This window comes from Paraburkholderia sp. J41, from assembly GCF_905220235.1.
Taxonomy (GTDB): Bacteria; Pseudomonadota; Gammaproteobacteria; order Burkholderiales; family Burkholderiaceae; genus Paraburkholderia.
The window spans coordinates 115,343-171,364 of sequence record NZ_CAJMZE010000010.1; the positions used below are offsets into that span (position 1 = coordinate 115,343).

Annotated in this window: 52 protein-coding genes and 3 pseudogenes (2 of these 55 only partly in view); 24 read left to right on the top strand and 31 right to left on the bottom strand. The window is 66.0% G+C overall.

Features of this window, described 5'->3' with window-relative positions; all coding sequences use genetic code 11:
* Positions 1-1,519 carry the 3' portion of a sensor histidine kinase gene (locus tag U5805_RS12925; protein WP_322103866.1) on the top strand. Its footprint begins 20 nt before the window's first position, so the window shows 1,519 of its 1,539 coding nt (coding positions 21-1,539); its start codon lies off the left edge, out of view; its stop codon occupies positions 1,517-1,519.
* 103 nt (positions 1,520-1,622) lie between these two features.
* On the opposite strand, the gene U5805_RS12930 is transcribed toward U5805_RS12925, so the two are convergent.
* From U5805_RS12930 to mnmC, 9 genes are all read right to left on the bottom strand, one after another.
* Positions 1,623-2,159 (bottom strand): SET domain-containing protein, encoded by a 537-nt coding sequence (locus tag U5805_RS12930; protein ID WP_322103867.1) that lies wholly within the window; start codon positions 2,157-2,159, stop codon positions 1,623-1,625.
* A 259-nt stretch (positions 2,160-2,418) separates the two neighbouring features.
* Positions 2,419-3,531, bottom strand: coding sequence for an NADH:flavin oxidoreductase/NADH oxidase (locus U5805_RS12935; RefSeq protein WP_322103868.1), 1,113 nt, complete (start codon positions 3,529-3,531; stop codon positions 2,419-2,421).
* Positions 3,528-3,758, bottom strand: a complete 231-nt coding sequence (locus U5805_RS12940) for a hypothetical protein (protein WP_322103869.1) — start codon at positions 3,756-3,758, stop codon at positions 3,528-3,530. Before U5805_RS12940 ends, U5805_RS12935 begins: the two co-directional genes overlap by 4 nt.
* 67 nt (positions 3,759-3,825) lie before the next feature.
* Positions 3,826-4,554, bottom strand: coding sequence for a glutamine amidotransferase (locus U5805_RS12945; protein WP_322103870.1), 729 nt, complete (start codon positions 4,552-4,554; stop codon positions 3,826-3,828).
* Positions 4,555-4,807: 253 nt separating this feature from the next.
* The gene (locus tag U5805_RS12950) at positions 4,808-5,446 is read right to left on the bottom strand and encodes a MarR family winged helix-turn-helix transcriptional regulator (protein ID WP_322103871.1); all 639 of its coding nucleotides are present in this window, start codon (positions 5,444-5,446) and stop codon (positions 4,808-4,810) included.
* Positions 5,447-5,695: 249 nt separating this feature from the next.
* Positions 5,696-6,073 (bottom strand): hypothetical protein, encoded by a 378-nt coding sequence (locus U5805_RS12955; protein ID WP_322103872.1) that lies wholly within the window; start codon positions 6,071-6,073, stop codon positions 5,696-5,698.
* Between the two features lie 233 nt (positions 6,074-6,306).
* A complete protein-coding gene (locus tag U5805_RS12960; protein WP_322103873.1) occupies positions 6,307-7,422 on the bottom strand; it encodes a YbdK family carboxylate-amine ligase in 1,116 nt (371 codons plus the stop codon).
* Between the two features lie 115 nt (positions 7,423-7,537).
* Positions 7,538-8,749, bottom strand: coding sequence for a cation:proton antiporter (locus U5805_RS12965; RefSeq protein ID WP_322103874.1), 1,212 nt, complete (start codon positions 8,747-8,749; stop codon positions 7,538-7,540).
* Positions 8,750-9,756: 1,007 nt separating this feature from the next.
* A complete protein-coding gene (gene mnmC, locus U5805_RS12970) occupies positions 9,757-11,751 on the bottom strand; it encodes a bifunctional tRNA (5-methylaminomethyl-2-thiouridine)(34)-methyltransferase MnmD/FAD-dependent 5-carboxymethylaminomethyl-2-thiouridine(34) oxidoreductase MnmC (RefSeq protein WP_322103875.1) in 1,995 nt (664 codons plus the stop codon).
* 26 nt (positions 11,752-11,777) lie between these two features.
* On the opposite strand from mnmC, the gene U5805_RS12975 reads away from it, so the two are divergent.
* Complete coding sequence (locus U5805_RS12975) at positions 11,778-12,218, top strand: hypothetical protein (protein WP_322103876.1); 441 nt, start codon at positions 11,778-11,780, stop codon at positions 12,216-12,218.
* A 20-nt stretch (positions 12,219-12,238) separates the two neighbouring features.
* A complete protein-coding gene (locus U5805_RS12980) occupies positions 12,239-12,517 on the top strand; it encodes an HU family DNA-binding protein (RefSeq protein ID WP_006050811.1) in 279 nt (92 codons plus the stop codon).
* On the opposite strand, the gene U5805_RS12985 is transcribed toward U5805_RS12980, so the two are convergent.
* The 3 genes from U5805_RS12985 to U5805_RS12995 form a co-directional block, all read right to left on the bottom strand.
* Positions 12,514-12,798, bottom strand: a complete 285-nt coding sequence (locus tag U5805_RS12985; RefSeq protein ID WP_322103877.1) for a hypothetical protein — start codon at positions 12,796-12,798, stop codon at positions 12,514-12,516. The two genes, U5805_RS12980 and U5805_RS12985, sit on opposite strands and share 4 nt — an antisense overlap.
* Positions 12,731-14,098, bottom strand: coding sequence for a GTP-binding protein (locus U5805_RS12990; RefSeq protein ID WP_322103878.1), 1,368 nt, complete (start codon positions 14,096-14,098; stop codon positions 12,731-12,733). Before U5805_RS12990 ends, U5805_RS12985 begins: the two co-directional genes overlap by 68 nt.
* A gap of 132 nt (positions 14,099-14,230) precedes the next feature.
* Complete coding sequence (locus U5805_RS12995) at positions 14,231-14,677, bottom strand: lytic transglycosylase domain-containing protein (protein WP_322103879.1); 447 nt, start codon at positions 14,675-14,677, stop codon at positions 14,231-14,233.
* Positions 14,678-15,304: 627 nt separating this feature from the next.
* Here U5805_RS12995 and gspD point away from each other — a divergent pair.
* Genes gspD through gspF form a run of 3 tightly spaced genes read left to right on the top strand, consistent with a single transcriptional unit; the run spans position 15,305 to position 20,450 of the window.
* Positions 15,305-17,695 carry a type II secretion system secretin GspD gene (gspD, locus tag U5805_RS13000; protein WP_322103880.1) on the top strand — a complete coding sequence of 797 codons (2,391 nt, stop codon included), beginning with the start codon at positions 15,305-15,307 and terminating at the stop codon, positions 17,693-17,695.
* Positions 17,692-19,200 carry a type II secretion system ATPase GspE gene (gene gspE / locus U5805_RS13005; RefSeq protein ID WP_322103881.1) on the top strand — a complete coding sequence of 503 codons (1,509 nt, stop codon included), beginning with the start codon at positions 17,692-17,694 and terminating at the stop codon, positions 19,198-19,200. Before gspD ends, gspE begins: the two co-directional genes overlap by 4 nt.
* Before the next feature lie 32 nt (positions 19,201-19,232).
* A complete protein-coding gene (gene gspF, locus U5805_RS13010; protein WP_322103882.1) occupies positions 19,233-20,450 on the top strand; it encodes a type II secretion system inner membrane protein GspF in 1,218 nt (405 codons plus the stop codon).
* 44 nt (positions 20,451-20,494) lie between these two features.
* Here the strand turns inward: gspF and U5805_RS13015 are convergent, their stop codons facing one another.
* Entirely contained in the window at positions 20,495-20,905 is a 411-nt protein-coding gene (locus U5805_RS13015; protein WP_322103883.1) for a hypothetical protein, read from the bottom strand.
* A 250-nt stretch (positions 20,906-21,155) separates the two neighbouring features.
* Here U5805_RS13015 and gspG point away from each other — a divergent pair, with 250 nt between their 5' ends.
* The 8 genes from gspG (at position 21,156) to gspN (ending at position 27,214) form a co-directional block, all read left to right on the top strand.
* Positions 21,156-21,641, top strand: coding sequence for a type II secretion system major pseudopilin GspG (gspG, locus tag U5805_RS13020; RefSeq protein ID WP_415914591.1), 486 nt, complete (start codon positions 21,156-21,158; stop codon positions 21,639-21,641).
* 65 nt (positions 21,642-21,706) lie between these two features.
* The gene (locus tag U5805_RS13025; RefSeq protein ID WP_322103885.1) at positions 21,707-22,213 is read left to right on the top strand and encodes a GspH/FimT family pseudopilin; all 507 of its coding nucleotides are present in this window, start codon (positions 21,707-21,709) and stop codon (positions 22,211-22,213) included.
* Positions 22,214-22,215: 2 nt separating this feature from the next.
* Positions 22,216-22,638 carry a type II secretion system minor pseudopilin GspI gene (gene gspI, locus U5805_RS13030; protein WP_322103886.1) on the top strand — a complete coding sequence of 141 codons (423 nt, stop codon included), beginning with the start codon at positions 22,216-22,218 and terminating at the stop codon, positions 22,636-22,638.
* Positions 22,616-23,323 (top strand): type II secretion system protein J, encoded by a 708-nt coding sequence (locus tag U5805_RS13035; RefSeq protein ID WP_322103887.1) that lies wholly within the window; start codon positions 22,616-22,618, stop codon positions 23,321-23,323. Before gspI ends, U5805_RS13035 begins: the two co-directional genes overlap by 23 nt.
* 2 nt (positions 23,324-23,325) lie before the next feature.
* Positions 23,326-24,468: a type II secretion system minor pseudopilin GspK gene (gene gspK / locus U5805_RS13040; protein ID WP_322103888.1), complete on the top strand. Its 1,143-nt coding sequence runs from the start codon at positions 23,326-23,328 to the stop codon at positions 24,466-24,468.
* Positions 24,469-24,508: 40 nt separating this feature from the next.
* On the top strand, positions 24,509-25,909 hold the full coding sequence (gene gspL, locus U5805_RS13045; RefSeq protein WP_322103889.1) for a type II secretion system protein GspL: 1,401 nt from the start codon (positions 24,509-24,511) through the stop codon (positions 25,907-25,909).
* Positions 25,885-26,424, top strand: coding sequence for a type II secretion system protein M (locus tag U5805_RS13050; protein ID WP_322103890.1), 540 nt, complete (start codon positions 25,885-25,887; stop codon positions 26,422-26,424). Before gspL ends, U5805_RS13050 begins: the two co-directional genes overlap by 25 nt.
* A gap of 10 nt (positions 26,425-26,434) precedes the next feature.
* Positions 26,435-27,214: a type II secretion system protein N gene (gene gspN / locus U5805_RS13055; RefSeq protein ID WP_322103891.1), complete on the top strand. Its 780-nt coding sequence runs from the start codon at positions 26,435-26,437 to the stop codon at positions 27,212-27,214.
* 239 nt (positions 27,215-27,453) lie between these two features.
* Here gspN and U5805_RS13060 read toward each other — a convergent pair whose 3' ends face one another.
* Together U5805_RS13060 and U5805_RS13065 are read right to left on the bottom strand one after the other, a co-directional pair.
* Positions 27,454-29,049: an efflux transporter outer membrane subunit gene (locus U5805_RS13060; RefSeq protein WP_322103892.1), complete on the bottom strand. Its 1,596-nt coding sequence runs from the start codon at positions 29,047-29,049 to the stop codon at positions 27,454-27,456.
* A gap of 196 nt (positions 29,050-29,245) precedes the next feature.
* On the bottom strand, positions 29,246-29,767 hold the full coding sequence (locus tag U5805_RS13065) for a hypothetical protein (protein WP_322103893.1): 522 nt from the start codon (positions 29,765-29,767) through the stop codon (positions 29,246-29,248).
* 263 nt (positions 29,768-30,030) lie between these two features.
* Here U5805_RS13065 and U5805_RS13070 point away from each other — a divergent pair, with 263 nt between their 5' ends.
* A complete protein-coding gene (locus tag U5805_RS13070; RefSeq protein WP_322103894.1) occupies positions 30,031-30,585 on the top strand; it encodes a MarR family transcriptional regulator in 555 nt (184 codons plus the stop codon).
* Positions 30,586-30,778: 193 nt separating this feature from the next.
* Positions 30,779-32,398 (top strand): DHA2 family efflux MFS transporter permease subunit, encoded by a 1,620-nt coding sequence (locus U5805_RS13075; protein ID WP_322103895.1) that lies wholly within the window; start codon positions 30,779-30,781, stop codon positions 32,396-32,398.
* 112 nt (positions 32,399-32,510) lie between these two features.
* Here U5805_RS13075 and U5805_RS13080 read toward each other — a convergent pair whose 3' ends face one another.
* The 6 genes and pseudogenes from U5805_RS13080 to ada form a co-directional block, all read right to left on the bottom strand.
* On the bottom strand, positions 32,511-33,224 hold the full coding sequence (locus tag U5805_RS13080) for an OmpA family protein (protein ID WP_322103896.1): 714 nt from the start codon (positions 33,222-33,224) through the stop codon (positions 32,511-32,513).
* Between the two features lie 187 nt (positions 33,225-33,411).
* Positions 33,412-33,891 (bottom strand): hypothetical protein, encoded by a 480-nt coding sequence (locus U5805_RS13085; RefSeq protein WP_322103897.1) that lies wholly within the window; start codon positions 33,889-33,891, stop codon positions 33,412-33,414.
* A gap of 290 nt (positions 33,892-34,181) precedes the next feature.
* Positions 34,182-35,804: a glutamate--cysteine ligase gene (gene gshA / locus U5805_RS13090; RefSeq protein WP_322103898.1), complete on the bottom strand. Its 1,623-nt coding sequence runs from the start codon at positions 35,802-35,804 to the stop codon at positions 34,182-34,184.
* Between the two features lie 427 nt (positions 35,805-36,231).
* Positions 36,232-36,492 (bottom strand): annotated as a pseudogene (locus tag U5805_RS31785) (DNA-3-methyladenine glycosylase 2 family protein); the annotation flags it as partial.
* A gap of 129 nt (positions 36,493-36,621) precedes the next feature.
* Positions 36,622-37,293: pseudogene (locus U5805_RS31790) on the bottom strand (DNA-3-methyladenine glycosylase 2); the annotation flags it as partial.
* 104 nt (positions 37,294-37,397) lie between these two features.
* Positions 37,398-38,795 carry a bifunctional DNA-binding transcriptional regulator/O6-methylguanine-DNA methyltransferase Ada gene (gene ada / locus U5805_RS13100; RefSeq protein ID WP_322103899.1) on the bottom strand — a complete coding sequence of 466 codons (1,398 nt, stop codon included), beginning with the start codon at positions 38,793-38,795 and terminating at the stop codon, positions 37,398-37,400.
* A gap of 533 nt (positions 38,796-39,328) precedes the next feature.
* On the opposite strand from ada, the gene U5805_RS13105 reads away from it, so the two are divergent.
* Positions 39,329-39,739, top strand: a complete 411-nt coding sequence (locus U5805_RS13105; RefSeq protein ID WP_322103900.1) for a VOC family protein — start codon at positions 39,329-39,331, stop codon at positions 39,737-39,739.
* A 17-nt stretch (positions 39,740-39,756) separates the two neighbouring features.
* On the opposite strand, the gene U5805_RS13110 is transcribed toward U5805_RS13105, so the two are convergent.
* On the bottom strand, positions 39,757-40,311 hold the full coding sequence (locus U5805_RS13110; RefSeq protein ID WP_322103901.1) for a YaeQ family protein: 555 nt from the start codon (positions 40,309-40,311) through the stop codon (positions 39,757-39,759).
* 267 nt (positions 40,312-40,578) lie between these two features.
* Positions 40,579-40,926: a surface attachment protein Sap1 gene (sap1, locus tag U5805_RS13115; protein ID WP_415914592.1), complete on the bottom strand. Its 348-nt coding sequence runs from the start codon at positions 40,924-40,926 to the stop codon at positions 40,579-40,581.
* Between the two features lie 482 nt (positions 40,927-41,408).
* Here sap1 and U5805_RS13120 point away from each other — a divergent pair, with 482 nt between their 5' ends.
* The 3 genes from U5805_RS13120 (at position 41,409) to U5805_RS13130 (ending at position 43,223) form a co-directional block, all read left to right on the top strand.
* On the top strand, positions 41,409-42,035 hold the full coding sequence (locus tag U5805_RS13120; RefSeq protein WP_322103902.1) for a LysE family translocator: 627 nt from the start codon (positions 41,409-41,411) through the stop codon (positions 42,033-42,035).
* On the top strand, positions 42,032-42,562 hold the full coding sequence (locus U5805_RS13125) for a hypothetical protein (RefSeq protein WP_322103975.1): 531 nt from the start codon (positions 42,032-42,034) through the stop codon (positions 42,560-42,562). The genes U5805_RS13120 and U5805_RS13125 overlap by 4 nt, the downstream gene beginning before the upstream one ends.
* A gap of 271 nt (positions 42,563-42,833) precedes the next feature.
* Complete coding sequence (locus U5805_RS13130) at positions 42,834-43,223, top strand: ecotin precursor (protein WP_322103903.1); 390 nt, start codon at positions 42,834-42,836, stop codon at positions 43,221-43,223.
* 60 nt (positions 43,224-43,283) lie between these two features.
* Here the strand turns inward: U5805_RS13130 and U5805_RS13135 are convergent, their stop codons facing one another.
* The 4 genes from U5805_RS13135 to mnmE form a co-directional block, all read right to left on the bottom strand.
* Positions 43,284-44,318 (bottom strand): S1C family serine protease, encoded by a 1,035-nt coding sequence (locus U5805_RS13135; protein WP_322103904.1) that lies wholly within the window; start codon positions 44,316-44,318, stop codon positions 43,284-43,286.
* 308 nt (positions 44,319-44,626) lie between these two features.
* Positions 44,627-44,863, bottom strand: coding sequence for a hypothetical protein (locus tag U5805_RS13140; protein WP_322103905.1), 237 nt, complete (start codon positions 44,861-44,863; stop codon positions 44,627-44,629).
* Positions 44,864-45,023: 160 nt separating this feature from the next.
* Positions 45,024-45,224, bottom strand: coding sequence for a hypothetical protein (locus tag U5805_RS13145; RefSeq protein ID WP_322103906.1), 201 nt, complete (start codon positions 45,222-45,224; stop codon positions 45,024-45,026).
* A 198-nt stretch (positions 45,225-45,422) separates the two neighbouring features.
* On the bottom strand, positions 45,423-46,823 hold the full coding sequence (gene mnmE / locus U5805_RS13150; RefSeq protein WP_322103907.1) for a tRNA uridine-5-carboxymethylaminomethyl(34) synthesis GTPase MnmE: 1,401 nt from the start codon (positions 46,821-46,823) through the stop codon (positions 45,423-45,425).
* A 367-nt stretch (positions 46,824-47,190) separates the two neighbouring features.
* Here mnmE and U5805_RS13155 point away from each other — a divergent pair, with 367 nt between their 5' ends.
* Positions 47,191-47,610 (top strand): transcriptional regulator, encoded by a 420-nt coding sequence (locus U5805_RS13155; protein WP_322103908.1) that lies wholly within the window; start codon positions 47,191-47,193, stop codon positions 47,608-47,610.
* Positions 47,611-47,706: 96 nt separating this feature from the next.
* Here the strand turns inward: U5805_RS13155 and yidC are convergent, their stop codons facing one another.
* From yidC to rpmH, 4 genes and pseudogenes are all read right to left on the bottom strand, one after another.
* A complete protein-coding gene (yidC, locus tag U5805_RS13160) occupies positions 47,707-49,380 on the bottom strand; it encodes a membrane protein insertase YidC (protein ID WP_322103909.1) in 1,674 nt (557 codons plus the stop codon).
* An 8-nt stretch (positions 49,381-49,388) separates the two neighbouring features.
* Positions 49,389-49,640, bottom strand: a complete 252-nt coding sequence (yidD, locus tag U5805_RS13165) for a membrane protein insertion efficiency factor YidD (RefSeq protein ID WP_322103910.1) — start codon at positions 49,638-49,640, stop codon at positions 49,389-49,391.
* 257 nt (positions 49,641-49,897) lie between these two features.
* Positions 49,898-50,308 (bottom strand): annotated as a pseudogene (gene rnpA, locus U5805_RS13170) (ribonuclease P protein component); the annotation flags it as partial.
* Between the two features lie 85 nt (positions 50,309-50,393).
* Positions 50,394-50,528 (bottom strand): 50S ribosomal protein L34, encoded by a 135-nt coding sequence (rpmH, locus tag U5805_RS13175; protein ID WP_026120950.1) that lies wholly within the window; start codon positions 50,526-50,528, stop codon positions 50,394-50,396.
* A 466-nt stretch (positions 50,529-50,994) separates the two neighbouring features.
* Here rpmH and dnaA point away from each other — a divergent pair, with 466 nt between their 5' ends.
* The 3 genes from dnaA to gyrB form a co-directional block, all read left to right on the top strand.
* Positions 50,995-52,560: a chromosomal replication initiator protein DnaA gene (dnaA, locus tag U5805_RS13180; RefSeq protein WP_322103911.1), complete on the top strand. Its 1,566-nt coding sequence runs from the start codon at positions 50,995-50,997 to the stop codon at positions 52,558-52,560.
* A gap of 328 nt (positions 52,561-52,888) precedes the next feature.
* Positions 52,889-53,992 carry a DNA polymerase III subunit beta gene (gene dnaN, locus U5805_RS13185; RefSeq protein ID WP_322103912.1) on the top strand — a complete coding sequence of 368 codons (1,104 nt, stop codon included), beginning with the start codon at positions 52,889-52,891 and terminating at the stop codon, positions 53,990-53,992.
* Positions 53,993-54,107: 115 nt separating this feature from the next.
* Positions 54,108-56,022, top strand: partial view of a DNA topoisomerase (ATP-hydrolyzing) subunit B gene (gyrB, locus tag U5805_RS13190; RefSeq protein ID WP_322103913.1) — the 5' portion only. 557 nt of this gene lie beyond the right edge of the window; the window shows 1,915 of its 2,472 coding nt (coding positions 1-1,915); the start codon lies at positions 54,108-54,110; the stop codon falls past the right edge of the window.

Genomic DNA, 56,022 nt, shown 5'->3' on the forward strand with positions numbered 1-56,022 from the left:
GAGTCTGCGGCGCACGCTGCTGCGGCGCCTTGCCGCCCCTTTGTCGCTGCTCGCGCTCATGAGCGGCCTGATCGCCTACTGGCTCGCGTGGCAATACACGCAGCACGTGGTCGACCGCTCGCTTGCGGACCTCGCCACCGCCATTTCGCGGCAAATCCAGATCTCCGGGGCCGACGCGCCCGAAAGCGTGCCGCCGCTCGCGCAGGCCATGTTCTCCGATCCGGTGGAGCATCTCATCTACCGCATCAGCAACGGCGACACCGAAATCGCCGGCGACCACGACCTGCCGCTGCAAGGCAGCAACGTGCGCCGCATGCACTATGCGTACGTGTTCGAGACCGTCTACAAGGGCGTGAGCGTGCGCGTCGCGCAGGTGCGCGTGCCGCAGCCCACGGGCAACCCCATCGTCGTGGAAGTGGGCCAGCCCGTGCATCACCGCTTTCGCATCGCGGCCGAATTTCTCGTCGCGATCATGATGCCGCTCCTGCTGCTGCTGCTCGCGGGCTGGGTGATCGTGTGGCGCGTGGTCAACCAGCAGCTCAACCCGCTCACGGCGCTCGCCGATTCGCTCAACCGGCAGACGCACACCTCGCTCGAACCCGTCGACGAAACCTACGTGCCGGTCGAAATCCGGCCGCTCACGGGCGCGCTCAACGCGCTGCTGGGGCGCCTGAAGACCGCGCTCGAAGGCCAGCGCAAGTTCATCGCCGACGCCGCCCATCAGTTGCGCACGCCGCTCACGGCCGTGAAACTGCACGCCGAACAGGCGGTGAACGCGCGCGAGCCGCAAAAGGTCAACGACGCCGTGCGCGAATTGCGCGCCGCCGCCGACCGCGCGGTGCGGCTTTCCAATCAACTGCTTTCGCTCGCGCGCGCGGAACCGGGCGAGCAGGCGGCGCGTTTCGTCGATATCGACATGGCCGCGCTCGCGTTCGAAACGGGCGCCGAGTGGGTGCCGCGCGCGCTCGCGAGTCACGTCGACCTGGGTTTCCAGCGGCTCGACGACCCCGAGAACGACACGCCGCTCATGGCGCGCGGCAATCCCGTGCTGCTGCACGAGGTGATCGCCAATCTGCTCGACAACGCGCTCAAGTATTTGCCGCCCGTGCGCGAGAACGGCGGGCGCATCACGCTCACGGTTTCGCAAACGTTCGTGGATGGCGTGCCGATGGCCGAGATCGTCGTGGAGGACAACGGGCGCGGCGTGCCGCACGGTCAGCAAGCCGATCTCTTCAAGCGCTTCTTCCGCGGCGACGGCCAGAGCGAAAGCGGCGTGGACAGCGGCGCGGGTCTCGGCCTCGCGATCGTTCACGACATCATGGCGCTGCATCGCGGCAGCGTGCATTACGAGGACGCGGCCGAAGGCGGCGCGCGCTTCATCGCGCGCGTGCCGCTCGAGAACCGGGTGCCGCCCGCGCGCAAGGACGCTTACGCGAAAGGCGCGGAAACGGCGCGCGCGCAACCGGTGCAAGCCGCGCACGACGCGACCGACCCGGCACACCAGGCAAGCGTGGATTGACGCACGAATCGCAAGACGCGCAAAGCACGCCGCAATGAAAAAGGGCCGCCGCGGCCCTTTCCGTTTGTGCTGTCGTTACGCTATCGCGCGGCAAACCCCGCGCTCACTTCTTCTTTTTACTCTTTGCGCTCTTTGCGCCTTTCGCGCTCTTTGCGCTCTTTGTACTTTTGGCGGCTTTCTCGCTTTTCTCTTTTTCGGGCGGCGCGAGCATCGTGCCGCGGCACTTGCGCGCGCCGCAGCGGCATTCGTATTCGCGCTTGAGCTTCCTGGTCTGCTTCGCGTCGATCACGAGGCCGTAGTCGTAGAACAACTCCTCGCCTTGCGCGATGTCGTGCAGCGCGTGAATGTAGACGTGGCCGTCGATTTCTTCCGCTTCGCAGTTCGGCGCGCACGAATGGTTGATCCAGCGCGCGCTGTTGCCGTTCACCTTGCCGTCGATCACGTCGCCTTCTTCGAGCGCGAAGTAGAACGTGTGATTCGGTTCGTCGGGGTTATGCGGATGACGGCGCAGCGCTTCCTTCCACGAGATGCGCTCGCCCTTGTATTCGATCAACCGCTCGCCCGCGCCGATGGGCGCCGCCGCAAACACGCCCTTGCCGTGCACGCCCGACTGGCGCACGACGATCCTGCGTCCGCTCATTGAGAATCCTTGTGAAGTCCTGCGGGGAAAGTGCCCCGGCAACGCTTTCGCGCCCCGGTCATTCTCAGCCGTCTTGTGCCGCTCGATGTCGATTCGCGTGACGGTCTAATGGCGTTGCCGCGAAGGCGCGCCGCATTCGCCGCGCCGCAAAGTTCGTTGCGAATGCCGCGCCCCGCGCGCCACATGGCATCGTACACGCTCGCGCGGGCTTCGTTCAACCCGTGCGCCGCGCCAGCCTTCCGGGCGCGCGGCGCGGGTCTCAGCGTTGCCCGAGCGTCGTTTCGCCGAACAGGTTCTTCTGGTCGCGCGGCTGCGAGCGCCAATACTGCGGCGGCGCCTTCACGGTCGCGCCCAGTTGCGCCGCCGCGTGCCACGGCCAGCGCGGATCGTAGAGCATCGCGCGCGCCATCGCGATCATGTCGGCGTCGCCGTCTTCGAGAATCTGCTCGGCCTGCAACGCTTCGGTGATGAGGCCCACGGCCATCGTCGGCAAACCGGTTTCGGCCTTCACCTTGCGCGCGAACTGCACTTGATAGCCGGGCCCGAGCGCGATCTTCTGCAACGGCGAAACGCCGCCCGACGAGATGTCGATCCAGTCCGCGCCGCGACGCTCGAGTTCCTGCGCGAAGGCCACCGTGTCGTCCGGCGTCCAGCCGCCTTCCACCCAGTCCGTGGCCGACACGCGCACGCCCACGGGACGGTCGGCCGGGAATTCGGCGCGCACGGCGTCGAACACTTCGAGCGGGAAACGCATGCGATTTTCGCGCGAGCCGCCGTATTCGTCGGTGCGCTGGTTCGCGATCGGCGAGAGGAATTGATGCAGCAGATAGCCGTGCGCCGCATGCAGTTCGATGGCGTCGATACCGAGACGCGCGGCGCGCCGCGCCGTGGCCACGAACGCGTCGCGCACGCGATTCAGGCCCGCCGTGTCGAGCGCGAGCGGCGGCGTTTCGTCGTCCTTGTGCGGCAGTGCCGAAGGCGCGTGCGGCAGCCAGCCGCCTTCGGCAACGGGAATCAGTTGACCGCCTTCCCAAGGCACGTGGCTCGATGCCTTGCGGCCCGCGTGCGAGATTTGCATGGCGACGCGAATGGGCGAATGACGGCGGATCGCTTCGATCACGGGCTTGAGCGCGGCTTCGGTCGCGTCGTCCCACAGGCCCAGATCGCCGGGCGTGATGCGGCCGTCGGGCTCCACGGCGGTCGCCTCGATGCACAGCATGGCCGCGCCCGAGAGCGCGAGGTGGCCGAGATGGATCATGTGCCAGTCGGTGGCTTCGCCGCGCTCGGCGGAGTATTGGCACATCGGCGAAACGACGATGCGATTGGCGAGCGTCATGCCACGGAGTTCGAGCGGAGTGAAAAGCTTGCTCATGAAAGGTCCACGCGCGGTGAATTAAAGCGTCCGAGAATAGCACGCGTGTTTTTCGCGCGCTTGAAGGCGCTTCGCGCGCTCGCGGCGATTCCGTTCGGTCCGGCGTGGGTTTTTGCCGCGCGGCGCGGGCGCTCGCGTTCAAGCGCCAGGCGGGATCGAGCCGGCATCAATGCGGCATCAATTCCGTATCGAGCCGACTTGGACGCGAAGTTCGAGGCCGACTTCAAGGCCGACTTCGAGGCGCACTCAGAGGCCGACTTCGACGCCAACGCCGAGGCTTGCGTCAAGCCGTGGTCAAGGCTGGCGCGCGGCCATCCGTGCATCGACGGTATCGAGCCATTCGCCGAACATGCGGCTCGCCTGCGCTTCGAGTTGCGGACCGTGGCGCGCGGTGTCGGCGCGCAACGCATTCACGTCCACGCCCGCCGAAACGATCTCGCTCGCATGGCCGATGAGCCAGGGCTCGAAGCGGTCGGCGCGCACTTCGGGATGACATTGCAGACCGAGTACGTTCTCGCCCCACGCGAACGCCTGGTTCTCGCACAGCGCGGTGGACGCGAGCCGCGTGGCGCCGTCGGGCAGATCGAAGGTGTCGCCGTGCCAATGCAGCATCGAGGTCGACGCCGCGTCGAGATGCGCGAGCGGCGAGGCGCGGCCGGCCGGCGTGAGCGTGAGCGGCGTCCAGCCGATTTCGGGCCGCGGCCCCGCATACACGCGCGCGCCCAGCACGCGCGCGATGAGTTGCGCGCCGAGACAGATGCCGAGCGTGGGCAAACCGGCCGCGATGCGCTTTTCGATCATGCCGGCGAGCGGCGCGAGCGTGGGATAGCGCGCGTCGTCCACGGCGTTGATCGGCCCGCCGAGAATCACCATCAGCGAGGCCGACAACGGATTGAGCGCACCGATGCGCGCAAAGCCGACATCCACGTAACGCACGGGGCGCCCGCGGTCGCCGAGCACGCGCTCGAAGCTGCCGAGGTCCTCGAAATAGACATGGCGAACGGCCAATACTTCGCGATTCATCGGCAATTTCCTGGATCGGCGGAAGATGCCACGCGCGCGGGCGGCGCGTGCAGAAAACGGGAGTTGCCGCGCGCGGCGCACGGCACGGGCGATGGACGACAAAGACGAACCGGCGCTTCCTGTGCCCGCGCGGCCGCAATACGGCAAGGGCGGCGCGTTCCCCGCACGAAGCGCCCGGCGCGGGCCCGCTCGGGCGTTGCGGCGCGCGCCGGGCGCTTGAGAAAGCGCGGCGCGCGATCGTCCTGCAAAACGCTTACTGCGCGAAGATCTTCCAGTTCTTTTTCTGGGTCGTCGCGTCGGCTTGTTGGTACACCGAACAATCCAGACGCAGGTCGGTATCGGCCATGTCGATCTTGAGCAGATTGCAGTGGCTCGGCGCCTTCTTCGCGTTCTTGCTCGGCTCGAAGTGCGCGCACGTGAGGCACATGCGGTGCTGCGGGCTGGTTTCCTGCGCTTCGAGCAGATAGACGGTCTTGAGCAGCGTGCGATAAAGCACCGACTGCTCGTCGGCCTTCAAACCGCCCACGGCCTTCGAGAGAAACTCCGGCCATTGCGAAGCCTTCTTCGCAGCCGTGCGGCCACGCGTGGTCAGGCGCACGGCGAGCGCGCGGCCGTCGTCGAGCGCGCGACGCTTTTCGACGAGACCCTTGGTTTCGAGCGTGCTCACCGCGTCGCTCGTGGTCGCCGCCGTCAGGGCGGTTTCGCGCGCGATCTCGCCAAGGCGCATCGGCCCCTTGCGCTGCATCAGCAGCACGAGAATCTCGCCCTGGGTCGGCGTGAGCCCCGCCCCTTCGGCCCAGTCCCACGCCTGGCTCCGCATTGCCGTGCTAAGTCGCAGCAGGCTATGGGTCACCCGCCCGGCTGCCTGCTCTCCGTATACGCCTTCGCTCATAGTCTTTCGCTGGTTTATTGGCAGCTCGCGCTGCATCGTCAGCCACCGCATTCGCAGGCGGCCTGTGGGGACGCTTGCGCCCGGTATGACCGAACGCCGCACCATCTCAAATTTACTGCAACGTGCCGCGCAAACCTACGCTTTGCACAGTTGGATTGCGTTGCCGCTCGCGCCCAAAACGTCGTTCGCGCTCCACGCCCAGGCAGCAAACCGCCATTCTATGCGAGAGTGAGAAATCGCACAGCTAACTTATTCAGGCTCAATTGTGGATAACCCGTTGATAAGCTGTCGATTTGCGATCGGGCCGACGTAAGGGCCGACTTTTTCCGCGCCCAAAACCCTCGCCGTTTCACGCTCGACCCTCGCGCCGAAGCCCCAAAAAATAGCCGAAAGCGCGCCGCAACGCGCGCATTGTCGCCCGCCTCGCGACACGCAGTCCATTGAGTTTGCAGGGAAATCGAAGGTTACCCACAGGGCTGTACGGATTTTTTCGCCCGCTCGGCGGCAAACACTGGCGTGGATCAAAAAACTAAGAACAACCAGGTAGTTGGGCAGGCCGAAAATTTTTTCTGCGCGGCGAAAAAAATGTGACTTCGCGCGCACCCTATGGCGCGCCGCACGGCGCATTTCGCCGCATCGTTCGCTTTCATTCGCCTGAAAGCGTGAAGGGCAGCATCAAGGTTGCCCTCGTGCTGCCCTTCTGTGTTGCCTTCCATGCCGCCCTTCCGGTTCGACCGTCCGGGCGAATCGCACTTCAAGCGGGTTTCACTTCCGCCGCCCGCCGCCGCGCGCCACGATCGGCGCACGACGCATTGCCAGGAAATCGTAAGGCATCCTTGACGTTGTGCCGGCCGCGAGTTTCAGGCGCGCCAGCGCAGGCACTGCTGGCGCACGGCTTCGTGCAGCGACTTCTCCTCGGCCACCACGTTGCGCAGCCAGCTCGCGTCGTTGTTCTGCGCGCGGGCGATGGTCGCGATTTCGGCGAGCGCCTGCTTCGAACCCAGCGCGTCGGCGTGCGGCGCGAGAATGTCGAGCGTTTCGAGAATGTCTTCGGAGATGGTGCGGCGCTCGCCGCTTTGCGGATTCACGCAAGTGCCGGCGAGGCCGAAACGGCACGCCTGGAAACGGTTGAACGTGTAGACGAGGTAATCGTCCTCGCGCGGCGTGATCGGCCGGTCGATGAGCAGATGGCGCGCGAGCGTCTGGATGTAGCAGGCAATGGCCGCCGCGCGCTCGACCGACAGCGGCGTGTCCATCACGCGCACTTCGATCGTGCCGAAACCGGGCTTCGGGCGAATGTCCCAGTAGAAGTCTTTCATGCTGTTGACGACGCCCGTGTGGACCATCTTCGAGAAGTAGTCCTTGAACTCTTCCCAGCTCAGCACGAACGGCGCGCGGCCCGAAAGCGGGAACGCGAACACGGAGTTCAGGCGCGCCGAATGAAAGCCCGTATCCACGCCCTGCACATACGGCGACGAAGCCGAAAGCGCGATGAAGTGCGGAATGAAACGCGACAGCGAGTGCAGCAGGAACAGCGCGCTGTCGGCGTCGGGGCAGCCGATGTGAACGTGCTGGCCGAACACCGTGAACTGCTTCGCGAGATAGCCGTACAGCTCGGAAAGATACTGAAAGCGCGGGGTATCGACGATACGGCGGTCGCTCCATTGCTGGAACGCGTGCGTCCCGCCGCCGCACAGCCCGACGTTGAGCCGGTCGGCCGCGGCGACGAGCGTGTCGCGAATCTTGCGCAAATCGGTCACGGCCTGCTCGTGATGCGTGCAGATGCCGGTGGAAAGCTCGATCATGCTTTCGGTGATCTCGGGCGTGATGTTGCCCGGAATCTCCTGATCCTTCACGAGGCGCATGATGTCGCTCCCCGCCTTGGTCAGATCGTAGTCATGCGTGTTGACGATCTGCATTTCGAGTTCGACACCGAACGTGAACGGTTTCGAATCGACGAATGTTTCAAGTGACATGGCGTCCCCTGTTGGACGGCGCGAAACCCGGCGGCGCAAAAGCGCTCGGGCGCGCAAGTGTTGCAAGGCGGCACGAGCGGCGGCGTTGTCGCAACCGCCGCGCGCACCGCGCCTTTCATGGTTCGTCGCGTTCGCCGACGAGCGCCAGCACGCGATAGACGACCCACGGCGCGAACAGTTGAAGCACAACGATCGCGCAAAGAATGATGGCGCGCAGGCTCGGGTCGAAGTTCGGATAGAGATCGTAAGTATCTTCGACCAGCAGGAAGGCGAGCGCCGACATCGGCGTAAGCCCGAGGCCGAGCGCCACGCCCTGCTTCCATTCGAGCCCGCTCGGCTTGGCGAACATCAGCACGCCGAGCAGCTTGCCCACCAGCCGCGCGACGATCAGACCCGCCGCGGCGAGACCGCCCACGGCAATGTCGTGCCACCGGAACGTGGTGAGCGTGAGCACGAACAGAATCACGGTGAGAAGCCAGCCGGCCGTCCCGAAATGCTGCGGCCACAACTGCGGGCGCGCCTCGCGATTTTTCACGTAGATGCCGGCCGCGAGCAGGCTCAGGATCGTCGAAAGCTTGAGCAGATGCGCCACGGCGATGGCGAGCAGCACGAGGCCGAACAGCGCGACGAACGAATGCTCGTCCTGCGGGCTGAGGCTGAAGCGCCGGTAGAACAGCGTGCAGGCGCGCGCGAGCAGATACGCGAGCACCAGCGAACCGACCAGCAGATACAGCGGCTGGAGGATGGTCGCGAACACGTTGCCGTAGATTTCCTGATGCAGCCAGCTCGACGCGAGTTTCTCGATCACCACGGCGTAGATGCTGTTGAGCGCCGTGAGCGTAATGAGGCGCTGCGTGACCTGGCCTTCGGCACGCAGTTCGACCTTGAGCTGGATCACCATCGCGGGCGAGGTGGCCATGGCGATTGAAGCTACGACGATCGAGATCATCGCCGGCACCGAAAGGAACAGCAGCACGACGAGCACGAATACGAACGTGAGCGTCGACTCGGCCACGCTGGAGAGGATCAGCCACGGATTGCGGCGAATCCAGCGCAAGTCGAGGCGGCTGCCCAGTTCGAACAGCAGCAGCCCGAGCGCGACGTCCAGCAGCGGGCGCGCGGCCGTGGCCACGTCGGCGTCGATCACGCCGAAGCCGGCCGAACCGGCGATCAGGCCGATCACGCCATAACCCGAAATGCGCGGCAAACGCCACGCGCGATAGCAAAGCTCGCCGAAGAGACCGGCGGCGAGCAACGCGAGCCCTGCCCAGAAAATGCCGTCTAGCTGCAACGGCCAGGCAGGAAAGAACGAAAACGCCGACTTCATCGTGGAGGCTTCTCCTTGGCAAGAAGACAGTCCGGCTGTCCGACGTCAGATCGACAACGATTCACACTCAAGGCAAGCCGCGTGCCGCGGCTTCTGAGCGGCGCTTCTAAGGCCGCCTTAAGGGCCGCCGCAAGAGCCGCCCGGAAGCCGCGCTCGATGCCGGCCTGCCCGCTTCGGCGGCGCGCGCTTGGCCGGCATACGCATGGGCTCACGCGCAAGCGAGTTCGGTCCGGCAGATCGAACCGCGCGCAGGGCTGCTGCGAGTGCGGGAAACCATTGCGCCGCACGGATAGTGCGGCGAACAGCCGGTACGGGCGCGTCCTGTGCGCGTTTTCGCGAAAGCGGCGCCCGCGGTGGAGAAACGAACGCCGCCGGCTTCCTGAGCACTCTGATTCAGGGCACGCGGCATCCGTTCCTTGGATGCGTCAGCCGTTCTGGTGCGGCATCCGACGCGGAAAGAACGGCGATTGTGCCATAGCTTTTTTGCAATTGTCCCGGCGAAACCGAAAGCCTGAACGAAGGCGGTAATAACGCCCAGTTTGCCCGAACGCCGTGACAGGAAAGGCAAAAATGACCGGCGGTTTTCCACAGATTGAGCAGACGGATTCCGGCGCCTGTTTCAAGCCCGGTTTTCGGGACGTTCCGGCAGCGATGGCGTTAGCTTCGGGTTTACGGTTTACCGTATGTATACGTAGTAGAAGTTAACAAAGCCCTGGATTTTCTGTGGATAACCGGTGTTTACTTCGGGATATCAACAAGTTGGCGTTCGCACAACCGGATGCTTTGCATGTGCGATGCCGCACGGCTTCATTGAATAACTTTTTGGGGGCGCGAAACGCCGCGCGACTTACCCCGTTTACGTCCACATCCATTCCACACTTCGTTCGCCTTCAATTCGCGCGGTTATCCACAGTTCGAGGTGGATAACCTGGTCCCTCGTTTTGTGCTCGATCAGCGTTTGCTTTGCGCCGAGGTTGAGGCCGGTCAACGGACGTTGAATAGACGGCTTAAGTCTCGAGCGCGCGCTGGCGCAGCGCCCGCTGAAGAAATCGCGCGGGGTCGAGGGTGTCGGCGAGTTCGCGTTCGAGCGGCCACGGCTCGCCTTCGATCTGCGAGGCGATCAGTTCGGCGCCCAGCGCCGCCCACACGAGTCCGCGCGAGCCGAACGCGTAGGCGCCGTACAAGCCGCGCGCACGCGGCAGATCCAGCGGCCAGGCGCCTGCGAGCCGTTGAGCGTCGCGGCGCGCGGCGGCTTCGTCGCCGAGTTGGCCCAGCATCGGCATGCGGTCGCTCGTGACGCAGCGAAACGCCACGCGCCCCGCGCCGTGGTCGATGTTCGCGCTAACGTTCGCCGATGCGAGGTCCGGCAGCATCTGCGCCACGCGTTCGATGTTTTCGGCGTGGCCGGCGGCGCGCAATGCGGTATCGGCATCGTCGACTTCGTAGGTCGCGCCCGCGAGCGTCGTGCCGCCCGCGAGCGGCACCGCGTAGCCCGCGCCGATCACGGGCACGCGCAACGCGGCAAGCGGGCTCGCGTCCACGAGCGTGAGCTGGCCGCGCACGATGCGCGTGGGCGCATGTTCGAGCGCGGCGAGGCGCGAAGCGTCCTGCGCGTTCGCGAAGATCACGACGCCCGCCTGCGCAATGAGCCGGCCGGCATCGTCGAACAGTTGCCATTCGCTCGTTGCGTCGCTTTCATTGGCGCGCGCGATGCGATTGATTCGGATGCCGAAATGCGTGCGGACTTGCGCGCCGGGCAGCGTTGCCGCATGGGCGAGCTGCGCGCGGCATAGCGAGGCGGGATCGATGGCGCCGCCGAGCGGATAGAACCAGCCGCCCTGCGCGATGTCGACGCCCGCGATGGACCGCGCCTGCTCGCGCGAAACCCCCGTGACGAATTCGTTCGGATAACCAAACGATGCGAGCGCGGCGGCCACGGCGCGCGATTCGTCGTCGGTGGCGAGATGCAGGAGACCGGCGTGCGAGCGCGCGGGCGCGTGACCCGCGGCGTCGAGCGCCGCCCAGCGTTGCCGCGCGTAGAGAAAGCCCGCGCGCGTGATGCGCGAGGCGCTGCTGTCGTCGCGCGAAATCAGCGGATGAAACACGCCGGCGGGATTGCCCGACGCCTCGCGCGCGGGCGCGTCGTTGCGCTCGATCAACGTGACTTTCCAGCCGCGCGCCGCGAGCCGTTCGACGAGCGCGCAGCCCGCGAGCCCCGCGCCCACGATCGCGGCGTGGCGTTCGCCGAGCGCGAGCGGCAACGGCGGCTCGTGACGGCGCATGCGCCAGCGCGGCGCGAAGCGGCCCGCGAGCGTCGCCCACTTGCCGCCCTCGCCCGGCACCTTGCGGAATTCGAAGCCGTTTTGCTCGAGCGCGCGCTTCACGTCGCCGGCGCTGCTCCATGTCGCGAAGGTGGCGCCTTCTGCCGCAAAGCGCGTGAGCGACTTGAAGATGGGCGGCGACCACAGTTCGGGATTTTTCGCGGGCGCGAAACCGTCGAGATAGAACGCGTCCGCGCGCATCCACATTTTGGGAAACACGTCGATGGCGTCGCCGAACGCGAGCGTGAGCGTGACGCGTCCGCCTTCGAATTCGAGCCGGTGCGTGCCGGGAACGAGCATCGGCCACGCTTCGCCGAGTTCGCGCGCGAGCGGCGCGACCCGCGTGCCGCCGAGACTTGCCTCGAGCGCCGTGCGCAGATCGTTGCGCGCGAAAGGATGTTTTTCCACCGAAACGAAATGCAGCCGCTCGCAGCGCGTCGGATCGTCGCGCCACGCCGCCCATGTCGCGAGAAAATTCACGCCCATGCCGAAGCCGGTTTCTACCACGGTGAACACGCGCTGGCCTTGCCAGCGCTGCGGCAGGCCGTTGCCGCGCAGGAACACGCTTTCGGTCTGCATCAAGGCGCCCGCCACGCCGTGATAAACGTCGTCGTAGCGCGGCGAGAAGGGCGTGCCGTCATCGCGAAATGCGAGCGTGGCGGGAATCAGGGTGGCGGTCATGGAAAACGCTAAGGCGGAAAGGAGCGATGGAGCGTCGTGGAAAACGCGTGGCGGAAAACGTCGGCGAGCGGCGTGCGTGCGGCAAAACGGGCGACGTGTCGCGGCCGCAAAAGCTTGCTGGGCCGGGGTTTGCGGCCATGCTGCGTTGGCACGGCGCAACGCGCAACACGGCTTTGGCGCGGCCCACGAGGCAAAGAAGGACAAAGATTGGGCAAAAATACCCACTTGCGCCTAAAAACCCGTCGAAACCGCGCGAATTCTTCGAAACCCTTGTCGTTATTGGGTTTGCGCTGCGCTATCATAGCAAGCGCCGCCCAGGGAAGCGGCAGCACGGACGTTGCGGCGAAAGCGCTCATGCGCATCCTCGCAATGCGAAAAAACGCCGGGGAGCTCCGGGTCCGTCGCTGCTCGACGGCGCGGCACGCGTCCGTATAATCGGCGCGTTCGCGCTGTTCGTGTCAACCTAAACACAGAAAGGAACTTCTCAATGAATAAACAGGAACTGATCGACGCCGTCGCGGGACAGACGGGCGCAAGCAAGGCACAAACCGGCGAAACGCTGGACACGCTCCTCGAAGTGATCAAGAAGTCGGTGTCCAAGGGCGACGCGGTGCAGTTGATCGGCTTCGGCAGCTTCGGTTCGGGCAAGCGCGCAGCCCGCACGGGCCGCAACCCGAAGACCGGCGAAACCATCAAGATTCCGGCAGCCAAGACCGTCAAGTTCACGGCTGGCAAGGCGTTCAAGGACGCCGTCAACAAGCGCTAAAAGATTGCCGCTTTAAGTTGACACCCGCCCCTGGCGGGTTTTTTTTCGCCTGCGCGTTTTTGCGGCGCAGTGCATGCGGCGCGGAAAAACGGCGCTTGAAAAAGCGCCGTTTTTCCATTCGTCGTTTTCCATTCGTCGTTTGTCGCGCCGGTTGCCATTTCGGCGGCGCTGGATCGAACCGAGCGCTTCGAGCGATGGAAACCGGGGCGCGACTCAATGCGGGCGATGCACGATCTGCCCGTCATCGCGATGACCGTGGTCGTGATCGTGATCGTCGTCATCGTCGAGTTCCCAGGACGGGAACGGGTCGGCGTAGTGCTGCCACGCTGGCGGCCCGGCGTCGTATTCGGCTTGCGTGAGCAGACAGGCGTCGAGCTTCGCCTGCCATGCCGCGCGATCGAGATCCACGCCGATCATCACGAGTTCCTGGCGACGGTCGCCGATGCGCGCGTCGTCCAGATCGGGGCCGTACCAGTCGGCGGCAATTTCCTGTTCCAGTTCGGCGTCCTGCGGCCATTCCTCGCGCGGCAGCGCCGCCCACCATGTGCCCGCCGGGCCGTGGCGGCACACGCCGCCCGCCTGCGAAAGCGTGCCTGTCACGTCGTTGCGCGTGGCGAGCCAGAAAAAGCCCTTCGAGCGCAGCACGCCTTTCCACTCTTCGGCGAGCAACGCCCACAGCCGCTCGGGATGGAACGGGCGGCGCGCGCGATAGACGAAGTTGCCGATGCCGTATTCGTCGGCGTCCCGGCCATGACGGTGCGCGTGGCCATGGTCATGATCGTGAGCAGGGTCGTGGCAGTGCGCGGGATCGTCGCAATGCGCGTGGTCCTGATCGCGCAGCGAGGCGAGCCAGCCCGGCGCGCTGGCCGCCGCGTCGAAGTCGAATCGGCCCGTGTCGATCACCTCCGCGAGCGGCACCGCGCCGAAGCGGCTTACCACCTGCACGGCGCGCGGATTGATGCGCGCGAGAACGTGTTGCAGGCGCGCGAGTTCGTCCTCGCTCACGAGATCGGCCTTGTTGACGACGAGCACGTCGCAGAATTCGACCTGTTCGACCAGCAGTTCGACGATGGTGCGATCGTCCTCGTCGTCCTGCGCCACGCCGCGTTCCGCGAGCTGTTCGGCGCTCGCGTAGTCGCGCAGGAAGTTGAACGCGTCCACCACGGTCACCATGGTGTCGAGGCGCGCGAAGTCGTTCGGCGCGCGGCCGTTCTCGTCGGCGAACGTGAAGCTTTCGGCGATGGGCATCGGCTCCGCCACGCCCGTCGACTCGATCACGATGGCGTCGAAGCGCTGGCCCGCGCGCGCGGGATCGGCAAGCCGCCGGACTTCGCCGAGCAGATCGTCGCGCAGCGTGCAGCAGATGCAGCCGTTCGACAGTTCGACGAGCCGCTCCTCCACGCGCGAGAGCGCCGAGGCGTCGCGCACGAGCGCGGCGTCGATGTTGACGGCCGCGAGATCGTTGACGATCACGGCCACGCGCAGGCCCGCGCGATTCGAGAGGATATGGTTGAGCAGCGTGGTTTTGCCCGCGCCCAGAAAACCGGAGAGCACGGTGACGGGCAGTGGCGGCTGAGTCATCGCAATGGCATGCAGAAAAGAAAGACGGGAAGCGCGCTGCGCCAAACGGCATGCGCGGCGCGGCGCAAGGCTGCATTTTGCACCATGCGCGGCGGCGGCGTGCCGCCGTGATTTTCCCGCGTTACGGCCGGCTCAGGGCATCAGGCGCCATTTGCGCAGGATGTCGGCGATCTGTTGGGCATATTGGTCGCGCAGCGCGGGCGTTTCCGAGTGATAAGCGCCCACGGCCGCCCACGTATTGCCGTATTTGTTCATTTTCTGGCGCAGATGCCAGGCGGCGATGTAGACGTTCTTGCACGGCTCCATCAGCGTGGACGACGAGATGCCGTACTGCGAAAGCACGGGCAGATGGATCGAGTTGATCTGCATTACGCCGTAGTCGATCGACCCGTTGGCGTTCTTGTGTACGGCGTCGCCGCGATTGTGCGATTCCTGCCAGGCGATGGCGCGCAGGATCAGCGGATTGACCTTCTGGTAGCGCGCGGCTTCGTCGAAGCAGTCGGCGCGCGCGAGCGCGCTGGCGCTCCCGAGCACGAGCGTCACGACAGCGGCAAGCGAGGCGAACCGGAAGTTTTTCATTGCATCTTCTGTACGTCGGCGATTGAGCGGCAGGACCGGCGCCGCGGCGGGAAACCGCTGCGGGTAAACCACTGCGCGGACAACGAAAGGCGGCCCGCGCCCGGCGGCGCGAGGCCGGTTGCGAGGCCGGTTGTCGCGGCGTTGCGGTTTCCGGGCCGCTCGTATGATACCGGCGGACGATGACGCGTCAAGCTGGCCGATCGGTCAAGACATGTGAAAAACGAAGCGGCGAAGCGGGCAAGCGGGAAAACCGCGATGCGGGGAAACGGCGAAGGGGGCCGCCATCGACGGAATCAGGGGCGGTGGCTCGCGGCGCACGCGCTTTGTGACAATTTGGAGACGGGCCCTGCGCAACGCTTCGGCAAAAACTTACAGACAGCTTGGAAGCGTTGCGGGGCGCGGGACCGGCGCGATTAGAAGGCTTTCCCGGACTTTCCTTTTTTGTGACAATTTCGACACGAAAAGCTGCTACTGTTGCACCTTTTGCGGATGCGCGAACGTCGGGATGGAGGAGATCCGGGCGGGTCCGCAAGGCACATGCGACGCGGCCCGGAGGCCGTTCGTCGAGGACGAATGCCGTGCGCTCTTGCCGCCGGCACCGATATGACACCCATGAGAAGACATCGTATGGCTTTGCGTCGCCTCGCCACGGCACTGCTCGTGAGCGGACTCGTTACGGCGCAGCTCGCGCATGCCCAGGTCACGCTGAATTTCGTCAACGCCGACATCGACCAGGTCGCCAAGGCAATCGGCGCGGCCACGGGCAAGACGATCATCGTCGACCCGCGCGTGAAGGGGCAGCTCAATCTCGTTTCCGAAAACCCGGTGCCCGAGGAACAGGCGGTCAAGACGCTGCAATCGGCGCTGCGCATGCAGGGCTTCGCGCTCGTGCAGGATCATGGCGTACTGAAAGTCGTGCCCGAAGCCGACGCCAAGCTCCAGGGCGTGCCGACCTACGTGGGCAACGCGCCTCCCGCGCGCGGCGACCAGGTGGTCACGCAGGTGTTCACGCTGCGCAACGAGTCGGCCAACAACCTGCTGCCGGTGCTGCGCCCGCTCATCTCGCCGAACAACACCATCGCCGCCTACCCCGGCAACAACACGCTCGTCGTGACCGATTACGCCGACAACGTGCGCCGTATCGCGTCGATCATCGCGGGCGTGGACACGGCCGCGGGCCAGCAGGTGCTGGTCGTGCCGCTCAAGAACGCGAACGCGCTCGACATTGCGCCCACGCTGCAAAAGATGCTCGATCCGGGCGCGATCGGCGGCTCCGACGCGACGCTCAAGGTTTCGGTGATCGCGGACCCGCGCACGAATTCGGTGATGCTGCGCGCCTCGAACGCGCAGCGTCTCGCGGCCGCGAGGCAACTCGCGCAGCAGCTCGACGCGCCCACCAGCATGCCGGGCAACATGCACGTCGTCGCGCTGCGCAACGCCGACGCGGTGCAACTGGCCAAGACGCTGCGCGGCATGATGGGCAAGGGCGGCAGCGATTCTTCGTCGGGCGGCGGCGCGAATTCGTTCAACCAGAACGGCAACGGCGGCGGCTACGGCAACAACAACAACAGCAGCAATTCCACCGGCATTTCGGGCTCGCCGCCGCTGCCCAGCTCGCTCGGCGGCAGCGGCTCGGGCGGCAGCAACCCGATGTCGGGCGGCGCGTCCGGCGGCAACAACAGCGACTTCCTCGGCGACGACAAGGACAAGGGCGGCGACAATTCGTCGGGCGGCGGCATGATCCAGGCGGACGCCGCCACCAATTCGCTCATCATCACCGCGCCGGACCCGGTCTATCGCAATCTGCGCAGCGTGATCGACCAGCTCGACGCGCGGCGCGCGCAGGTCTACATCGAAGCGCTCATCGTCGAACTGAATTCGAACACGAACGCGAATCTCGGCATTCAATGGCAGATCGGCAGCGGCAACGTGCTGGCCGGCACCAATCTCACGAGCGGCAACAGCAACAGCATCATCAATCTGACGGCGGGCGCCGTGACCGGCGGCGGCCTCGTGAATTCGCTCGGCGCCCTTCAGCAAGGCCTGAACGTGGGCTGGGTACACAATCTGTTCGGCGTGCAGGGTCTGGGCGCGCTGCTCCAGGCGCTCTCGCAGACAAGCGACGCCAACGTGCTTTCCACGCCTAACCTGATCACGCTCGACAATCAGGAAGCCAAGATCGTGGTGGGCACCAACGTGCCGATCCAGACCGGTTCGTATTCGAACCTCACGAGCGGCACCACCAGCGCGGCGTTCAACACCTACGACCGCGTGGACGTCGGTCTGACGCTGCACATCAAGCCGCAAATCACCGAAGGCGGCATTCTCAAGCTCCAGCTCTACACGGAAGATTCGGCCATCGTGAACGGTACGACCAACGTGTCGACCAACCCCGCCGGCCCCGAATTCACCAAGCGCTCGATCCAGTCCACCGTGCTGGCCGACAACGGCGAGATCATCGTGCTCGGCGGCTTGATGCAGGATAACTACCAGGTCAGCAACAGCAAGGTGCCGCTGCTGGGCGACATTCCGTGGATCGGCCAGTTGTTCCGTTCGGAAAACAAGACGCGTCAGAAAACCAACCTGATGGTGTTCCTGCGCCCCGTCATCATCAACGATCACGACACGGCGCAGGCCGTCACGTCGAACCGCTACGACTACATCCAGGGCGTGACGGGCGCGTACAAGAGCGATAACAACCTGATGCGCGACAAGGACGATCCGGTCGTGCCGCCCATGCCGCAAGGTCCGGCCGAAGGCGGATCGACGATGAATCTGTTCGATCTCGACAAGATGCGCCGCGAGCAGGTGGTGCGCTCGCTGCCCGCGCAGATGCAGCCCGCCTATCCCGCGCAGGCGCCGGTGCAAACGATGCCGGTGCAGACGGCTCCGGTCCAGACGGCGCCGGTGCCGGTCCAGACCTTGCCGATGCAAAGCGCTCCCCCGACCATCGGCAATTCGCCCTTGCAACCTTCGTCCGATCAGCCGATCACGACGGCGCCGAGGGTGCAGCCTTGAGCACGCCGTCTTCCGCGCCGGCAGGAGCGGCGCATCCGGCTTCCGGCGAACGTGCCGCGCCCTCGCCGCTCGCCGCGCGCCTCGTGCCCTACGCGTTCGCGCGCGGCGGGCAGATCCTGGTCGCGCAGCAGCACGCCGACGGCCTCGAAGTCTGGATCAGCGAACGCACGACGCAGGCGGCCATCGCGGAAATCGCGCGCAACTTCGGCGCGTTTTCGCTCGTGCGCGTGCCCGCCGACGAACTCGCCCTCGCGATCAACCAGGCCTATGCGCGCCAGGACGGCAGCGCGGCGCAAGTCGTGGGCGAAGTGGAAGGCGAAGTCGATCTTTCGCGGCTCATGCAGGACATTCCCGAAGTGGAAGACCTGCTGGAATCCGAAGACGACGCGCCCATCATCCGCATGATCAACGCGCTGCTCACGCAGGCCGCGCGCGAACAGGCGTCGGACATTCACATCGAGCCGTTCGAGAACGCCTCGGTGGTGCGCTTTCGCGTGGACGGCACGCTGCGCGACGTCGTGCGCCCGAAGAAGGCGCTGCATGGCGCGCTGATCTCGCGCATCAAGATCATGGCGCAGCTCGACATCGCCGAAAAGCGCTTGCCGCAGGACGGCCGCATCACGCTGCGCGTGGGCGGGCGGCCGGTGGACGTGCGCGTTTCCACGCTGCCCACGGGCCACGGCGAGCGCGCGGTGCTGCGTCTGCTCGAAAAAGACGCGCAGCGCCTGAATCTCGAAGCGCTCGGCATGGCCGCCGACACGCTGCGGCATTTCGATCAGCTCATCGGCAAGCCGCACGGCATCGTGCTCGTGACCGGGCCGACGGGTTCGGGCAAGACCACCACGCTCTACGCGTCGATGTCGCGGCTCGAAACCGCCACGACCAACATCATGACGGTGGAAGACCCGATCGAGTACGACCTCTCGGGCATCGGCCAGACGCAGGTGAACGAGCGCATCGGCATGACGTTCGCGCGCGCGCTGCGCTCGATTCTGCGCCAGGACCCGGACATCATCATGATCGGTGAAATCCGCGACCTCGAAACCGCGCAGATCGCCGTGCAGGCCTCGCTCACGGGCCACCTCGTGCTGGCCACGCTGCACACCAACGACGCGGCTTCCGCCGTCACGCGTCTCACCGACATGGGCGTGGAGCCGTATCTGCTCGCGTCCTCGCTGCTGGGCGTGCTCGCGCAGCGGCTCGTGCGCCAGCTCTGCCCCGTGTGCAAGGAAGCGCGCGTGGAGCAGGACGGCCGCACGCGCTATCACCCGGTCGGCTGCGAGCGCTGCGGGCAGTCGGGTTACGTGGGGCGGCGCGGCGTGTACGAACTGCTCACCGTCGACGAACCGATCCGCGCGCTCATTCACCGCAATGCCGCCGACGCCGAAATTCTCGCGGCGGGCCGGGCGCAAGGCATGCGCACGCTGCGCGAGGACGGCGAGCGCTGGCTCGACGCGGGCACGACCTCGCTTGAAGAAGTGCTGCGCGTGACGGGCGGCGTTTGATGACGTACCGCAATTAAACGAGGGCGACGGGCATGCCGGCATTTCGCTACGAAGCCATCGACGCCACGGGCAAGGCGCAAAAAGGCGTACTCGACGCGGACAGCGCCCGCGGCGCACGCGCGCAACTGCGCGGCCAGGGACTCACGCCGCTCGTGGTCGAACCGGCCGCGAGCCGCACGCGCGGCGCGCGTCAGCAGCGGCTCGCGCTCGGGCGCAAGCTCTCGCAGCGCGAGCAGGCCATTCTCACGCGTCAGCTCGCGAGCCTGCTGGTGGCGGGCCTGCCGCTCGGCGAAGCGCTGGCCGTGCTCACCGAGCAGGCCGAGCGCGACTACATTCGCGAACTGATGGCCGCCATTCGCGCCGAAGTGCTCGGCGGCCATTCGCTCGCCAACGCGCTCGCGCAGCATCCGCGCGATTTCCCCGACATTTACCGCGCGCTGGTCGCGGCGGGCGAACACACCGGCAAGCTCGGGCTCGTGCTGTCGCGTCTGGCCGACTACATCGAGCAGCGCAACGCGCTCAAGCAGAAGATCGTGCTCGCGTTCACGTATCCGGCCATCGTCACGCTCATCGCGTTCGGCATCGTCACGTTCCTGCTGAGCTATGTGGTGCCGCAGGTGGTGAACGTGTTCGCGAGCACGAAACAGCAACTGCCGTTTCTGACCATCATGATGATGGCGCTTTCGGGCTTCGTGCGGAACTGGTGGTGGGCGGTGCTGATCGGCGTGGCCGTTTTCGCGTGGATCGTGCGCGGCATTTTGCGCCGGCCCGGCCCGCGTCTCGCGTTCGATCGCTGGATGCTCACGGCGCCGCTCGCGGGCAAGCTCGTGCGCGGCTACAACACGGTGCGCTTCGCGAGCACGCTCGGCATTCTGAGCGCGGCGGGCGTGCCCATTCTGCGCGCGTTGCAGGCGGCCGGCGAAACGCTCTCGAACAACGCGATGCGCGCGAATATCGACGAAGCCATCGTGCGCGTGCGCGAAGGCACCTCGCTCTCGCGCGCGCTCAACAACACCAAAACGTTTCCGCCCGTGCTCGTGCATCTGATCCGCTCGGGCGAGGCCACCGGCGACGTCACCACCATGCTCGACCGCGCCGCCGACGGCGAGGCGCGCGAGCTGGAGCGCCGCACGATGTTTCTCACGAGTCTGCTGGAGCCGCTGCTGATCCTGGCGATGGGCGGCGTGGTGCTCGTGATCGTGCTCGCGGTGATGCTGCCGATCATCGAGCTGAACAACCTGGTGCAATGAGCCGGGCAGGCGCGCGGCGCGTGCGGCGCGCCTTGCAAGCGGCGTTAGCGGACGTAGATGGTGGGACCGGCGGCGTTGGCCGGCAGGAAGATTTCGGAATGCACGCCCTTGCGGTCGATGACGATCGAGCGCGGGCGCACTTCGTAGAGCTTCGAGTTGGCGTCGAGCGGGCCGCCGAGCGAGATGGCTTTCGCCGGTTCGCCGCCCACGCTCACGATGGCCGCCGCGCCGTGCCGCAGCGCGAGGATGCCGAACAGGCGAACGTCCTGCGCCGCGCTGCGCTCGAGCTTGCCGCCGAACAGCGTGCCGGCCTGATCGAGCGAAACCGGCGCCTGCGCGGCGGCGGCCTGCACGGGCGCCTGATGCGCGCTGAGCGTGATCGCCCACCAGGTGGCCGTGGCGCAGAACACCGCGAACGCGGCGAGGGACAGGAGGCGGATTTGCAGTGGGTTCATTCGTCCATTGTACGAAGGTTTATGAAAATTTTGATGTGCGCGGCGGCGCTTCGTAATGTGCGGTGACGTGAGCGCCGGTATGGCCCGAACCGGCGTCCGAAAGCCGTCATCGTGTGACATTACAATGACCCGTCCTGCACGCGCGGGCCAGCGCGGCACGAGCCGAACGAAGACCGACGAAATCAAGCCGGCGCCGCCCGAAGGGCGTGCGCCGCGGCCTTATCCAGAGAAGGAGGAAGTACTCATGTCCATGTGGACCCAGATCGCCGCCCGAAGCGGCCGCGCGCAACCCGCTCTCACGCGCGAAGGCCAGCGCGCGCGCCGTCAACGCGGCTTCACGCTCATCGAAATCATGGTGGTGATCGCGATCCTCGGCATTCTGGCCGCGCTGATCGTGCCGAAAATCATGAGCCGTCCTGACGAAGCGCGCCGCGTTGCCGCGAAGCAGGACATCGGCACGATCATGCAGGCGATGAAGCTTTACCGGCTCGACAACGGCCGTTATCCGACGCAGGACCAGGGCCTGCAAGCGCTCGTGCAGAAGCCGACCACCGACCCGGTGCCGAACAACTGGAAGGACGGCGGCTATCTCGAGCGCCTGCCCAACGATCCGTGGGGCAACCCGTATCAGTATCTGAATCCGGGCGTGCATGGCGAAATCGACGTGTTCAGCTATGGCGCCGACGGCAAGGCGGGCGGCGAAGGCAACGACGCCGACGTCGGGTCCTGGCAGTAGCGCGCGGCCCGTCGTCCCGCTTCCTTCGCCTTGATCTTTTCGCCTTGATCTCTTCGGCCAGCCTCATGCGCGCGCATCGTCGTTCGACCAGCGGCATCGCCCGAAGCCGCCGCCCGCGCGCGGCGGGCTTCACGCTGCTCGAAATGCTCGTGGTGCTGCTGATCGCGGGCCTGCTCGTCTCGCTCGCCTCGCTCTCGCTCACGCGCAATCCGCGCACCGATCTCAACGAAGAGGCGCAGCGGCTCGCGCTGCTGTTCGAGTCGGCGGGCGACGAGGCGCAGGTGCGCGCGCAGCCCATCGCGTGGCAGCCGCTCGCGGGCGGCTTTCGCTTCGACGTGCGCACGGAAGACGGCTGGCGCCCGCTGCGCGACGATCTGCTCGGCCCGCGCCGCTGGGACGGCGGCGTGACGGGCGTGGCCATCAGCTATCCCGGCGGCGGCGACGACACGCGCGCCAACCGGCTCGTGTTCGGCACCGAGGCCGTGGACGTGCCCGTGCAGGTCACGCTCTTTTCGGCGGCCGGCCGCGCGACGATCGTCGGCACCGGCACCGGCCGTTACGAGGTGCGCTGACGATGCGCCGCTTCATCGGCAGGACCGGACACGGCGCGCGGCGCGGGAACCGGCGCGCGCGCGGCTTCACCATGATCGAGGTGCTGGTCGCGCTCGCGATCGTCGCCATTGCGCTCGCGGCTTCGCTGCGCGCCGTGGGCAGTCTCGCCGCAAGCGAGGCCGACCTGCACGACCGCCTGCTCGCGGGCTGGAGCGCCGACAATACGCTCGCGCAACTGAGCCTCGCGCATAGCTGGCCCGACATCGGCGAGCGCCGCTTCGACTGCTCGCAGGGCAATTTGCGCCTTACCTGCACGCAGCGCGTGAGCGCCACGCCCAACCCGGTTTTTCGCCGCGTGGAAGTGTCGGTCACGACGCCCGGCCGCTCCGGCAATCTCGCGCAACTCGTCACGGTGCTTGGCAATGAGACCAACCGTTCGCTGTGACCGCCCTCGCCGCCCGGCACCGGCGCGCCGCGCGCGCGCGGGCGGCGCACGCGGCTTCACGCTGATCGAGCTGCTCGTCGCCATCGCCATCCTTGCCGTGGTGGCGATACTCGCGTGGCGCGGCCTCGACCAGATCGTGCGCGGGCGCGACGTGCTCACGCGTTCGATGGCCGAGGAGCGCGTGTTCGCGCAGATGTTCGACCAGATGCGCATCGACGCGCGCGAGGCCGCTTCCGACGACGAAGCCGCCGGACTCGCCATTTCGCTCGACGGCGGCGCGCTGCAAATCGTGCGCGCGTTCGCCGTGCCGCCGGGTTCGGCGCCGCGCCTGCAAGTCGTGCGTTATCGCGTGGCGGACGGTCAGGTCGTGCGTTACGCGTCGCCGCCGCTCGCGAATCTCGGGCAGTTGCGCAGCGCCTTGCGCGGCGGCGAGAGCGGCGACTGGAGCGCGCTGCCCATGATGCGCGGCGTGGATTCGATCAGCGCGCGCCTGTACGTGCCCAAAACGGGCTGGACCTCGAACATGCAGGACGTGCGCGCGCAGCTCAACGGCAACAACAACGGCGCGCGCGTTCCGCAGCTCGGCAACGCGCCGATCCCGCGCTCGGTCACGGGCGTGCAGGTGAGCGTGGCGTCGCATTCGCTCGCGCGCGCCATCACGCGCATCTTCCTCGTGGGCGAATGACGATGCGCGCGCCATCCACCTTCATTCGCCCCCGCACGCGGGTTCGCGCGCAAAGGCGCAAAGGCGCAACGCGCGGCGCGGCCATCATCACGGCGCTGCTCGTGGTCGCGCTCGCGGCCATTCTGGTGTCGGGCATGCTCTGGCGCCAGCAGGTGCAATTGCGCCGCATCGAGAACCAGCGGCTGCTCGCGCAGGCGCAATGGATCGCGCGCGGCGCGCTCGACTGGACGCGCCTCGTGCTGCGCTCCGAAGCCGATACCTCGGCGGGCATCACGTATCTGGGCGGCGCGTGGGGCGTTCCGGTCGCCAAAACGCGGCTCTCCGATTTCCTCGGCCAGATCGGCGAAGTGCGCGCCGACCAGGGCGCGGACACGTATCTCTCGGGCTCCATCGAAGACGCGCAGGCGCGCTTCAATCTGCGCGATCTCGTGGCTGTTTCGTCACCGGGCAACTTGCAGATCAACGTCACCGAAATCCAGTCGTTCGCGCGGCTGCTCGCGATTCTCGGCATCGACGGCCAGCTCGCGAAGAACACCGCCACCTACCTGCGCTCGAGCCTCGCGTATTCGGCCACGCGCTATCAGGCGCAAAGCACGAGCGCGCAGAATACGGCCACGGGCGCGACGCAAACGCAGCAGCTCGCGGCCGGCGGCTCGCAAGGGGGCGCCAATTTCACCGACAACCCCGGTCTTTCCGACGCCGATTCGGGCAGCGCCGTAGCGCCGCTGCAAATGACGAGCGTGGATGCGCTGCTCGACGTGCCCGGCTTCACCGCCGACGCCGTGGCGCGCCTGCGCCCGTTCGTGACGATCTTGCCCACCGCCACGCCCGTGAACATGAACACCGCGAGCGCCGAAGTGGTCGCGGCCGTCGTGCCCGGCATGAATCTCTCGAACGCGCAGGCCTTCGTCGCGCGCCGCCAAACCGTGTTCTTCCACAACGTCGGCGACGTGCAGCTCGCGCTGCAAGGCGCGGGCGTGCAGCAAACCGCGATCGACACCACGCAGATCGACGTCAACACGAGTTATTTTCTGGTGCATGGGCGCGTGCAGCACGAACGCGCCGTGGTGGACCGGACCACGCTCGTGTGGCGCGACCCGCTCACTCATACGACGCGCATCGTGCGCGTTCGCGACGAACCATGAAGCCGTCTTTGTCCATCATCGTCATCGAAAAGAGGTGCGTTTGAGCACGCTGATCGTTCTCATGCCGCCCCGCGACCCGGCGGTCCATTCGCAGGAATGGCAGCTTCCCGAGCTGCCGTTCGCGCTGCTCGACAAGGCGGGCAATACGCAGCGCGCGGGCCGCGCGGCGCTGAGCTTGCTGCCGAAGGCGTCGGCCACGGTCATGCTGATCGCCGCGCGCGACCTGCTCACGCTCGCCGCCGCCGTGCCGCCGCTCAAGGGGCCGCGCCTGCGCCAGGCGCTGCCGAACGTGGTCGAGGATCATCTGATCCAGGACCCGCAAACCTGCCATCTCGCGCTCGACCCGCAACGTCTCGCGGACGGACGCCAGATCGTCGCGGCCATCGACCGCGGCTGGTTCCGCTTTCTCGTCGAGGCGTTCACGGCGGCCGGGCATCGCAATCTGCGCGCGGTGCCGGTTTCGCGCTGCCTGCCGGCGCCGGAGATCGCGCCCGCGTTGATCGCCGATGCCGAGCCGGCCGAAGCCGTCGCGCGGGCCGCGCCGCACGCGGCATCGCCGGCGGCGTCGAAAACCGTGGTCGCCGACGTGCCTGTGCTCGAACCCGTGACGGCTTGCGTGTTCGGACCCGTGATTTCGACCGCGCCCGCGCTGCTCGCGGGCGTCGCGCCCGAGCCGTCGGCGGCCAGCCCGCAAACGGCGCTCGAACTCGCGATCGTGCGCGGCATGCTCGCCGAGGGCTTCGCGGTGCCCGCCGCCAGCGTCGCCGCCACCGTGACGGCCCTTGCGGGCGCCGCGCCGCTCACGTCCTACGTGCTCGCGAGCCTGCCGGGCGAACCGGCCAGCGCCGCCGCCAGGGCGGCGCTCATGGCCTCGCTGCCCGGCGCGCAGACGCTCGCGTTCGAGACGCTCGCGCGCCGCGCGCTCGCTTGCCGCTTCGACCTTTGCCAGTTCGAATTCGCCGCGCAGCCGTGGCGGCTGGACCGCGCCACCTTGCGCCGGTTGCGCGTGCCGATCGCGCTCGTGGCGGCGTCGCTCGTGATCGCCGTCGTCGGAGCGAACGTGCAGTGGCTCATGATGGCGCGCCAGCGCGACGCCATCGGCACGCAAATGACGGAACTGCTGCTCAACGCATTCCCGAAAACGACCGTCGTGCTCGATCCGCCGGGACAGATGGCGCGCCAGCTTCAGCAGTTGCGGCTCGCGGCCGGCGAGCCTTCGCCCGACGACTTTCTCGCGCTCGCCGACGGCTTCGCCCGCTCGCTCGGCCCGGTGCCCGTGAACGGCATCGCGGCGCTCGACTATCACGACCGGCGGCTCGACGTGACCTTCAAGCCGGGCGTCAATCTCGACCCCGACCTCGCCAAACGCCTCGCGCGCAACGGCCTCGTGGGCACGCAGGATTCGAGCACCGGCAAATGGACCATCAGGAGCGCATCGTGAAGACACCGGCTTTGAGCGGCGCCTGGGCCGAAATCTGGACCGAATTCTGGGAGGCGCGTTCGGCGCGCGAAAAAACGCTGCTTACGTGGGGCGGCGCTTTGCTCGCGGTGGCGATCGGCTATTCGGTACTGTGGCAGCCGGCGGCGGACGGCCGCGCGCGCCTGAGCGAAAGCCTGCCCGCGATGCAGCGCCAGCTCGCGCAGATGACGGCACAGGCCGACGAGGCGCGCGCGCTCACGGGCGCCGCGGCCAGCGTCGCGCCGAGCGGCCAGGCGTTGCGCGACGCGCTCACGGCGTCGCTCGCCGACCACGGCCTGGGCGGCGCGCAGGTGCAACTGATCGGCACGACGGTGCAGGTGCAAATGAAAAACGCCTCGTTTCCGGCGTTCGCCGCGTGGCTCGACGACATGCGCAAGCAATACAAGGTGCAGGCGGTCGAGGCGCACATCACCGCGCTCAAGACCGACGGTCAAGTCGACCTGACGGCCTCGATGCAGCCGGCGAACACGCGCTGAGGACTTCCGCATGAGCTACTGGATGCGGCGCCTGCGCGCCGTGGTGCCCTGGCTGATGGTGGGCGCGATATCGTGCGGCGCCGTGCTGCTCGCGCGCCTGCCCGCCGCGTGGATCGCGCCGCAGTTCGCGCGCGCGACGCAAGGGCACGTCAATCTGATCGACGCCGAAGGCTCGCTCTGGCACGGCTCCGCGACGCTGATGCTCGCAGCCGGCCGCGACGCGAGCGGCGCGACGCTGCTGCCGGGCCGCATTGTCTGGCGCACGGCGTTCTGGCCGCTCTTTGCCGCGCGCGTGCGCATGACCATGCTGCAAACCGAGGCGATGCCCGACGCCGTCACGCTTGAAGCCACGCCGCGCGGCGCGAACGTGAGCGCGGGCGCGATTGCCGTGCCGGCCTCGCTGCTCGCGGGGCTGGGCGCGCCGTTCAACACGCTCGACATGGACGGCAACGTGCGGCTCGCGTGGAGCGACTGGCGCGTGTTCGGCAACGACGCGTTCGGCCGTTTGACCGTGTCGCTCGCCGACATGAGTTCGCGCATCTCGCTCGTGAAGCCGCTAGGCACGTATCAGGTGGTGGTGCAGGCGCAGGGCGCGGCGTCGACGCTCGATCTCTCGACGCAAAAAGGCCCGCTCATGCTCGACGGCCACGGCGCGTTCTCGCGCGCGTCGTCGTCGTTTTCGGGCACCGCGAGCGCGGCGCCCGATCAGCGCGACAATCTCGCGGGCCTGCTCAATCTGCTGGGCCGGCCGATCGCGCCGGGCACCGTCGCGCTGACGTTCGTGCATTGAGGTTTCGCGCGGCGCAAAAAGCCGTGGCGAAACGACGAAGGGCGGCATGCCGTCGCGCATGCCGCCCTTCGTGTCGTATCCGCGCGGGATTTCGCGGCCCGAGGATCGCCGCTCGGGAATGCTGATCGGGGATTGCCGCCGGGGGTTGCCGGGCGGAAATGCTGATCGCGATTGTTGAGCGTAATTGTTGAACGTAATTGCCGAGTGGGATTGCTGCGCGTGATGGCGGGAGTGATTGCTCAGGAACCCGGCGCGTTCGCCGCGCCCGTTGACCGGTTCGCCGCCGCCGTCGCTGCGCTCGCGGAAGCCGCGCCGGATGCCGCCACCGGCGCGGTTACGCTGCCCGTCTCGCGATCCATTTGCGACGCGTCCCAGCCGCCGCCGAGCGCCTTCACGAGCCCCACCGACGACACCATGCGCTGCCCGCCCAGGCTCGCGAGCCTTTGCTGCGCGGTGAACGCCGTCGTTTGCGCGGTCAGCACGTTCTGGAAATCGATCGTCCCCGCCTTGTACTCGTTCGTGACGATGGCGAGCGCGTGCTGCGCCGACTCCACGGCCTGCTGCTGGACCACGATTTCCTGCGCGAGAATGCGCTGCGACGCGAGGTTGTCCTCGACGTCCTGGAACGCGGCCAGCACCGTTTGCCGATACGTCGCGACCTGCTGATCGTAAGCGGCGCGCGCGGCTTCGGTTTGCGCGTGGCGCAGCCCCGCGTCGAAGATCGTCGAAGCCAGCGACGGCCCGAGCGTCCAGAAACGCGACGGCAGTTGCAACAACTGCGAAAACACCGAGCTTTCGAAGCCGCCGCTCGCGGAGAGGTCGAGCGTGGGGAAATATGCGGCGATCGCCACGCCGATCTGCTCGTTGGCGGCTGCGGCCTTGCGCTCCGCCGAGGCGATGTCGGGCCGCCGTTCGAGCAGCGCCGAAGGCATGGCGAGCGGCACCGTGGGCGGCGTGGCCGTGAGCGGCATGGCCGGAATCGTGAAAGTGGAGGCGGGCTGGCCGACCAGCACCGCAATGGCGTGCTCGTCCTGCGCGCGCGCCACGCCGTTGTCGATCGCGGCCGCCTGCGCCGATTGCAGTTGCGTTTGCGCCTGGATCACGTCGGCGCGCCCCGCCACGCCCTGCGCGTACTGGTTCTGCGTGAGTTGCAGCGACTTCTGGTATGCCGCCACGGTGTCGTCGAGCAGCTTCTGCTGGGCGTCGAGCGAGCGCAGCGTGAAGTACGTCTGCGCGAGCATGGCCTGCGCCGAAAGACGCGCGTTCGCGAGATCGGCGGCGGCGCCCTGCTGGCTGGCTTCCTGCGAGCTGACGGTGCGACTCACCTTGCCCCAGAGGTCGGGTTCCCAGGTGGCGTCGAGGCCAAGATTGACGTTGTTCGAGATCGAGCCGCTCGGGAACGCGCCGCTCGCGTTCGACACGCGCGTGGGCGTGCGCGAGCGCGAGCCCGAGAACGAGGCGCTCACGACCGGAAAATACGCGGCGCGCGCCTCGCCGACGAGCGCGCGCGCCTGACGGTACGCGGCCGCGTATTGCGCGACAGTCTGGTTGCTCGTGTTGAGCTGATCCATCAGCGCGTCGAGCTGCGGGTCTTCGTAGATGAGCCACCACGCGCCGCGGTCGGCGGTATCGGCGGGCTGGGCGACCTTCCAGCCCTCGGGCGCTTCCTTGTACGAAGCCGGCACGGCGGCGGCGGGCCGATGATAGTCGGGACCGACGGCGCAGCCCGTCAACTGGAACGTGAGCGCGGCGGCCGCGCACAGCAGGGCAAGTGAGGGCGCGCGGCGCGCCACGGCCCCGGCTTGAGCGCCGGGGCGGACGAAACGGCAAGGCATGCAAAAATTCCTGTCGATGCGACCGGCGCCCGAACGGGGCGCCCGGACCGTGCGGCTTTCCGGGCGAACCAGGCGAACCGGACGCACGGGGGTTGTCGCGTTGCGGCAATGGTAGCGCACGCGCCGCGCGCTGCGCGGAATCCGCAAGCTTACGCGCTGGAAGGCAAAGCGGGTGTGACGGCGAGCGCCGTGCAGTTTACGCGTCGTTACGGCGTTGACGTCGATTCGGCAGCGCGCGGCCAAGCGTATGCACGGCCGCCGTTTTGCCGATGGCCGGAAGCGCGCCAAGCGCGCGCCATGCGCCCGAGGCGCTGCTCTTGCCGCCCGAGGCGGGGCGGCCCGGCGTAGCCGGATGAGTGATGAGCGCAGCCGAATGCGCGGCGGATTGGGCGGCCGACTGGGTTGCCGTCTTGCCGGCGCACGCGGCGCGGCAAGCGGGCTGATGCGCGCCGCCGCAAGCTTGCTGCACGGGAGCGGCCGGCGCTGGCAACTGCGCCGCGACCACGGGCGCGACCGCGTCCGCTGCTTTCTTCGCGCGGCGGCGTTGCGCCCACACCATTGCGATGACCGCGAGCGAGCCGCCGGGCAGCGCGAACATCGCCGCATACAACGCGAACTTGCGCCAACGCGACGCCGCGCTGCCTTGCGTGAGCGCAAGACGGGCAGTTTCGGTGACGGAGCGGCCGAAGCCGCCGAGCGCGTTGATCAGGTAAAGCATGGTGCGAGGAACGAAGGCGAAGAAGTAAACGGATCAGTGTAGAAGTGATTGCCTGTCATAATATTGACTATGCAAGCAAACCTCAACATACTTTGCGGTCCGCGGGCGAAGTGTTGTTTTTTGGTTCGTTTGCCATAGCCTGACGGTCGCACCCTCGTTTCCATCGTCGGATATCGCTGCCTGAGCAGAGATCGGCGGCTTATCATCCGATTTTTTGAGATGTACGTTTTGAGACGCATCGAGATGTCATTGAGCAAGCTTTCATGAGCGACGGTCTTTTCGCCTCGGCGAAGGTTGGCGTCGAGCCGAGTCTTGGCTATTACCTTTCGACCGCGCGCAACGTGCTGGCCACGCGCATCGACCGCGCGGTCGCGCCGCTCGGGCTGACTTCGTCGCAAATCGGCGTGATCCTGCTGCTGTGGTACGAGCGCGCCCGTACGCCCAACGAGATGTCGCGCGTGCTTTCCTACGACACCGGCTCGATGACGCGCATGCTCGACCGGCTGGAGCGCAAAGGCTTTCTCGTCCGGCAGCGCAGCCAGTCCGACCGCCGCGTGGTCGAACTCGCGCTGACCGAGCAAGGACGCGATGCGGCGCAGCAACTGCCGGCGCTCGTGGCGGCGGAAATGACGGACCAGCTTCGCGGTTTCGCAGCCGAGGAAATCGCGATGCTCGTGAGCCTGCTGCAACGATTCATTGCCAACGACGCTTCAACGGAGCCGATCTGCCGCGGCGGCACGGCCAAGGCCGAAGTGCCGACGGAAAACGAAAACGGCGAAAGCAGCGCAAGCAACGACAGCAACGACAGCAACGAATAAACGCGCTGCGGCAAACCGCGACGCACCCGGAACGCCCCGCGATCGAGGCGCCGCAGGCGTCGAGTACCTGGGGCCGCAGTACAGGTAATTAACTGTCTGGGCAGAGAATGCACAGACATGAAACCTCGAAGCCGTTTCACGCACGTTATTGGTGCAACGGCAATGGATCGAATGCAATCAGGACGCCAAAAATATGGACGCCTCTACTGCCACGCCTGCGCAACCGGACCCGAGCGAACCCAGCGAGCCGGGCGGACAAGCCGCACCGCCCGCCCCGCCTGCCCCGTCCGGACCCGCGCCGTTCTCGGGCGCCACGCTCGCGCTGCTCACGGTCGGGCTGGCGCTCGGCACGTTCATGGAAGTGCTCGACACGTCCATCGCGAACGTGGCCGTGCCGACCATTTCCGGCAATCTCGGCGTCGCCAACAGCGAAGGCACGTGGGTGATCTCGTCGTATTCGGTGGCTTCGGCCATCGCGGTGCCGCTCACCGGTTGGCTCGCGCGCCGTGTGGGCGAAGTGCGCCTGTTTACGCTCTCGGTGCTGCTGTTTACGCTCGCCTCGGCCGCCTGCGGGTTCGCGAGCAACTTCGAAACGCTGATCGCATTCCGGCTCGTGCAAGGACTCGTTTCCGGGCCGATGGTGCCGCTTTCGCAAACCATTCTCATGCGCTCGTATCCGCCGGCCAAACGCGGGCTCGCACTCGGCCTTTGGGCGATGACGGTGATCGTCGCGCCGATTTTCGGCCCGGTCATGGGCGGCTGGATCACGGACAACTACACCTGGCCGTGGATCTTCTACATCAACGTGCCGATCGGGCTTTTTTCGGGGGCGTGCGCGTTCCTGCTGCTGCGCGGCCGCGAAACGAAGATCACGAAGCAGCGCATCGACGCCGTGGGCCTCGCGCTGCTCGTGACCGGCGTGTCGTGCCTGCAAATGATGCTCGACCTCGGCAAGGACCGCGACTGGTTCAACTCCACCTTCATCGTCACGCTGGCAATCATCGCGGTCGTGTCGCTGGCGTTCATGCTCGTCTGGGAGGCCACCGAAAAGGAGCCCGTGGTCGATCTCTCGCTGTTTCGCGACCGCAATTTCGCGTTCGGCTCGCTGATCATCTCGTTCGGCTTCATGGCCTTTTTCGGCTCGGTCGTGATCTTCCCGCTCTGGCTGCAAACGGTGATGGGCTACACGGCCGGCATTGCCGGCCTCGCGACGGCGCCGGTCGGGCTGCTCGCGCTCGTGCTCTCGCCGCTCATCGGCCGCAACATGCATCGGCTCGACCTGCGCATGGTCGCGAGCTTTGCGTTCATCGTGTTCGCGTTCGTGTCGATCTGGAATTCGACCTTCACGCTCGACGTGCCCTTCCATCACGTGATCCTGCCGCGCCTCGTGCAAGGCATCGGCGTAGCGTGTTTTTTCGTGCCGATGACGACGATCACGCTTTCCAGCGTTTCCGACGACCGGCTCGCGAGCGCTTCGGGTTTGTCGAATTTCTTGCGCACGCTCTCGGGCGCAATCGGCACGGCGGTGAGTACGACGTTCTGGGAGGACGACGCTATCTATCACCACGCGGTGCTATCGGAATCGGTAAGCCAGTATGCGCAGGCGACGGTGGATTACCGCGATGCGCTCACGAATCTCGGCTACTCGGGCGCGAGCCTGACGGCCAGGCTCAACGACGTGGTGACGACACAGGGCTACATGATGGCGACGAACGACTTCTTTCGCCTCTCGTGCGTGGTGTTCTGCGCGCTGGCCGTGCTGGTGTGGATGACGAAGCCAAGAAAAGGCGCGGGACCGGCAATGGGCCACTGACGGCCATTGAATGCCACTGACGGCCATGGACGGTCCCGCGAGGCGCCGCTTCGCGCGCTAACACGAAGCGACGGGTTCAGCGTGCGCGGTTTCGCGCCGCTGGAACGCGCGTTTAGCGCATGGTGATACCGCTCGTCTTGATCTCGACGCGGCGGTTCTTCGCGCGGCCTTCAGCCGTGGCGTTGGTGTCGACGGGCTTCGAGAAGCCGTAGCCGTGTACTTCGTACTGGCCGGCGTGCAGGCCGTGCGACTGGAGGTAGCTGCGCACGGTTTGCGCGCGGCGCAGCGAGAGGCGGTCGTTATACGCCTTCGAGCCCTTCGAGTCGGTATGACCGTCGATGACGACCGTGCCGATGTTCACGCCGTCGCTGTCCGCGATGAAGCGGTCGAGTTCCGCCTTGCCGGCCGGCAGGAGGTCGGCCTTGTCGAACGCGAAGTTGGCGTCGGCGCCGAGCGTGATGGTGCGCGGCTGCGTGGCGGGCATCGGTTGCGGAACCGGTTGCGGCGGGGGCGGCGGCGGTGCGACCTGCGGCGTCTGGCAGATGAAGACGATTTCGCGCGGATCGTTTTGCGGCTTGAAGCCCGAAGCGGCGAGGTCGGTGGACGAGACGCGCAGCGGCGTCTTGTTGCCGCAAACCTCGTTGACCTTCTTCATGCAGGCGCTCGAGCTTTCGAGCAAGCCGAGACACTGCACGCGATAGGCTTGCGCGCCGTTGGCGAGCGTGACGACGTCGAGATTATGGAGGGGCCCCGAAGCGGTGGTACAGCCGGCGGCGCCGACGATGAGCGCAGCCAGCGCGCTGACGGACAGAAGTCGCAGTTTCATTGTCGATTCGATTTTAAGAGAGGGTGAGCCGTTCGGCGCGGGCCGAGAGCAGGCTCACAATACGTGGCCCTCAATTACCCTCTCAATCAGACAATGCTTAAATGGGCAATCGAATTGATTCGAAAGCCCGGCGATCTCGCGGCGCGATCCGGGCGTGATTGCGACGATCCGCGCCGCGACTCGCGCCTCAATGCGCGCTCGACGCCGGCGCGGCCACGGTGGCGCCGCTCATGCCGGTTTCGTCGCTGGCGCTCGGCGCGCCTTCGCCCTGAACGGGCGCGTCCACGCCCGTGCGCACGTACTGCTTGAACGCGGCGCCCGCCGTCCACGGATTCGGTTTGCAGCCGAGCGAACTGTCGCAGTGCGCGGCAAAACCGATCGTCGCGGTGCCGTCGTTGTTGGCCGTTTTCGTGATCTCGTAAGCGAGCAGGCGCTTGCCGCCGCCCGGGCCCGAGGTCTGGATCAGCGTGTCGTTCACGGTCTGCACTTCGTACTTCGAATGATTGCGCACCCAGGCTTCGGCGCGTTGCCACCATAGGCCGCATTCGGTCTGATTGGCGCACGTGAGCGGGGCCGTCGCGATCTGCATGACGTCGGGGTTGACCTGGCCGCGCGGCGCGCAGGCGGCGGCTGTCGTACACAACAGGATCGCCAGGATTCGTTTCATAGCGTGGGTCCTCCAGAAAGCGCCGCGTGGCGCGGCGCATGCGTTCTTCGTGTTCTCAGTTTCTGTGCCCGGCGCGGCGCCCGAGCGCGCGCCACGGGGACGCCCATGTCGTGTCCATGCCGCGTCCATGCCGCGTCCATGCCGCGTCCATGCCGCGCCGATGTCGTTTTGACCGCATTCGCCCGCATGGGTTGCGTATAAATGCAGGTGCCCGACTCGAGCGATTTCACGCCGCGCCTGGACCGGTATTCGACCGATACCCGCGCGCCGCCAAATCGCAAGCGGCGTGTTCAAACGCTGAAGCGATTGAGCGTGTACGCGCGATAGGCGGCGACGAACGCATCGAACGCGCCCACTTCCTCGCGTTCGAGTTTGGCCTGCTCGTCGAGCGATTCGCGCGCCAGCGTTTCGAACCGCGCCGTGGCGGCGGCGTCGAGCGGCCGCGCGAGAAATTGCGCCGCGTGACGTTCGCTTTGCGCGAGCGCGAATTGCAGGAAAGACTGCTTCTCCTCGCGCATGGTTTGCAGCACGCGCGCGGAAGGCGTGAGCGACGCATCGGCCAGTTTCAGGCGCTGCTTCACGAGCGAGCGCATGTGCTCGTCGCTGCCGCGCGCCGCGTCGAGCGCCGCCGCGGCGCGGCCGATTTTCTCGAAGAGTTCCTCGGCCCAGTCGAGCATCGGCACGTCCTGGCCGTCGCGCTTGAGCGCGAGGCCCGGGCGGCGTCCTTCCTTCGTCACGAGGCCGAAGTTCTCGTTCGATTCGTTGTATGCGTCGGCGGGCAGCAGCGGGCTTTCATCGAGCGCGCAGGCGAGCAGATAGGCATCGAGAAAACGCGCCGTTTCGAGCGAAATGCCGGTGGGCTCGAACGGGTCGATGTCCATGCAGCGCACTTCGACGTATTGCACGCCGCGCGCGGCGAGCGCATGCAGCGGCCGCTCGCCCGGATGCGTGATGCGCTTCGGGCGAATCGTCGAATAGAACTCGTTTTCGATTTGCAGCACGTTGGTGTTGATCTGCACCCACTCGCCGTCGCGATGCGTGCCGATTGCCTCGTAGGGCGGATACGGCTGGCTCACGGCCTGCGCGAGCGCTTCGAGATAACCGGGCAGCGTGTCGTAGTCGGCGCGCAACGCGGACTGGCCCGTGGTGTTCGAATAGCCGAGATCGCTCATGCGCAGGCTCGTGGCGTACGGCAGATAGAGCGTGTTCGCGTCGAACGCCTCGAGCTTGTGCTCGCGGTTGCGCAGGAAGCGCGCGTCGAGCGCCGGCGACGCGCCGAACAGGTACATCAGCAGCCAGTTGGTGCGGCGGAAATTGCGGATCAGCGCGAGGTAGCGTTCCGACTGATAGTCGGTGAGCGTGGCCGTGGACTGATGATGCGCGTGCAGCGCGCGCCACACTTCCTCGTCGAGCGAATAGTTGTAGTGAATGCCGGCGATGCACTGCATGGTGCGCCCGTAACGCAGCGCGAGGCCCATGCGATAGACGTACTTGAGGCGGCCGATGTTCGAGTTGCCGTAACGCGCGATGGGAATGCCGTCGTCGGTGTCGGGCAGAAGGCCGGGCATCGACTCGTTCCAGAGCATTTCACCGTCGCGCGCGAGCACCGCATAGACGTAGCGATGCAGTTCGTCGAGCTTGTCGAGCGTGATGGATGCGTCGCTTTCGGCGGGCGTGATGATCTCGATCAGCGCTTCGGAATAATCGGTCGTGAGCGACGGATGCGTGAGCGCCGAACCGAGCGCCGTTGCATGCGGCGACATCGCGAGCGAGCCGTCGCGTGTCACGCGCAGGCTCTCTTTTTCGATGCCGCGCAGACCGCGCGCGAGCGCGCCGCGAGACGGCCCGTCGCCCAGCACGGAAAGGCGCTGTGCGAGAACGTCGTTCGTGCGTGTAGAAGTCGTGTCTGACATTGAGGCTGGTCGGGCTCGGGCCGGCGGCGCGATGCTGCGCGTGGCCGCCGGCGGGGATTTTTTTCGGTAGCGGGCACTTTAACATCTCGCCGTAAGACATGCTTGAGGCAGGATCGGCGCGGTTTCGGGCGCCCTTGCGGCTGTTTGGCGGCGCTTTCCCGCGGAATATTCCGCCGAGGTTTTGCCGGGCGCTTGCCCGCCGCTTGCCGACTGCTTGCCGGCCTTTTGCCGCCCTTTTGCCCCTCTGCTATCGCGCATCTATCGAGCCTTTGCCGCGCCCGCGCGGCGTTTTTGCGGGCACGCGAGGCGCGCTGTTTCGCCTCGGCTTGCCATCGCAATGTCGCTGCGATTTCGCTGCAATGCCGCCGCCATTTCGCCACCATTTCGCCGCGCATATCGCTTCGATTGCCGCTTGCAACGGAGGCGTTCAACCGCCGCGTGCCGCGCCCGCGCGGTCGGCGATTTCGTTCCATAGATGCATGGCCGCGTAGGCGCGAAACGGGCGCCAGGCATCGGTGCGCGCGCGCTGCTGCGTCGCGCGCGCGAGCGCGGGGTCGCGCGCGGCGATCGCCTGCATGAGCACGAGATCCGTCGCGGGCCAGGCGTTGGCGTCGCGCCATGCGCGCATCGCCACGTATTCCACCGTCCACGGCCCGATGCCCGGCAACGCGAGCAGCGCGGCGCGCATGGCGTCGAGATCGTCGGGCGCGGCCGTGCCTGGGTTATCCGCGTTATCTGCGTTGTTATCCGCGTTATCCGCATGCGGCGCATCGGTGGCGTTCATGGCGTCGATTCGTCTGCCGCGGCGTTTGGCGCGGCCGCCTGGCTTGCCCGCGCCGGCGGCGGCGTCACTGCGCTCGATCGCCACGGCGCCGCTCGCCACCGCGTGCGCGAAGCCCTGCAATGCGGCGACGCGCTTGCCCGGCATGCCGATGCCGGCGAGATCGGCGGCGGCGAGCGCGGCGGGCGTGGGAAAGCGCCAGGCGGTGAGCGCATGCGGGTGCGCTTCGATGCGCTCGCCCACGCGCGCGACGAGCCGCCCGACGATGGTCGTGGCCGCCTTCACGCTCACCTGCTGGCCGACGATCGCGCGCACCACAAGTTCGAAACCCGACCACGCGCCCGGCACGCGCAAGCCCGGCGCGGCCGCGACGAGCGGCGCGAGCCAGGGATCGGTTGCGAGATGCGCGGCGATCGCGGCGGGATCGGTTTGCAGATCGAACATGCGCGAGAGCGGCGCGGCGAGCGCGGCCGCATGGGCGCTCACCGGTCCGTCGATATCGACGACAAGACAGCGCTTGCGCGCGTGGCGGCGCACGGCGAGCGTGCCGCTCGCGCCCGCGAAGTCGATGGCGCGCAGCCACGCGCCGTTCTCGACGGCTTCCACGCCGGGCGTGGCGCGGCCGCTGAAAAAACGCAGCACGCGCGGCCAGTCGTAGGGCGCGCGAAACGGCAGTTCGAGCGTGGCGTGCTGGCGGTCGAAGGACAGCGCGGTTTTGTCCGAGCCCGGATCGGCGCCCGGATCGGCGCTCGGATGCGTATTGGAATGCGCGGCGGAAGTCGCGCGGGACGAAGGCGGCGGGGCGTGAGCGCTCAAGCGGCGGTCTCCGGCGTGTCCGTGCGGCGGGAGCCAGCGCGATGGGTGCGATCGGCGTGATCGGCGCTCTCCGAACGATCCACGCGATCCGAATGATTCATGGGACTCGGGCGACTGGGGTGACTCGGGCGATCCTGGCGTTCGTCGCGATCGCCGGCACCGGACGGCGATGCGGCTGGCGCCGGGCAGGACTCGGCATGCCCGATCTCGCCCGCGCGCGCTTCGGCGTCGATCAGCGCGGCCTTGCGCGTGAGTCCCCAGCGATAGCCCGCGAGCGAGCCGCCCTTCTGCACGACGCGGTGGCAAGGAATCGCGAGCGCCACCGGATTCGACGCGCACGCGCTCGCCACGGCGCGCACCGCCTGCGGCGTGCCGAGCGTTTGCGCGATCTGCGTGTAGCTGCGCGTTTCGCCGTAAGGAATGCGCTGGAGCGCGTCCCAGACGCGCTGCTGAAATGCGGTGGGCGCGATGTCGAGCGGCAGGTCGAAGCGGTCGCGGCGGCCGTGCAGATAAGCGTCGATCTGGGCGACGAAGGGCGCGACGGCCGCGTTGTCCTCGACGCATTGCGCGTTCGCGAAATCGGACTGGAGCGCGCCGACGAGCGCCTTGTCGTCGTCGTCGAAAGCGATGCGGCAGATGCCCTTTTCCGTCGCCGCGACCAGCACGCGGCCAAGCGGCGTGGGCGCGCAGCCGTAGCGGATGGTGCGGCCCGCGCCCTTGCGCCGGTACGCGGACGGCGCCATGCCCAGTTCGCCCGGCACGCTGTGATAGAGCCGCGACGACGAGCCGAAGCCCGCGTCGGCGCTTGCGCGCGTGACGTCGGCGCCTTCGCCCAGCGCATCGCGCAGCACCGCGCCGCGGCGCGCGGCCTGATACTGGCGCGGCGACACGCCGAGCACGCGCTTGAAAAGCCGCTGGAGATGGAACGGGCTCAAATGCACGGCGTCGCTCAGTTGCGCGAGCGTCAGGCGCTGCTGCGGGTCGGCGTCGAGCGCGGCGCAGGCGCGCCGCACCACTTCCAGCTCGCGCGGCAAGCCGCCCGGACGGCAGCGCTTGCATTCGCGATAACCGGCGGCGCGCGCGGCGTCGGCGGCGGCGAAGAACTCGATGTTCTCGCGCAGCGGCAGCCGCGACGCGCAGGACGGGCGGCAGAACACGCCGGTCGTGCGCACGGCGTAGAAGAACGCGCCGTCGGCGCCTGTGTCGCGCGCGGCGACGGCTTGCCAGCGCTCGGCGTCGGTCGACCAGGCGGCTTCGGCCGGTGCGTGCGGCTCGGCCCGCTGTTCGGGCTGCCGTGCCGACTGCGGCTTTGGCCGCTGATCCGCCTGCGATTGCGTCTGTGTTTGCGGTTTCGTTAGCGGTGTCGTCTGCTTCGTGGACTGGGCGGCGCTCATCTCGTAACTCCTCGAAAAGCCGGATGGGATGGCTTTACTGTATCCATGCACGTTGCGCGCGGCGTGCCGGATCTTGCGCTGTCATTGTGTCAACGGCGAACGCCGCATTCGAGGCGCTCAACCAGGGGTTTTCGAGCCCTCGGTGAATCCCGAATGGCAAATGGATGCCGCTTGTGCGACAAAATGCCCAACTATCGGGTTTTCCCTTAAAAAGTTGTTGCATCGCGCCAGGCCGCTGTGTATAGTGGTTCCTGTCTCCTCCATGTCTCCTCCTGATATGGATTAAGCCCGCTCACAGCAGCGGGCTTTTTTTCGTCCAGCGTTTGTGGTTGGCGTAACAACTTCCAACTTCCGCGCGTGCCTGCGCGTTCCCATTTTCCCTCGCTTCCTGGTTTCGCGCCCACGATTCACGCACACTGCTCGTCGCTGCGGATAGCCGCGCGCGCCGCGCGGGTTCACCATGCGTGGAGTGCGTAGACCGCGTAGCGGCCGGTGGCGCCGCGGCGCGTGCGTGAAACCGTTGGAGGCGTGTCATGCGAATTCCGGTCCGCGAGATCGACCATGTCGTCATTCGCGCGGCCGATCCCGCCGCGCTCGTGCGTTTTTATTGCGACGTGATCGGCTGCACGTTCGAGCGCGAGCAGCGCGACATCGGCCTCGTGCAGTTGCGCGAGGGACGCTCGCTCATCGACGTGATACCGGCCGGCGGAAAACTCGACCGCGACGCGGGTGCGCCGCCCGCCGGCGCGGGACGCAACATGGACCACCTGTGCCTGCGTGTGGAACCGTTCGACGCAGCGGCGCTCGAGGCTCATCTTGCCGCGAACGGCGCGCATCCCGGCGAAGTGGCCGAGCGATATGGCGCGGAGGGATTGGGGCCGTCGCTGTACTGCTTCGACCCCGAAGGCAACATGGTGGAGCTGAAAGGACCGCCGCGTGCGTGAGGCGCGAAAGAAAACGCTCAGACGTTTTCGGGCGCCTTGAGCACGTTCCATTCGACGGCGACGGGCTCGGCGTTCGACGAGCCGATCCAGGCCGCGCCGTCCTGCACCGTGCATTGCAGGCGCATGGTGCGTTCGGCGATGGCGCCCAGCGCGGCCGCGACGTCTTCGCCCAGCGACCACACGGTCACATTGCGCAACCGCTCGACCTTGCCGCGCACGCCTTGCCACCAGATGTCGGAGGTGCGGCCGCCGTAGGCGATCACGATGACTTCACCCGCGCGCCCGCTTGCCTTGGCGATGCGGCGCTCGTCGGGCTGGCCGACTTCGATCCACGTTTCGATGGCGCCCGTGTAGTCCTTGCGCCAGAGATCGGGTTCGTCGGTATCGGAAAGGCCCTTGCAGAATTCCAGCCGATCGCTCGCGAACAGCGCGAATGCGGCGATGCGGACCATCATGCGGTCGTCGGTTTCGGACGGATGGCGCGCGATCGTGAGCGCATGGTCGGCGTAGTAGTGCCGGTCCATGTCCGCAATCTGCAATTCCGCCTTGTAGATGGTCGATTTGAGTGCCATGCCGGTTCCGGGCGCGCAAAAGCCGCACATGATAGCGAAGATTCGCGCAAGCGACGTGCCCCTGCTGGTGCATCAGGCGCTTACGCGGGACGAAACGGGAAGGGTCGGCGGGGAAGATGACGGCGTGCGTCGGCACGGACAACACGTCCAACGCGTGCAACTAGCGCAACAAGCGCAACAAGCGCAACGCGTCCAACACGGGCAACAAGCGCATCGGGCGCGCGGCAAAGCCGCCGCGCCGCGCCGGATATCGCCGCGAAAGCGGTGTTATTGCTTGATGAAGCGGTCGTTGGTCCAGAGGCCTTGTTCGTCGGCGTTGGCCGCGTTCACGAATTCGACGTCATGCCCCACGACCTGGACCACGCGAAACGTCTGACCTTCGGGCGTGGAAAGGCACTGGAAGCCCGAGAAATATTCCTGCATCTGCTGATGCTCGCCGGACTGTTCGTGCGCGGCCACGGCATCGAGCTTGTCTTTCGAAAGGCAGCCGTACGAACCGGGCTTGAACTGCACCGTTTGCTGTGGCTTCACGAGCCCAGTCTGCGCTTGCGCGGGGAATGCGCAAACCGCGCCGGCCGCGAGAACCCACATCGCGGCTCGCATTTTCGCGTGCATTTTCATGATCTGCCTCCTGCGGATTTTTATTCCGGTTAGCTATGTATTTAACTTTCACGCCAAACCCGCATTTTTAAACATAGAGGAGCGCGAAAGGACTGCAAGAAGTTCTTGTGTGCAGCCGCAACAGCCGACGCTTGGCGGACCGGGCGGCACGGCCCGCGTAGCGGGATTCGGCGCGCAAGCCTACACCGAATGCCAGCCATTGCGAACGGTTTGACCGGCGTGAATCGCTTATCGACAAAGGCTTTGAATTTTAATCGGCTCGGACTTCGCGTTGATTTAAACCGCTTAATACAAACCATGACGCGGCGCATATAAAGTCGCGCGCGCGAACGCGTCGCCAGGCTCGCACTATGCGCGGGCCGCAGAAGAAAAACGATGCCAGCGTTGCCCGCGAAATTCTCGCGCGCCGCCCTTGCGCACCCAAAAACTTCGTGGATAAATCGGGCTTCGCGAAAAGAGACTTCTGGAGACTGCTCATGACCCTCGCTCACTGGCTGCCGTTCGCCATTGCTTCGGCGATACTCGTCGCCATTCCCGGCCCCACGGTGCTGCTCGTGGTTTCGTATGCGCTCGGCCACGGCCGCCGCTATGCGCTCGCCACCACGGCGGGCGTCGCGCTCGGCGACTTCACGGCGATGACGGCTTCGATGCTCGGCCTCGGCGTGATTCTCGCGGCTTCGGCCACGTTGTTTTCGATGCTCAAATGGGTCGGCGCCGCCTATCTGATCTATTTGGGCGTGAAGCTGTGGCGCGCGCCCGTGGGTGTAGCCGAAGCCGCCGACACCTCGGAAACGCGCACCGGCCGCATTTTCGCGCATGCCTACATGGTCACGGCGCTCAACCCCAAGAGCATTATTTTCTTCGTGGCGTTCGTGCCGCAGTTCATCGACCCGCATCTGGCGGCGGCTCCGCAGATCGTGGTGTTCGAAGCGACCTTCCTCGTGCTCGCCACGCTCAATGCGTTCGGCTACGCGCTGCTCGCGGCGGCGGCGCGCAAGGCGGTGCGAAGCGTGCGCGTGCAGCGCGCCGTCAATCGCACGGGCGGCTCGCTTCTGATCGGCGCGGGACTGTTTGCCGCCGTCTGGAAGAAGTCGGCGGCTTGACGGCTGGCGGCGAGGCGCCCGGTACGCCGGTCGTGGCGCTGGCGCCGCTTCGCCATGGCGCGTTCATGGAGCGGGCCGCAATAGGCGATTCGGCGGTTTTCTGGGAGTTATCCGGGCGTTTTCCGAGGCATATCCGCCGCAATATCCACGCGATAGCCAGGTGTTCGGTCGGGCTATCCACGGTCTATCTCCAATGCCCGGTTTGCGAGTTCGGCAACGCGCGCCAGGCACGCGCCCTGCTCGGCGTCGCTGTGACGATCGGCGAACATTGTTTTTGCGGTTCGGTGTGCGCCCATGGTGAAACTGTCGCGCCGCGACTACAATGCAATTGCAAACCGCTTGACATCCAGGAGGTTATCGTGACCGAACACGTAATACTGGGCGCATTTCTGGTGATTCCGCTTGTCCTTGTCGTGTTTCTGTTTTCCGACGAGATCATCGAGGAACACAAGCAGCGAGTGCGGCAAGCGGGCAGCGAACATCACATCGACTGGCGTCATCCGCTTCGCAGCATCCTGCATCACTGAAGCCCGCATGACTCGTCAGGGTACGATTGGTCGCGGCATCCTTCGTTTTTGCTCTGTTCGCCTTTGCTTCATTCTTCGCTAACGGGCGGCCTCATCGCGCCGCCCGCTTCCTCCCAGCCGCTCGCCTTCGTTTTTGCTCGTCGCTCATCCTGGTCGCCCGCAAGCGCCCCGCACGTTAGCGGCGTAATTCGTCGTTACCACTTGCAGCACCTGTATCCGCGAATCGGATCGACAATTCTTCCATGTGATCAAAGTTCTCAAGGAGAACGACATGAGAAAGATAGCGGCCGTATTGGTGCTTGCAGGTTGCGCGGTGGCGGCCGGTCCCGCAAGCGCGCACGATCGGGGCGGCGACGTGGTGGGCGCGCTCGTGGGCGGCGCGTTGATCGGCGCCGCAGTGGGCGCGCTGGTCAACAGCGGCCCGGCCGTGGCCGTGCCGGCCCAGCCGGTTTATGCGCAGCCCGCGCCGGTGTATGCGCAGCCCGCCTACGCACCCGCTTATCAGCCCGCTTATGCCGCCGCGCCCGCCGGTGCATGCTACGACCGTTACTCGGGCCGCTACGTCGCTTGCGGTGCGCCGCCGCCGCAGTACGACGACGGCTACGTGCAGCAGTCGGGCTACGCGCAACCCGTCTATGCCCAGCCGGGCGGCGGCTGGTAATTTCGGGGCGACGGATTCGCTTGGGCGCGCCGGTTTTCACGAACCGGCGCGCCTCGCCTTTCAGCCGGTCTGTTCGACGGGCTTCACGCGCAGATTGAGCCGCTGCGTCAGGCGAATCACGCCGATCTCCACCTCGCGGTCGATGCGCGAGGCGTCGAGCAGGCGCTGCAACGCGTCGATGCCGTCCACGGCCACGCCGTCGATCGTCACGACCGTATCGTCCACGCGCACCCCGCCCAGCGCGGCCGGGCTGCCCTTGACGACCTCCATCACGCGCACGCCGCTCGTCGACGGCAAGTCGAAATAGCGTTGCACCTTGCGCGCGACGGGCACCGTCGTGCCTGCGATGCCGATATACGCGCGCCGCACGCGGCCATGCGCGAACAATTGCGTGATGACCCATTTGGCGCTGTCGATCGCCGTGGCGAAGCAGATGGCCTGCGCGCCCGGAATGATGGCCGTGTTCACGCCAATCACCTGTCCGGCCGAATTGACGAGCGGGCCGCCCGAGTTGCCGGGATTGAGCGCGGCGTCGGTCTGGATCACGTCGTAGATCATGCGGCCCGAATTCGAACGCAATGAGCGGCCGAGTGCGGAAACCACGCCGGTCGTCACGGTTTGCGCGAGCCCGAGCGGGCTGCCCACGGCGATGGCGATCTGCCCGACGCGCAAGCCCGCCGACTCGCCGAGCTGCGCATGCGGCAGCGTTTCGTTCGCGCCGATGCGCAGCACGGCGAGATCGGTGCTGGGATCGTCGCCGACGAGATCGGCCGTGTGCGTCGAGCCGTCGGCCAGCGTCACGCGCAACTGCGTGGCGCCATGCACGACGTGGCTGTTGGTCAGCAAGTAGCCGTCCGGCGTGAACAGAAAGCCCGAGCCGCTGCCGCCGCTCGCGCCGTGCGAGGCCGGGCTTGCGGCGCGGCGCTCGACGGCGATGTGCGCAACCGACTGCTGGACGCGCTCGAGCGCGCCAATCACGGTGCGCGAATAGGCATCGAGGAGCGCGTCGTCGTCAATGCCTGTGTGCTGGCTTGCGCCGGCGCCGCTTGCGGAGGCGCGAGCCAGGTCGTCGATAAAGGAGGGACGTTTGCCCACGATCCGATCTCCAGGGAAAAGTGGGCAGTACATGCGGGCGCGGCGCGCGCTTTTTCAAGAGCGTGCGCGAAGGGGCGAAAAACGTGTCGGACCACTAAGCGCTGTGTCTAAATCTTGGCGCGGAATCGGCAGAACCGGCAGAACCGGCAGAACCGGCGGATTCGTCAGTACAAAGAAAGAAGCCCGCTTGCGCGGGCGAATCCATGCTCGGGTGACATGGCGAGGTAAACGTTTGCACGCCCAACTGCGTCAAGGAAATCCCGGCCATCCTGGCCAATGCGCGAGCCTGAACACGCAGGCCCGAACGTTCAGGCGGCGATGGCTTCGACCGCGTCGGCGGCAATGGTGGCTTGAATGGCTTCGAGTTCCAGCATGAGCGTGTCGATGGTGCGGAACTGGACGGGCGTGACCTGCGGGGCGTCCATCAGCGCGCAAAGGCGCCGGTACCAGTAGTCGTATGGCAGGACCGTCGGCGCGATGCCATTGGACAAAGCCGGTGCCACGGCGCGCGTGATGTGCGCGATTTCGTCGTCGATCAAATGCATGGTCGCCCCCGAAAGCGATGAATGATATGTCGTTGTACGAACCTATAGCGACACTTTAGTGCGGTGTCGCACCGTGCAATAGCTATCACATCGGATAGGGCGGAAGCGCAAAAACTTTCATTTTGCCTTCTGCGGTGCGCATATCCGGCATTGGCACACGTTAATGGCGCCAACCGCCATGTCCGCCGTAATAGCCGCCGACTCCCACGCCGATATCGACAGAAGGCGCCGCGTAATAGCCCGGCGCGTAGCCATAGCCATAAGCCGGCGCGGGCGCATAGGCATAAGGCGGCGCGACCACGCAGCCGGAAAGCCCGGCGCTGAGCGCGACGAGAGCGAGTGCGGTTGTGAGTGCTTTCATTGTCGATCTCCTGTGCTTTTATTATTGACTCGCCGCGCGCGATTAAGCGTTTGCAATAGAAACGATGTGTGTCGATTGATTACAGGGGAAGCCCGCACGACGCAGGGGTGACGATGACTGACGAGGAAAGCGAAATGAAATTAATTGGGAATGCGAAGCAGGGATGACGAAACATGGCGCATCGCGCCGTGCCTGGCCTTATTTTCCAATGCAAAAACGGCTGAAAATCACGCCGAGCAAATCGTCGGAGGTGAACTCGCCGGTAATGGAATTGAGCGCGTCCTGCGCCAGCCGCAACTCTTCGGCGAAAAGGTCGAGCACCTGCGCTTGCTGGTCCGCGTGCGCCGCAGCAAGCGCAAGGTGCTCGCGCGCCGCGCGTAGCGCAATCAAATGCCGTTCGCGCGCGAGATAAACGCTCTGCGCGTCGGCCTGCCAGCCCGCGATGTTCAGCAACTCCGCACGCAACAAGTCCACGCCGTCGCGTTGCTTCGCGGAAAGGCGCAACTCGCGGATCTCGGCGCCGTCGGTGGCCGTGCGCTTCGTTGCCTCGGGCGCGACGCCGGTGAGATCGGTTTTGTTCAGCACGCGCACGACCGGCACGCCGACGGGAAAACGCGCGGCGATCGTGTGGTCGCCGGCCGTCATGCCTTCGCGCGCGTCGAGCAGATGAAGCACGACGTCGGCGCGGCCGATCTCGCTCCAGGTGCGCTCGATGCCGATCTTTTCCACTTCGTCCTCGGTCTCGCGCAGGCCCGCCGTATCGACGATATGCAGCGGAATGCCTTCGATCTGGATCGTTTGGGAAATCTTGTCGCGCGTGGTGCCGGCCACGGGCGTGACGATCGCGAGTTCCGCGCCCGCGAGCGCGTTGAGCAGCGACGACTTGCCCACGTTCGGCTGCCCCGCGAGCACCACGGCCAGGCCTTCGCGCAGCAACGCGCCCTGACGCGCTTCGGCGAGCACGTGGTCGAGTTGCGCGCGGATATGCGCGAGCTTGCCGCGCGCGTCCGCGGCTTCGAGAAAGTCGATCTCTTCTTCGGGGAAATCGAGCGTCGCTTCCACGAGCATGCGCAGCGTCACGACGTCGTCGACGAGCGCGTGGATGTCGCGCGAAAACGCGCCGTCGAGCGAACGGCCCGCCGAACGCGCCGCCGCTTCCGTGCTCGCCTCGATCAAGTCGGCCACGGCTTCGGCTTGCGCCAGGTCGAGCTTGTCGTTGAGAAACGCGCGACGCGTGAATTCGCCCGGCTCGGCGAGCCGCAAGCCGAACGCGCGGCCCGCCTCGATACAGCGTTGCAGCACGAGTTGCAGCACGATCGGGCCGCCGTGGCCTTGCAGTTCCAGCACGTGCTCGCCTGTATAGGAATGCGGCGCCGGAAACGACAGCGCGATGCCGCGATCGAGCACGGCGCCGCCCGCGTCCAGAAACGGCACGTAGCTCGCATGGCGCGCGGCGAGCGGCTGGCCCGCGAGCGCCGCCATGAGCGCTTCGGTGAGCGCCGCGCCCGCGCGCCCGGCCGATACGCGCACCACGCCGATGCCGCCGCGTCCGGGCGCTGTGGCGATGGCGGCGATGGGATCGGAATCGGTGGCGAGCATGGCGGACTGATAGGGAAAAGGGCAGGGAGCGCGCCCGCACTGGCCGCCGGGACGGCGCAAAACGACGGCAACACGGCGCGCGAAAGCGAGGCATTGTAACGCGCGGCTCGCGCAACGCTCCACGCAACGATCGCGCAGAATCTTCTTGTTTTATCCCACGTTGGATAAGACTAATCTCGAAGAATTCTGACGGAATATGCTATTCATGAAATCTGTGCGGGCCGACAGCCAACCGATCCAGCGCATTTGCCTGAAGCCCGATAGAAATCATAAGACGATTAGTTTCGGGCAATTTCTCTCTTTTATAGGCTAAATGTAGCTTATCTGGTTGTCTTCTTCGCCGATCCTGGGTTGCACAATCTCGCCCATGCCGACATCCGAAGAAAAAGCTGCTTTCGCCGAACGACTCAAGTTCGCAATGAAGCGCGCGCCAGAAAGACTGCGTGGCAGCACCGACCTGTCCAATCAGTTCAATTTACGCCATCACGGCGAGCATCCGGTTTCGCCGCAAACCGCTCATAAATGGCTGAGCGGCCGCACCATTCCCACTCACGACAAGCTCGAAACGCTGGCGAAATGGTTCGGCGTGGACACGCACTGGCTGCACTATGGGCCGCCGCCCGGCAATCCGGCGGCCGTGCCCAAGCCGCGCAAACCCGACGAGAAGTATCCGCTTTCCGAGGAAACGCTCGAACTCGCCTCGAAGATCGAATCGCTGAGCGCGCATCATCGCTATCTCGTTCAGGAACTCATCGCGCAGTTCTACGGCGACGCCGACAAGAACTGAGACGCCGCAACAAAAAAGCCGTCCGATTGTCGCCGGACGGCTTTTTTTGCGCCTTGACGGAAAGCGGCGGAATCGCAGGGATCGCCGCTTCGGCTATCAGGACACGACTTCCTTCTTCCTGCCTTTGCCCATCATGCGCGTGATGTAGTACTGCTGCGCGATGGAGAGCACGTTGTTCACCACGTAATACAGCACGAGGCCAGCCGGGAAGAAGAAGAACATGGCCGAGAACGCCAGCGGCATGAACATCATCATCTTGGCCTGGACGGGGTCCGGCGGCGTGGGGTTCAAACGCGTTTGCAGGAACATCGAGACGGCCATCAGCACCGGCAGGATGAAGAACGGGTCCTGCTGCGAAAGGTCGTGAATCCACAGAATCCACGGCGCACCGCGCATTTCCACCGACGAGAGCAGCACCCAGTACAGCGAGATGAACACCGGAATCTGGATCACGACCGGCAGACAGCCGCCGAACGGGTTCACTTTTTCGGTCTTGTACAGCTCCATCAGCGCCGCGTTCATCTTCTGCGGGTCGCTCTTGAAGCGCTCGCGCAGCGCCTGCATGCGCGGCGTGATTTCCTTCATGCGCGCCATCGACTTGTAGCTGGCGGCGGAGAGCGGGAAGAACACGGCCTTGATGAGCAGCGTGAGCAGCACGATCGCCCAGCCCCAGTTGCCCACGTAGCTGTGGATTTTCTCGAGCAGCCAGAACAGCGGCTTGGCGATGATCGTCACCCAGCCGTAGTCCTTCACGAGTTCCAGACCCGGCGCGATGCCTTCGAGCATGCGCTCCTCTTCCGGGCCGGCGAACAGGCGCGCCTGCACGTCGTCGGTCGCGCCCGGCGCGATCGTGCCGAGCGGCTGCTTCACGCCCACGCGGTAGAGCGAGTTGTCGAACTTCTCGACGTAGATGTCACGCTTCGCGCCTTGCTGCGGAATCCACGCGGTCGCAAAGTAGTGCTGCACCATCGCGATCCAGCCGTTGTCGGCCTGATTCACGAAGTCGGCCTTGTTCTTGTCGATGTCGCTGAACGAAATCTTCTGGAAGTGATGCTGGTCCGAGTAGACCGCCGGGCCGATGAAGGTGTGCGAGAAGCGCGGCGTTTCGACCGGCTGGCTGTCGCGCACCAGCTCCATGTAGAGCGTGGGCGAAACCGGCGTGCTGCCGACGTTCTGCACCTTCGTGTCCACGCCGATCACGTAGCTGCCCTTGGTGAAGGTGTAGGTCTTCGTGACCTTCACGCCGCCCTTGTCGGGCGAAACGAGGCTGATCTGGTACGCGTTGGCATCGCCGGTCAACGCGCGCGGACCCGGCTGCACCGCGAACACGTCGTTGTGGTTCGGGAAGTCGCCGCCGAGCAGACCGGTGCGCGCGAGGTACGTGTGGTCGTTCGTGTGGTCGAACAGCGTGATGTACTGGTTCGGCTGCTTGCCTTCGCCTTCCTTGAGCAGCGAAAGCTTCACGATCGTGCCGCCGCGCGTGTCGATCACGCCGTCGTAGACGTCGGTGTGAAACTCCACGAGCTGGGCGGCGGCCGCGGCGGGCTGGGCGGTGTTCGTCGGTGCCTGACCCGCGGCGGTGGCGGGCAGGTCCGACGCGCCGTTCGCGGCGCTGGCGGGCGCGGCGCCGCTGGCGGCGGTGTGCGGCTGCGTTTGCGTCGCGCTCGGGAAGAACATCGACTGACGTCCGTGGTCACGTTGCCAGTTGTCGTACAGCAGGACAGCCGACATAAAGAAGATGACCCATAGGACGGTGCGTTTGATATCCATGCGTTGTCTCAGTGTCGATGGGATGGCGCGTCAGCGCTTTTCGGTGTTGCCGGCGGAACGAGGTCGATGCCGCCCGCCGAAAACGGATGGCAGCGGCACAGCCGCCGCGCGGCGAGGTAAGTCCCACGCGCGGCGCCATGATACTGGATTGCCTCGCGTGCGTAATCGGAACAGGAAGGATAAAAACGGCACCGGCTGCCGAGCAGGGGACTCACGGCAAGCTTGTAGAAACGCAGGATTGCGATCAGTACCGTTTGCATGGCGTTGCGGCCTGCCTGCGCCGCGCTCGATGACGAATGTCGTGCCGCTTGCGCGGCAAACGCGTTGGACTGCGACTGCCCGGACCCGCGCGCCGCGCTCATGACGGGCGCGGCTTGCCCGTTTCGGGCTCGCCCGCCGGCGCCGCGCCCGGTTTCGGCTGCGGCTGCGGCTGCGGCTTCCGCGCGGCGTCTTGCCGCGGCGAATGCGCGCAACGGCTGTCCGCCGCGCCTGACGCCGGCGCTTGAGCCGATCCGCAAGCCTGCGACTGCGCCGAACCGCGCCGCGCGACTTCGCGCGCGGCTTTTTCGAGCAAATACTCGATTTCGGTGCGGCACAGCGTCTTGAGCCCCGGCGACGAAGCGGACGGCTGCGCCTTGCGATCGAACTTCGTATGCAGCCGCAGCAGCAGGTCGAAGCCTTCGAACTGCGCGCGACGCACGCGAAACGCTTCCCGCGCGATCCGCCGCACCAGATTGCGCGTGACGGCGCGCGGCGCGAACTTCTTGCCGATCACGAGCCCGAGCCGTGCCTCGTTGCCGGTTTCCCGGCCGTACACGACGAAGTGCGCGGAACGGCGCCAGGGGCGCAAACGAAAAACGGATGAGAATTCATCCGTTTTCAGTAGCCTTGCGGCCTTCGGAAAAGCGGCTTGCGTTCGCGGCAGCATGACGTCGGTTTCGATCGCCCTGTTAGCCTGGTTCGCGATTCGACCGCTACCCGTGGTGGTATCGCTGATAGCGACGCTGCCCGGCTTAGACGGCGAGGCGCTTGCGACCCTTCGCACGGCGTGCGTTGATCACTTTGCGGCCACCAGCGGTCTTCATGCGCACGCGGAAACCGTGGGTGCGCTTACGACGGGTAACGGAAGGTTGAAAAGTACGTTTCATGTTGCTCTCACTCGTTGAATTTGACCGCGGCGAGCATCGCGGAAAAAAGCAATGGCCGGTGGTACAAGGGAATGGTTTTCGCGGAACCCGCTATTTAATCCGGTTTTTCTTTGGCCGTCAATAGGTTAGGGCATCGAAGCATGCATGAACGCTTGCGCGGCGGCCTTGCGGCGCATGCCGCGCGCATCGCCGAGGCGGCCCCGAGCGCCGCGCGCAACGTCGTCCGCCGAACGGCCGTGCGTTGATCCGTCCCTGTGGATAACTCCCAGGACGGGGGAAATCGGCGGTAGAATCTCGCCTATCCCAAGAATCCTGCATGCCGCTCCGGCCCGCCTGCTTGCCGCAAAACCCTTGCCGCGCGGGCGTCCGGAGCATTTGGCGTCGCCTCGTCAGGGCCTCGTCGCCGGTTGCGACCAGTGCGACGGCGTCGCAAAACGTATGCAAACAAAACGATCACAGCAACTCGATGAACGAATTCTGGCAACACTGTTCCGCACTACTGGAGCGTGAGCTGACGCCCCAGCAGTACGTGACGTGGATTAAACCGTTGGCCCCGGTTGCCTTCGATGCTGCGGCGAACACGCTGCAGATAGCCGCTCCCAACCGTTTCAAGCTCGACTGGGTGAAAAGCCAGTTCTCGGGCCGGATCACCGATCTGGCGCGCGACTTCTGGCAAACGCCCGTCGACGTCCAGTTCGTCCTCGATCCGAAGGCGGGCGTGCGCTCGCCGGTTGCGGCGCCGCGCGCGCCCGCCACGGTCTCGAGCGCGGGCTTTGCGCCGGCCGCCGCGCCGCAACCCGCCGCCGTGGGCGGCGGCGCGGGGCTTGCCGGCATGGTGCAGGCCGCTTCGGCGGCCGTTGCCGCCGCGCACGGCGCGCAATCCGCCGATGACGCCGCCGACCTCGATCTGCCGAGCCTCGACGCCAACGAAGCCGCCGCGGGCCGTCGCGGCTGGCGCCCGGGGCAAGGCGCGAGCGCCGGCGCGGCCGCCGAAACCGATCCGACCTACGAGCGCTCGAAGCTCAACCCGGTGCTCACGTTCGACAACTTCGTGACCGGCAAGGCGAACCAGCTCGCGCGCGCCGCCGCCATCCAGGTGGCGGACAACCCCGGCATCTCGTATAACCCGCTGTTTCTTTACGGCGGCGTGGGCCTCGGCAAGACTCACCTGATTCATGCGATCGGCAACCAGTTGCTGCTCGACAAGCCGGGCGCGCGCATTCGCTACATCCACGCGGAACAGTACGTGTCCGACGTGGTGAAGGCGTATCAGCGCAAGGCGTTCGACGACTTCAAGCGTTATTACCATTCGCTAGACCTGCTGCTGATCGACGATATCCAGTTCTTCTCCGGCAAGTCGCGCACGCAGGAAGAGTTCTTCTACGCATTCGAGGCGCTGGTGGCCAACAAGGCGCAGGTGATCATCACGAGCGACACGTATCCGAAGGAAATTTCGGGTATCGACGACCGCCTGATCTCGCGCTTCGACTCGGGCCTGACGGTCGCGATCGAGCCGCCCGAACTCGAAATGCGCGTGGCCATTCTGATGCGCAAGGCGCAGTCGGAATTCGTGAACCTGAACGAAGACGTCGCGTTCTTCGTGGCCAAGCATCTGCGTTCGAACGTGCGCGAACTCGAAGGCGCGCTACGCAAGATCCTCGCGTATTCGAAATTCCACGGCCGCGAGATTTCGATCGAACTGACCAAGGAAGCGCTCAAGGATCTGCTGACGGTGCAAAACCGCCAGATTTCGGTGGAAAACATCCAGAAAACGGTGGCCGACTTCTACAGCATCAAGGTCGCCGACATGTATTCGAAGAAGCGTCCGGCGAACATCGCGCGCCCGCGCCAGATCGCCATGTATCTCGCGAAGGAACTCACGCAGAAAAGCCTGCCGGAAATCGGCGAGCTGTTCGGCGGGCGCGATCACACCACGGTGCTGCACGCCGTGCGCAAGATCGCCGACGAGCGCACCAAGGACGCCCAGCTCAATCACGAGCTGCACGTGCTGGAGCAGACGCTCAAGGGCTGAAACCGGCGGCCTGGCGCGCCTGAGCGCCGGTTTGTCTTGTTTATTGCGCGGATCGCCCCCAATTTAGGGAAGTGGTCCGTTTTCAGGCACAATATGGGTTTAACCGCCCGGCGGTCCGGGCGGCCAGCGCGCCGCGGCTTGCACGGCCGAACCGGCGTCGGGCGACCGGCTTTAGGGCGACCGGCTTCCGGCAGCCCGCAACGCCGGACGACGCGAGGCGCGCGTGACGAAACGTCGGGGCACGCGCGCCGTATGGGCTCAATGAGGGGCTCGATGAGCCGAAGCGGGCGCTGGGGCGCGCAGTCCGTCATATCAACGAAGGAACTCTATGCAACTGGTCAAGACCGAACGCGATAACCTGCTGAGGCCGCTGCAAACGGTGAGCGGCATTGTCGAACGCCGCCACACGTTGCCGATCCTCGCCAATCTGCTGATCACCAAAACCGGTTCCGACGTCTCGTTCCTGTCGACGGACCTCGAGTTGCAGATCACCACGCACGCCGACTTCGGCGTCGGCAACGACCAGGTCGCCACCACGGTCGCGGCGCGCAAGCTGCTCGACATCCTGCGCGCGATGCCCGACGGCCAGGTCTCGCTCACGCTCGCCGACAAGCGCCTCACGGTGCAGTCGGGCAAGAGCCGCTTTGCGCTGCAAACGCTGGCCGCGGACGAGTTCCCCACGGTCGCGCAGGCGAAGGACTTCGGCGCGAGCCTCGCGGTACCGCAAAAAACGTTCCGCCAGTTGCTCGGCATGGTGTACTTCGCCATGGCGCAGCAGGACATCCGCTATTACCTGAACGGCATGCTGCTCGTCGTCGACGGCGACCAGCTCATGGCCGTGGCCACCGACGGCCACCGCCTCGCGTTCTCGTCGATGAAGATCGAAGGCTCGTTCGCGCGCCAGGAAGTCATCATTCCGCGCAAGACCATTCTCGAACTCCAGCGCCTGCTCGAAGACATCGACGACACGCTGAAGATCGACATCGGTTCCACCCAGGTGAAATTCACGTTCGGCCAGGTCGAACTCGTTTCGAAGCTCGTGGAAGGCAAATTCCCCGACTTCCAGCGCGTGATCCCGAAGGGCCACAAGAACACCTTCCAGATCGGCCGCGAGGAACTGCAACGCTCGCTGCAACGCGCGGCCATTCTCACGTCCGACAAGTTCAAGGGCGTGCGCTGCATCATCGAGCCGGGCCAGCTCAAGATCATGTCGACCAACGCCGACCAGGAAGAGGCGCAGGAAGAACTGGAAATCGCCTATCAGGGCGACACCATCGACATCGGGTTCAACGTCACGTATCTGCTCGACGTCCTCGCGAACCTGAAGGTCGACACGCTGCAAGTGAGTCTTGGCGACGCCAGCTCCAGCGCGCTCATCACGATTCCCGAGAACGAGGAATTCAAGTACGTGGTGATGCCAATGCGCATCTAAAAACGCGCGGCAGAAGCAGAACTCCAGGGGGCGCAGCGCCCCTTTGGCGTTTTTATGGCTTTTCGAAAAAGCCCCGAGCAGCAACCCAGGCAGTACGCAGAACCGGAAAAAATCCATGACTGATACGAACAACTCGCAACCCGACAACAGCTACGGCGCCTCGTCGATCCAGATCCTCGAAGGTCTGGAAGCGGTGCGCAAGCGGCCCGGGATGTACATCGGCGACACGTCGGACGGCACCGGTCTGCACCATCTCGTGTTCGAAGTGCTCGATAACTCGATCGACGAAGCGCTCGCGGGTTATTGCAACGACATTCACGTCGTCATTCACGCGGACAACTCCATCTCCATCACCGACAACGGCCGCGGCATTCCCACGGACGTGAAGATGGACGACAAGCACGATCCGAAGCGCAGCGCCGCCGAAATCGTCATGACGGAACTGCACGCGGGCGGCAAGTTCGACCAGAACAGCTACAAGGTGTCGGGCGGCCTGCACGGCGTGGGCGTTTCGTGCGTGAACGCGCTTTCGAGCTTTTTGCGCCTGACCGTGCGCCGCAACGGCAAGAAGCATTTCATGGAATTCCACCGTGGCGTGCCGCAGAACCGCATTCTCGAAGAACGCGACGGCCACACGGTATCGCCGATGCAACTGCTCGGCGAAACCGAAAACCGCGGCACCGAAGTGCATTTCATGGCCGACGAAACCATCTTCGGCAGCGTTGAGTATCACTACGACATTCTCGCCAAGCGCATTCGCGAACTCTCGTTCCTGAACAACGGCGTACGCATTCGCCTGACCGACCAGCGCTCGGGCAAGGAAGACGATTTCGCGTTCGCGGGCGGCGTGAAGGGCTTTGTCGAATACATCAACAAGGCGAAGCAGGTCCTGCATCCGAACATTTTCTACATCTCGGGCGAGAAGGACGGCGTGGGCGTGGAAGTGGCCATGCAGTGGAACGACAGCTACAACGAAAGCGTGCTGTGCTTCACGAACAACATTCCGCAGCGCGACGGCGGCACGCACCTGACCGGCCTGCGCGCGGCCATGACGCGCGTCATCAACAAGTACATCGCCGACAACGAAATCGCCAAGAAAGCCAAGGTCGAAACCTCGGGCGACGACATGCGCGAAGGTTTGTCGTGCGTGCTTTCCGTGAAGGTGCCGGAGCCGAAGTTCAGCTCGCAGACCAAGGACAAGCTGGTTTCGTCCGAAGTGCGCGCGCCCGTGGAAGAAGTCGTGGCGAAGGCGCTCGAGGAATTCCTGCTGGAAACGCCGAACGACGCCAAGACCATTTGCGGCAAGATCGTCGATGCCGCGCGCGCGCGCGACGCCGCGCGCAAGGCGCGCGAGATGACGCGCCGCAAGGGCGTGCTGGACGGCGTGGGCCTGCCGGGCAAGCTCGCGGACTGCCAGGAGAAGGACCCGGCGAAGTCGGAGGTCTATATCGTCGAGGGCGACTCGGCGGGCGGCTCGGCCAAGCAGGGCCGCGACCGCAAGTTCCAGGCAATCCTGCCGCTGCGCGGCAAGGTGCTGAACGTCGAAAAGGCGCGCTACGACAAGCTGCTCTCGAGCGAGCAGATCGTCACGCTGATCACCGCGCTGGGCTGCGGTATCGGCAAGGACGATTACAACCTCGACAAGCTGCGCTATCACCGCATCATCATCATGACCGACGCGGACGTGGACGGCGCGCACATCCGCACGCTGCTGCTCACGTTCTTCTATCGCCAGATGCCGGAGATGATCGAGCGCGGCTACATCTACATCGCGCAGCCGCCGCTCTACAAGCTCAAGGCGGGCAAGGACGAGCGTTATCTGAAGGACGACGCCGACCTCAACGCGCACATGCTGCGCCTCGCGCTGCACGGCTCGGAACTCGTGCCGAGCGAGAACGCCACGCCCATTTCGGGCGACGCGCTCGGCGAACTCGCGCGCTCGTACCAGCTTGCGCGCGGCGTGGTGGATCGCCTTTCGCGCCTGTACGACGTGCGCGCGCTCGAAGCGATCATGGACGGCGTGGCGATCG

Bases quoted from the DNA above. Each gene is read 5' to 3' on its own strand.
- U5805_RS12930 (WP_322103867.1), bottom strand. From the start codon at position 2,159: ATGAGCGGACGCAGGATCGTCGTGCGCCAGTCGGGCGTGCACGGCAAG.
- U5805_RS12935 (WP_322103868.1), bottom strand. From the start codon at position 3,531: ATGAGCAAGCTTTTCACTCCGCTCGAACTCCGTGGCATGACGCTCGCC.
- U5805_RS12945 (WP_322103870.1), bottom strand. From the start codon at position 4,554: ATGAATCGCGAAGTATTGGCCGTTCGCCATGTCTATTTCGAGGACCTC.
- U5805_RS12950 (WP_322103871.1), bottom strand. From the start codon at position 5,446: ATGAGCGAAGGCGTATACGGAGAGCAGGCAGCCGGGCGGGTGACCCAT.
- U5805_RS12955 (WP_322103872.1), bottom strand. From the start codon at position 6,073: ATGCGCCGTGCGGCGCGCCATAGGGTGCGCGCGAAGTCACATTTTTTT.
- U5805_RS12960 (WP_322103873.1), bottom strand. From the start codon at position 7,422: ATGTCACTTGAAACATTCGTCGATTCGAAACCGTTCACGTTCGGTGTC.
- U5805_RS12965 (WP_322103874.1), bottom strand. From the start codon at position 8,749: ATGAAGTCGGCGTTTTCGTTCTTTCCTGCCTGGCCGTTGCAGCTAGAC.
- mnmC (WP_322103875.1), bottom strand. From the start codon at position 11,751: ATGACCGCCACCCTGATTCCCGCCACGCTCGCATTTCGCGATGACGGC.
- U5805_RS12975 (WP_322103876.1), top strand. From the start codon at position 11,778: ATGGAGCGTCGTGGAAAACGCGTGGCGGAAAACGTCGGCGAGCGGCGT.
- U5805_RS12980 (WP_006050811.1), top strand. From the start codon at position 12,239: ATGAATAAACAGGAACTGATCGACGCCGTCGCGGGACAGACGGGCGCA.
- U5805_RS12985 (WP_322103877.1), bottom strand. From the start codon at position 12,798: ATGACGACGATCACGATCACGACCACGGTCATCGCGATGACGGGCAGA.
- U5805_RS12990 (WP_322103878.1), bottom strand. From the start codon at position 14,098: ATGACTCAGCCGCCACTGCCCGTCACCGTGCTCTCCGGTTTTCTGGGC.
- U5805_RS12995 (WP_322103879.1), bottom strand. From the start codon at position 14,677: ATGAAAAACTTCCGGTTCGCCTCGCTTGCCGCTGTCGTGACGCTCGTG.
- gspD (WP_322103880.1), top strand. From the start codon at position 15,305: ATGGCTTTGCGTCGCCTCGCCACGGCACTGCTCGTGAGCGGACTCGTT.
- gspF (WP_322103882.1), top strand. From the start codon at position 19,233: ATGCCGGCATTTCGCTACGAAGCCATCGACGCCACGGGCAAGGCGCAA.
- U5805_RS13015 (WP_322103883.1), bottom strand. From the start codon at position 20,905: ATGAACCCACTGCAAATCCGCCTCCTGTCCCTCGCCGCGTTCGCGGTG.
- gspG (WP_415914591.1), top strand. From the start codon at position 21,156: ATGTGGACCCAGATCGCCGCCCGAAGCGGCCGCGCGCAACCCGCTCTC.
- U5805_RS13025 (WP_322103885.1), top strand. From the start codon at position 21,707: ATGCGCGCGCATCGTCGTTCGACCAGCGGCATCGCCCGAAGCCGCCGC.
- gspI (WP_322103886.1), top strand. From the start codon at position 22,216: ATGCGCCGCTTCATCGGCAGGACCGGACACGGCGCGCGGCGCGGGAAC.
- U5805_RS13035 (WP_322103887.1), top strand. From the start codon at position 22,616: ATGAGACCAACCGTTCGCTGTGACCGCCCTCGCCGCCCGGCACCGGCG.
- gspK (WP_322103888.1), top strand. From the start codon at position 23,326: ATGCGCGCGCCATCCACCTTCATTCGCCCCCGCACGCGGGTTCGCGCG.
- U5805_RS13050 (WP_322103890.1), top strand. From the start codon at position 25,885: ATGGACCATCAGGAGCGCATCGTGAAGACACCGGCTTTGAGCGGCGCC.
- gspN (WP_322103891.1), top strand. From the start codon at position 26,435: ATGAGCTACTGGATGCGGCGCCTGCGCGCCGTGGTGCCCTGGCTGATG.
- U5805_RS13060 (WP_322103892.1), bottom strand. From the start codon at position 29,049: ATGCCTTGCCGTTTCGTCCGCCCCGGCGCTCAAGCCGGGGCCGTGGCG.
- U5805_RS13065 (WP_322103893.1), bottom strand. From the start codon at position 29,767: ATGCTTTACCTGATCAACGCGCTCGGCGGCTTCGGCCGCTCCGTCACC.
- U5805_RS13070 (WP_322103894.1), top strand. From the start codon at position 30,031: ATGAGCGACGGTCTTTTCGCCTCGGCGAAGGTTGGCGTCGAGCCGAGT.
- U5805_RS13075 (WP_322103895.1), top strand. From the start codon at position 30,779: ATGGACGCCTCTACTGCCACGCCTGCGCAACCGGACCCGAGCGAACCC.
- U5805_RS13080 (WP_322103896.1), bottom strand. From the start codon at position 33,224: ATGAAACTGCGACTTCTGTCCGTCAGCGCGCTGGCTGCGCTCATCGTC.
- U5805_RS13085 (WP_322103897.1), bottom strand. From the start codon at position 33,891: ATGAAACGAATCCTGGCGATCCTGTTGTGTACGACAGCCGCCGCCTGC.
- gshA (WP_322103898.1), bottom strand. From the start codon at position 35,804: ATGTCAGACACGACTTCTACACGCACGAACGACGTTCTCGCACAGCGC.
- ada (WP_322103899.1), bottom strand. From the start codon at position 38,795: ATGAGCGCCGCCCAGTCCACGAAGCAGACGACACCGCTAACGAAACCG.
- U5805_RS13105 (WP_322103900.1), top strand. From the start codon at position 39,329: ATGCGAATTCCGGTCCGCGAGATCGACCATGTCGTCATTCGCGCGGCC.
- U5805_RS13110 (WP_322103901.1), bottom strand. From the start codon at position 40,311: ATGGCACTCAAATCGACCATCTACAAGGCGGAATTGCAGATTGCGGAC.
- sap1 (WP_415914592.1), bottom strand. From the start codon at position 40,926: ATGCACGCGAAAATGCGAGCCGCGATGTGGGTTCTCGCGGCCGGCGCG.
- U5805_RS13120 (WP_322103902.1), top strand. From the start codon at position 41,409: ATGACCCTCGCTCACTGGCTGCCGTTCGCCATTGCTTCGGCGATACTC.
- U5805_RS13130 (WP_322103903.1), top strand. From the start codon at position 42,834: ATGAGAAAGATAGCGGCCGTATTGGTGCTTGCAGGTTGCGCGGTGGCG.
- U5805_RS13140 (WP_322103905.1), bottom strand. From the start codon at position 44,863: ATGCATTTGATCGACGACGAAATCGCGCACATCACGCGCGCCGTGGCA.
- U5805_RS13145 (WP_322103906.1), bottom strand. From the start codon at position 45,224: ATGAAAGCACTCACAACCGCACTCGCTCTCGTCGCGCTCAGCGCCGGG.
- mnmE (WP_322103907.1), bottom strand. From the start codon at position 46,823: ATGCTCGCCACCGATTCCGATCCCATCGCCGCCATCGCCACAGCGCCC.
- U5805_RS13155 (WP_322103908.1), top strand. From the start codon at position 47,191: ATGCCGACATCCGAAGAAAAAGCTGCTTTCGCCGAACGACTCAAGTTC.
- yidC (WP_322103909.1), bottom strand. From the start codon at position 49,380: ATGGATATCAAACGCACCGTCCTATGGGTCATCTTCTTTATGTCGGCT.
- yidD (WP_322103910.1), bottom strand. From the start codon at position 49,640: ATGCAAACGGTACTGATCGCAATCCTGCGTTTCTACAAGCTTGCCGTG.
- rpmH (WP_026120950.1), bottom strand. From the start codon at position 50,528: ATGAAACGTACTTTTCAACCTTCCGTTACCCGTCGTAAGCGCACCCAC.
- dnaA (WP_322103911.1), top strand. From the start codon at position 50,995: ATGAACGAATTCTGGCAACACTGTTCCGCACTACTGGAGCGTGAGCTG.
- dnaN (WP_322103912.1), top strand. From the start codon at position 52,889: ATGCAACTGGTCAAGACCGAACGCGATAACCTGCTGAGGCCGCTGCAA.